Raw genomic sequence first — 55,330 nt, 5'->3', positions numbered from 1 at the left:
CCTGCCGCGCTCCGCCGAGATGGTCGTCGCGCTGTTCGCCGTCCTGCGCACCGGCGCCGCCTACCTGCCTCTCGAACTCGACCTCCCGGCCGACCGGCTCGACTACATGATCGCGGACGCGTCCCCGGCGGTCCTCGTCTCGCACCGCGGCATCGCCGCCGGCCTCACGTTCACCGGAACCACCCTCGCCCTGGACGACCCCGGCACCGCGCGGGCGCTCGCCGCCCTGCCCGGCTCCGACGTCGAACCCGGCGAGCTGCCCGGCTTCGCGCCCGGCACCCCCGGACGCCTCGACCACCCCGCCTACGTGATCTACACGTCGGGCTCCACGGGCCGCCCGAAGGGCGTCGTCACCCCGTACCGGGGCCTGACGAACATGCAGTTCAACCACCGCGCCAACATCTTCGACCCCGTCGTGAGGGCGGCGGGGCGGCGGCTGCGGATCGCGCACACCGTGTCGTTCTCCTTCGACATGTCGTGGGAGGAGCTGCTCTGGCTCATCGAGGGCCACGAGGTGCACGTCTGCGACGAGGACCTGCGGCGCGACGCCGAGGCGCTCACCGCCTACCTGCGCGAACACCGCGTCGACGTCATCAACGTGACCCCCACCTACGCACAGCAGCTCCTCGACGAGGGGCTGCTGGACGGCGAGCACCGGCCGCCGCTCGTGCTGCTCGGCGGCGAGGCCGTCCCCGCGTCCGTCTGGGACCGGCTCGCCGGCGCCGACGGCGTCCTCGGCTACAACCTGTACGGCCCCACCGAGTACACGATCAACACGCTCGGCGGCGGCACCGAGGACAGCGCCACCCCCACGGTCGGGAAGCCGATCTGGAACACCCGCGCCCACGTCCTCGACGCGTGGCTGCGGCCCGTCCCGCCGGGCGCGCCCGGCGAGCTGTACATCGCGGGCGCCGGACTGGCGCGCGGCTACCTCGGTCGCCCCGACCTGACCGCCGAGCGCTTCGTCGCCGACCCGTTCACCGGCGGCCGCATGTACCGGACGGGCGACCTCGTCCGGGTCCGCGACGACGGCAACATCGACTTCCTCGGCCGGACCGACGACCAGGTGAAGATCCGCGGCTACCGCGTCGAGCTCGGCGAGATCGAGACCGCGCTCGCCGCCGAGCCCGGCGTCGGGCAGGCCGCCGTCGTCGCCGCGGCCACCGACGTCCCCGGCGTGAAGCGGATCATCGGCTACGTCGTCCCGGACGGGTCCCGCGACGGCGCCGCCGACGAGCAGCTCGCCGAATGGCGGCAGATCTACGACGCCGAGTACACCGAGGTCGGCACGGTCGTCCACCACGAGGAGTTCGCCGGCTGGGACAGCAGCTACGACGGCGCCCCGATCCCGCTCGACGACATGCGCGAATGGCGCGACACGACCGTCGAGCGCATCCGCGCGCTGCGGCCCCGCCGCGTCCTGGAGATCGGCGTCGGCGCCGGCCTGCTCCTCACCCGGCTCGCCCCGGAGGCCGAGGAGTACTGGGGGACGGACTTCTCCGAGCCCGTCATCGCCAAGCTGCGCGCCGACCTCGGCCCGGACTCGCCCGTCCGGCTGAGCCACCGCCCCGCCCACGACACCGAGGGCCTGCCCGAAGCGCACTTCGACACGATCGTGATCAACTCGGTCGTCCAGTACTTCCCGGGCGCCGCCTACCTCCAGGACGTCATCGCCAAGGCGATGCGCCTGCTCACCCCCGGCGGAAAGCTGTTCGTCGGCGACGTCCGCGACCTGCGGACGATCCATCACTTCCACGCCGCGATCCAGCTCGGACGCGGCGGCACCGACCTGCGCGCCGTCGAACGCGCCGTGCGGATGGAGAAGGAACTCCTCCTCGACCCGGCCTTCTTCACCGCGCTGGACGGCCCCGCGCGCGTCGACGTCCTCACCAAGCGGGGCGTCCACCACAACGAGCTGACCCGCCACCGCTTCGACGCCGTCCTGTGGAAGCCGGGCCCCGGCGTCCCGCCCGTACCTGACACGTCGGTCATGGACTGGGCGGCGCTGGACGACCACGCCGCGACTCCCGACGAGCAGGGCGATGGCGCCCGCCTCGCCGCCCTCCGCGCGCTCGCCGACGCGGCGCCGGGCGGGGCGTTGCGAGTGAGGGGTATCCCCGATCCACGGCTGTCCGGAGAGGCGGCGGCGCTGCGGGTACTCCGCGACGGCGGAACGGCGGACGAGGCGCGAGAGGCGCTCGCCGCCGCGCCCGAAGGCGTCGAGCCGGAAGCGCTGTACGCGCTGTTCCCGGACGTGGTGCTCACGCCGTCCGCGCAGGCCGGATGCTACGACGCCGTCTTCGGCGGGGGAGCGGCGAACCTCCCGGCGGAGCCGGGAAGGGCGCCGTCGGCGTACGCGAACGATCCGGTGGCGGCCCGCGATCACGGCGTGCTCGGCGCGCGCGTCCGGGAGAGCCTGAAGCGGCGGCTGCCCGGCTACATGGTGCCGAGCGCCATCGTGACGCTGGACGCGCTCCCGCTCACGGTGAACGGCAAGCTCGACCGCCGCGCGCTGCCCGACCCGACCCGGGACGGCCCGCGCCGCGCGGGCGGGCGCCCGTCGCGCACGCCCGTCGAGCGGGTGCTGTGCACGCTGTTCGCCGAGGTGCTGGACGCGCCGGGCGTGGGCGTCGACGACGACTTCTTCGACCTCGGCGGGCACTCGCTGCTCGCCACGCGGCTCGTCGGCCGGGCGCGCGCGGCGCTCGGCGCGCGGCTCGCGATCCGCGACCTGTTCGAGGCGCCGACCGTGGCGGAGCTGGCCGGGCGGCTGGGCGGCGACGAGGACGAGGCGCCGCGTCCCGCCCTCGCGCCGCGCGAGCGCCCCGAGCGGATCCCGCTGTCGCCGGCGCAGCGCCGCCTGTGGCTGCTCGACCAGCTGCTCCGCGAGGACGACGGGCCGCGCGACGCCTACCATCTGCCGCTCGCCGTCCGGCTGCGCGGTGACCTGGACCTGGCCGCCCTCGAAGCGGCGATCGGCGACGTCGTCGCCCGGCACGAGGCCCTGCGGACGGTCTTCGCCGAGCACGACGGCACGCCCTACCAGCGGATCCTCGACGCGGACGACGCACGTCCCGTCCTGGAGGTCGCGGCGGGCGCGCCCGAGGACGTCATCGCCCGGCCGTTCGACCTGGCCCGCGACATCCCGCTGCGCGTCGCGGTGTTCCCGGAGGGGGAGCGGGAGCACCTGCTGCTCGCGGTCTTCCACCACATCGCCTTCGACGAGTGGTCGTTCGGGCCGTTCGCCCGCGACGTCGCGGGGGCGTACACCGCGCGGCTCGACGGGACGCCGCCCGGCTGGGAGGCGCCGCCCGTCCAGTACGCCGACCACACGCTGTGGCAGGCCGAACTGCTCGGCGACCCGCTCGACCCGGGCAGCGTGCACGCGCGGCAGCTCGCCCACTGGGTGCGGGCCCTCGCCGGCGCGCCGGAGGAGATCGCGCTGCCGGCCGACCGGCCGAGGCCCGGGACGGCGGGGCAGCGCGGCGGGACCCTCGCCGCGGACCTGCCGCCCGGCCTGACCGGACGGCTCCGCCGCGTCGCGCGCGACGCGGGCGCCAGCGTGTTCATGGTGTGCCAGGCGGCCGTCGCCGCGCTGCTGCACCGGATGGGCGCGGGCGACGACATCCCGCTCGGCAGCCCCGTCGCGGGACGCACCGAGGACGCCGCCGCGGACCTCGTCGGCTTCTTCGTCAACACGCTCGTGCTGCGCGCCGACGTGTCCGGGGAGCCGACGTTCGCCGAGCTGCTCGGCCGCGTCCGGGAGGCCGGGCTCGCGGGCCTCGCCAACCAGGACCTGCCGTTCGAGGCGGTCGTGGAGGCGCTGCGCCCGAGGCGCGTGCCGGGACGCAACCCGCTGTTCCAGGTGATGGTCGGCTACGAGAACCAGGACCCCGGCGAGGTGCGCTTCCCCGGCCTGGAGCAGCGGGAGGCGTCGTTCGGGCCGTCCGCCGCGAAGTTCGACCTGGACTTCATCTTCCGGGAGCGCGGCGACGGCCTGCGGCTGATCGTCGACTACTCCGCCGACCTGTTCGACCGGGGCACGGCCGAGACGATGGCCGCCGGGCTGGTCGCGCTGCTGGAGACCGTCGCGCGCGACCCCGGCACGCCCGTCGGCGCGCTGCCCGCCGTCCTCACCGCCCGCGCCGTCGCGGCCGCGGACGCCCCGCCCGCGCCCGGTGGGGTGCGGCGCGGGGACGACCGGGAGGCGGTGCTGTGCCGCATCTTCGCCGAGGAGCTCGGCGTGCCCGAGGTGGGCCCGGACGACGACTTCTTCGACCTCGGCGGGCACTCGCTGCTGGCGATGCGGCTGGTGCGGCGGATCCGCCGCGAGCCCGGCTGCGCGGGGGCGCGGATCGCGGCGCTGATGGCGGCGCCGACCGTGGCGGGCCTGCTGGCCCGGCTGGACGGGGCCGAGGAGAGGGGTGAGGCGGGTCATACCCCGCGGATCATTGATTAGTAAGGTAAGGCTAACCTAAGATCACTCCCCGACACCCCCTGGACCACCTGGAAGGACACCGGCCCTCATGCGCACACTGACGCGGCGTCTGGCCGCCACCGGCGCGCTCGTCCTCGGTCTCGCGCTGACCGCGGCGTGCGGCGGCGACGACGAGCCCGCCAAGGCCTCCTCCGGCGGCGCGGCCGGATCGTTCCCGGTCACGATCACCGGCAAGCTCGGCACCGCCACCGTCAAGTCCGCGCCGAAGCGGATCGTCGCGCTCGGCGAGGTCGACCAGGACGCGCTCCTCGCGCTCGGCGTCCAGCCGGTCGGGATGGTGGAGCTCACCGGGATCCAGAAGGACGGCCTCGCCCCGTGGAGCGCCCCGAAGGTCACCGGCGGGAAGCCCGCGCTGCTCACCGCCGGGGACTCCGGCTTCGACCTGGAGAAGATCGCCGCGCTGCGGCCCGACCTGATCCTCGCCGGCGGCGACTTCACCATCGACAAGGAGTACGGCAAGCTCTCCAAGCTCGCGCCGACCGTCGCCTACCAGACCGGGCCCGCCGAGGACTCCTGGCAGCAGATCACCCGGCAGGTCGCCAAGGCCGTCGGCCGCTCCGCCGACGGCGAGAAGGTCGTCGCCGCGGCCGAGGCGAAGATCGCGTCGGTGAAGACCGCTCATCCCGAGCTCCAGGGCAAGGGCTTCGCGCTGACCAGCGTGTTCCCGAGCGGCAACATCGGCGTGATGAAGTCGAAGGACGACACCAGCGTGAAGCTGTTCGAGCAGTTCGGCATGGTGCTGCCCGACAAGCTCAGCAAGCTGCCCGGCGACGGGTTCGCCGCCGAGCTGAGCATGGAGAAGCTGTCCGTGCTCGACACCGACGTCCTGCTCAGCTACTACAACGACGACCCGGCGACGCAGAAGAAGTTCGAGGGCGACAAGCTGTTCTCCGGCCTGCCCGTCGTCAAGCGCGGCTCCTACGTCCGCCTCGACCTGAAGGCGTTCTGGCCGCTGCGCACCCCGACCGCGCTGTCGGTCCCCTACGTCGTCGACCATGTCGTCCCGCAGATCGCCAAGGCGGCGGCCGCGGCGAAGGCGGCCTGATGCCGAAGGACCTGACGGCGGAGGAGACCCGCCCGCACGTCCGCGACGTCATCGGCATCGGGTTCGGCCCGTCCAACCTCGCGCTCGCCGTCGCGCTGGAAGAGGCGCACCCGTCGGCGGACGCGGTGTTCTTCGAGAAGCAGCCCGCGTTCGGCTGGCACCGCGGCATGCTCATCGACGGCGCGACGATGCAGGTCCACTTCCTCAAGGACCTGGTGACGCTGCGGAACCCGGCCAGCCCCTACTCGTTCCTGTCCTACCTGCACGCCAAGGGCCGCCTCGTCGACTTCGTCAACCACAAGACGATGTTCCCGACGCGGGTGGAGTTCCACGACTACCTCGAATGGACCGCCGCCGCGTTCGCCGGGCGCGTCCGGTACGGGGCGGAGGTCGTCGCGCTGCGCGAGCACGACGCCGGGACGCTGGAGGTCGTCGTCCGCCGCGACGACGAACTGGAGACCCACCTCGCCCGCAACGTCGTGATCGGCGCCGGCCTCGACCCTGTCCTGCCCGAGGGCGTCCGGCCGGGGGAGCGGATCTGGCACACCGAGGACCTGCTGACCCGGCTGGACGAGCGCCCCGGCTGGGAGCCGCGCCGGCTCGTGGTCGTCGGCGCCGGGCAGAGCGCCGCCGAGGCCGCCGAGTACCTGCACCGCACGCACCCGTCGGCTGAGGTCTGCGCGGTCTTCGCCCGCTACGGCTACTCGCCCGCCGACGACAGCGCGTTCGCCAACCGGATCTTCGACCCGGCCGCCGTCGACCACTACTACGCGGCGCCGGACGAGGTGAAGGAGATGCTGTTCGGCTACTCCCGCAACACCAACTACTCCGTCGTGGACCTCGACCTCATCGACGAGCTGTACCGGCGCTCCTACGCCGAGAAGGTCGCCGGCGCCGAGCGGCTGCGGATCCTCAACGCCTCCCGCGTCGTCGACGTCCGCGAGGACGCCGGCGGCGTGCGGGTGCGGGTCGCGTTCCTGCCCACCGGCGAGACGGCGGACCTCGACGCCGACGCCGTCGTCTACGCCACCGGCTACCGCGAGCGCGACCCGTTCGACCTGCTCGGCGAGGCCGGCGCCCGGTGCCGGACACGCCCCGACGGCCGCCCCGTCATGGAGCGCGACTACCGCATCGCCACCGAGCCCGGCCGCGCCTGGGGCGTCTACCTGCAGGGGGCCACCGAGCACAGCCACGGCATCGCCTCGTCGCTGCTGTCGATGACGGCGGTGCGCACCGGAGAGATCGTCCAGTCCATCGCGCGGCGCTCGGCGCGCCTCGCGAGCGTCCCGCAGGAGGCGTGATGACCAACCCGTTCGACGACCCGGACGGCACGTTCCTCGTCCTGGTCAACGCCGAGGGCCAGCACTCGCTGTGGCCCGGGTTCGCCGACGTCCCGTCCGGCTGGACCACGGTGTTCGGCCCGGGCGCCCGGGCCGACTGCCTCGCCTACATCACCGAGAACTGGACGGACCTGCGTCCGCGCAGCCTCACCGCGTGACGCGATGACCCGAGGGCGGGCCCGGGGGTGGGCCCGCCCTCGACCCGAAGCGGGGGCCGGTCAGGTCGCCGGCTTCGGCAGCGAAGGGCGGCTCGCGAAGAACTCGCCGATGAGCTTGCTGGCGTAGTCAGGCCATTCGTGGCCGCCCTGCTGCTTGGTGCACAGCGCGACCTCGACGGCTCCAGGCCCGGTGCCCACGCAGCCTTCGGGGCCGTCCGGCACGGGCCAGGAGAGGGCGGGCAGCTTGTCCACCCATCTCCAGAACTCCATGAGTAACTGCACGCCGATGAACGGGAAATGCACGTCGGCGTCCATGTTCCCGCCGCCCGTATAGGGGACGGACGGATCCCATGTCCCGTGGAAGGCCAGCACCGACACGGGCCGATTCGGCGTGCAGCCGATGGCGAGCGCGCCGGACACCACGGCGATCCCGGCGACCTTGTCGGCCCGCTCGCACGCGTACCGGTAGGCCATCCCGCCGCCGTTGGAGAACCCGGTCATGAACACCCGGGCGGGATCGGCGACGCCCTGCTTCACCAGGGTGTCGATGAGCTTGTCGAGGAACCCGACGTCGTCGACGCCCGCCCAGCGGGCGAACCAGCAGCAGGCGCCGGCGTTCCAGGTGCCGAGCAGCCCGTCGGGGTAGGCGACGGCGTAGCCGTCCTGGTCGGCGACCTTGTCGAGGCCGCTCTGGTTCTCCACGTACGCGGCGTCGTTCAGGCCGCCGTGCAGCGCGACGATGAGCGGCAGCCGCGCGCCGGGCTTCGCGCCCGGCGGGAGGTGGAGCAGGTAGGGGCGGTTCCAGTCGCCCATGGCGACGGAGTGCTCGGTCGTTCCGGGAGCGTCCTGTGCCGCTCCGGCGGGCAGGGGGTGGGCGATGAACGCGGTGAGCACCGCGGCCACGATCATCGCCGCCCGCACGGCGATCTTCATGGGGCGATCCAACTCCCTCGCCGCGCGCCCCGGCTACGCATCCGGGCGCACAAAGATCGCGATCTTTTGTGCGCCCGGGGACAGCCCGTACGGAGCGCTACGACCCGGATCCGGAACCGGCCTCCGCGGCCTCCGTGACCTCCGCGTCGGCCTGGCCTCCGGCCGCCTCCGCGTCCACCTCGGCCTGGTTGCGCTCCGCGCGCGCGAGGTCACGGTGCCCGATGGCGAGGACGCCGATCCCGAGCGCGATCGCGGCCGCGCCGACGGCGAACGGGACGTGGATGTTGGCGTGCTCGGCCATCTTGCCCGCCGCGAAGGGCGCGAGGCCGCCGCCGATGAACCGGACGAACCCGTACGCCGCGGACGCGACCGGGCGCTCCACCGGCGCCACCATCATCACGGCCTGCGTCGTCACCGTGTTGTTCACGCCGATGAACACGCCCGCGACGATCACCGCGACGATCAGCGTGGCCTGCGAGTTCACGAAGACCGCGATGACGAGCACGTCGACGGCGAACAGCGCGAGGTTGAAGTACAGGGTGCGGGCGAGGCCGAGCCGCCGCTGCAGCCAGGGCGCGCCGAACACCGCGAACACCGCGACGAGCAGCCCCCAGCCGGTGAACACCAGGCCGAGCCTCAGCGCGCTCAGGTGCATCGGGAACGGCGCGTAGCCGAGGACGGTGAAGAAGCCCCAGTTGTAGCAGAGCGCGGTCAGGCTCATCACCAGCAGGCCGCGGTGCCGCAGCGCCTTGATGGGGTCGGCGATCGAGGTCGTGCGCGCGGGCTTCGGCTGCGGCTTCACCAGGGTGATCGTCGCGATCAGCGCGATCGCCATCAGCACCGCGACGCCGTAGAAGGGGCCGCGCCAGCTGATGTCGCCGAGCAGCCCGCCGAGCAGCGGCCCGACGGCGATGCCGAGGCCGAGCGCGGACTCGTAGGCGATGATCGCGCCGCCGAGCCCGCCGCTGGCCGAGGCGACGATGACGGCCAGGGACGTCGCGATGAACAGCGCGTTCCCGAGGCCCCAGCCGGCCCGGAAGCCGATGATCCCGGAGATGCTGCCGGACGTCCCGGCGAGCGCGCTGAACACCACGATCAGCACGAGCCCGGCGATGAGCGTGCGCTTGGCGCCGATCCGGCTGGACACGAACCCGGTCACCAGCATCGCGACCGCCGTCACCACCAGGTAGCTGGTGAACAGCAGGGTGACCTGGCTGGGCGAGGCGTGCAGGTCCGCCGAGATCGCGGGCAGGATCGGGTCGACCAGGCCGATGCCCATGAACGACACCACGCACGCGAACGCCACGGCCCACACGGCCTTCGGCTGCTTGAAGGGGCTCTGCGCGCCCGCGGACGGCTGACTCATTCGCACTCTCCGGAAGCAGGTGTGTCGGGGACGCCGAGGGCGGCGCCGGCCAGCCGGTCCAGGGCCGGCAGGGCCGCGGCGATCGCCGCCCGGTCGGATGCGGGCAGCCCCGCCAGCAGCTCGGCGAGCCGCTTGGCCTGCCCGGCGCGCCGCCGCGCCAGGTCGGCGCGCCCGGCGTCGGTCAGGTGCACCGCGACGACCCGGCGGTCGCCGGCGAGCGCGCGGCGCTCGGCGAGCCCCTCCCGTTCGAGCCGGGACACCAGCTGCGTCATCGCCGGCTGCGTGACGCCCTCCAGCGCGGCCAGCTCCGTCACCCGGCACGGGCCGCGGCGCTCGAGCGTGGCCAGCGTCGAGACGGTCGTCATGGACAGGTCGCGGGGCAGCGACAGCGAGCGCATGAGCGAGTAGAGGCGGCCGAGGCCGGCCGCCAGTTCCAGCTCGTCGAGCGGGGGCCGCGCATCCATGTCCTGATATATATCACTTGCTTCTATAAGGTGCCTATAGGTTTGCCTGCCTAAGTTTCTGCGGCATGCCGGAAATCAGCGATCCACCGGCCGGGGCGTCCCGGCCGGTGGATCGGTTCCCCTGGATCAGGGGCGGTTCATGCGCTCAGCGGCGCCGCGCTCAGGTGAGCTGGGCCATCTCCTTCTCGATCGCCCTCTGGTGCGCCTCGGCGTCCTCGCGCGCCTTCCGGGGGCTCCAGCGCCCGCTCATGATGAAGATGAACGGGATGAACACGACCTGGCCGCCCAGCGCCACGTACCACCAGGTCTGCCACTGCCCGGGGCCGTCCTTGGCCGCCTTCTGCACGTCCGCGCCGTGCTCCTTGAGGATCTTCAGCTGCGGCTGCGCCTTCGCGACCGTCTGCAGGCCGGCGACGCCGACCTCCTGGGCCGCCCGCGCCTGCAGCTCCGCCGGGGCCTGCCCGGGCGGGTACTTCGCCAGCTCGGCGAAGATCTGCGGGTGCGCGGTCGTGATCGCAAGCGCCTGCTGCGCCTGCGCGGACGCGGCCTTCACCTCGGCGCCGTGCTCCACGATCGGCGTCACCGAGTTCACCACGATCGGCACGAACAGCGCCGAGCACGCCACGACGATCCGCAGGATCCAGCCCCACACGGCCAGGCCCGTCGCGGTCGCCGCCGGGTTGTGCTTCTCCACCGTCTCGGTGAAGCCCGCCATCCACGGCGCGTACGCCAGGCCGCCGAAGATCCCGATCCCGACGAACAGCCACGCGAAGTCGTAGTAGCCGGTCTTCGGCTCGGTCGCCCAGGAGGCGAAGACCGCCGTGCAGACCACCGAGCCGATGCCGCCGATCAGCATCAGCGGCTTGCGGACCTTCAGCCGGTCGGAGATCAGGCCGGCCACCACCAGCGCGATCGCGTTCGCCGCCCAGTACCAGTTGCCGAGCGCGTTGGTGCGCTGCTCGCTGTAGCCGAACGTCGCGGAGAAGTAGACGACGAAGTTGCCGACCGCCGCGTAGTACAGCAGCAGGTAGACGCTGATCGCGAAGGCCGAGCCGACGACGTCCAGCCGCATCATCTGCCGCCAGCTGCCCTTCAGCTGCGCCTCCGGGTCGATGCCCCGGGCCCGCGCCTCGATCAGCGCGCGGTCGCGCATGGACACCATGACCTGGTCGCGCAGCGCCGGGGACAGCTCGCGCAGCCCGAACAGCGCGATGACGAACACCGCGAGCGCCGCGATGCCCGAGTAGGTCAGCTCGTCCTGCCAGGTGGAGCTGTCGAGGGTGTGGCTGGTCACCGTGGTGACCACGAGGCTGCCGATGACCGGGCCCATCGTCCAGTAGCCCATGGCGGTGGCGCGGCCGAGCTGCGGGGAGAAGTCGCGGATCAGCGCGGGGGTCGCGACGAGCACGATGCCCTCGATCAGGCTGAGCACCGCGAACAGCGCCAGGTACACGCCCTTGTTCGGGGAGTGCGGCAGCACGAGCACGATCACGCCCGCGATCAGCAGGCCGTACACGACCAGGTTCGCGCGCCCCCACCGGTCGGCGAGGCCGGCGAACAGCGACGCGAACGCGCCGATCGCGTTGCCGATCACCGACAGCATGATGAAGAAGCCGAACGTCATGCGGTAGTGCTCCATGATGGAGGTCGCCACCGCGTACTGGATGTAGAGCAGGTAGTACAGGACGATCGTGGTGATCACCACGATGCCGAGGTACAGGTAGCGGCGTCCCGTCTCCGGGTAGTGCGGCAGGTCCCGCCGCCACAGCCGCGCCGCGATGCCGGGCGGTGCGTCGGCGCCGGGCGCGACGCCGTCGTTGGTGGACGATGAAACGGACATGTCAGGGACTCCTCCGGGCGCTGGTCTCCCCCGAGAACCGGTCCTAGAAAGGGCGCGGGGCGGCGGCGAACGCGGCGGCGCGTTCCCGGTCGTCCGCCCGCGCCGTGCCGGGCGGCCCGTACGGGGTGCCGCCGGCGATGGCGAGTGCCGCGCCGTCGCCGCCGTGCTGGACGGCGGCGCCGACGGGGCCGAAGACCTCCTCCTGCTCGGTGCTCGTTCGGGCCTCGGCGGCCGGCGCCTCCGGTCGCGTGCGGAGGCCGGCCGGGGGCGCGGCGGGCCGGTCGCGCCCGCCGCGGGCGGGCCGGACGTCCTCGTCCGGCGCGCCGCCGATGCGGCCGCGCGCCCGGTCGCGGGTGTGCCGGGGGTCGGTCGTCGTCATCGGTCGGTCCTTCGGCCAAGGGTGGCGAAGCTCACACCGCTTCGCGTCGTGCCGCAAAAGTAATGCCGCCGACCGAGAATGGCAATGGGGATTCGACTATTGCATACCAACTGGTCGGTATGGTGTCATCGGCGCACCGATGCCCGCCTGGTGGGGGCGCGACCCCGGGACCCTCCGGCCCCGGGTGGCGAGGGTTCCCATCTCGTAATACTGCGCCATACCGACCAGACGGTACAAGGGCTTGGATCGGCGAGGAGGGTGCATTGCGGGTATTTCGAGACGGGGACGTCCCGGGCCTGCCGCTGGACCGGTTCCGGCGCCACGTCGACCGGGTCCGCCCCGGCGCGCTGTGGCCGGCGGACGCCGGTCCGCTGCGCGCCCGCGTCGTCGCCGGCGGCCGCTCCAACCTCACCTACGAGGTGACCGACGGGACGCGCTCCTGGATCGTCCGGCGCCCGCCGCTCGGCCACGTCCTCGCGACGGCGCACGACATGTCCCGCGAGTACCGGGTCATGACCGCCCTCGCCGGCACGTCCGTCCCCGTTCCCGAGACGTACCTGCTCTGCGAGGACCCCGACGTGCTCGGCGCGCCGTTCTACGTGATGGAGATGGTCGAGGGGACCCCCTACCGCGGCGCGGACGAGCTCGTCCCGCTCGGCGCCGAGCGGGTCGCCGCGATCGCCGGGCGGATGATCGACACCCTCGTCGACCTGCACCGCGTCGACCCCGCCGAGGTGGGGCTGGACGGCTTCGGGCGGCCGGAGGGCTTCCTCGAACGCCAGGTGCGCCGCTGGAAGAAGCAGCTCGACGCGTCGCACAGCCGGGACCTCGACGGCGCCGCCGAGCTGCACGCGCTGCTGGAGGCGAACGTCCCGCCCGAGTCCGCCCCGGCGATCGTGCACGGCGACTACCGGCTCGACAACCTTCTCGTCGGCGCGGACGACCGGGTGGCGGCCGTCCTCGACTGGGAGATGGCGACGCTCGGCGACCCGCTCACCGACCTCGCGCTCCTGCTCGTCTACATGAGGCGGACGGCGCCCGTCCCCGGGCGGGCGGAGGCGTCGCACGCGCCGGGCTTCCCGTCGCCCGACGAGGTGGTGGCCCGGTACGCCGAGCGCAGCGGCCGCGACCTGTCGGCGATCGGGTTCTACGTCGGGCTGGCCTGCTTCAAGCTCGCGGTGATCTCCGAGGGCATCCACTACCGGTACCTGCAGGGGCAGACCGTGGGGGAGGGGTTCGGCGCCATCGGCGACGCCGTCGAGCCGCTGCTCCGCTCGGGCATCGCCGCGCTCAAGGGGGCCTGACCCCGCCCCCGCGGGCGAAGCCGGTCCGCTGACCTCTCGCGTTGCATACCAACCGGTCGGTATGTTGTCATCATGGCGGTCCACGGAGCGGGCGCGCGCCCGGCGGAGGAGGTAACGCGATGAGGACGTTCCACGGCATCGACGAGTACGAGAAGGCCGTCGGCACCCATCTCGGCCACAGCGAATGGCACACGGTCACCCAGGAGCAGGTGAACGGGTTCGCCGACGCGACCGGCGACCACCAGTGGATCCACGTGGACCCGGAGCGGGCGAAGGACGGGCCGTTCGGCGGCACGATCGCGCACGGCTACCTCACCCTGTCGCTGATCCCCATGCTGATGTCGGAGATCTCCCGGGTCCAGGGGCTGACGATGGGCGTCAACTACGGCTCGGACAAGGTCCGCTTCCCGGCGCCCGTCCCCGTCGGGTCGCGGGTGCGCGCCGGCGCCGAGCTCGTCTCGCTGGACCGCACCTCGCAGGGCGCGCGGGCCAAGGTCCGCGTGACCATCGAGCGCGAGGGCGGCGACAAGCCGGTCTGCGTCGCCGAGGTCCTGTCCGTGCTGGTCGGCTGACCTCCCGCCCCCATCCCGTCATCCCGGAGACACCCTCATGATCCCCAGCACCATGCAGGACTTCCCGCTCTCGGTCGCCGCGATCCTGCGGCACGGCCGACGCGTGTACGGGCGCAGCGAATGCGTCACGTGGACCGGCGGCGGCGAACCGCGGCGCGCCACGTTCGCGCAGGTAGCCGACAACGCCGAGCGCCTCGCCGCCGCGCTGCAGCGGCTCGGCGTCCGGCAGGGCGGCCGCGTGGCGACCTTCTGCTGGAACAACCAGGAGCACCTGGAGGCGTACTTCGCGGTGCCCGCCATGGGCGCCGTGCTGCACACCCTCAACATCCGGCTGTTCCCCGAGCAGCTCGCCCACATCATCAACCACGCCGACGACCAGGTGATCATCGTCGACGACAGCCTGGTGCCGCTGCTCGCCCGGGTGGTGGACGAGCTGCCCGCCGTCGAGGCGTTCGTCATCGTCGGCGACGGCGACGGCGCGCCGCTCGAGGCCAACCGCAACGGCGCCCCCGTCCTGCGGTACCACGAGCTGCTCGCCGCCGAGGAGCCCGGCTACGAGTGGCCCGAGGTGGACGAGCGGTCCGCAGCGTCGATGTGCTACACCAGCGGCACCACCGGCGACCCGAAGGGCGTCGTCTACTCGCACCGCTCGACGTTCCTGCACGCCATGGCCGTGCAGTCGGCGTCGCTGGTCGGCATCACCGAGGCCGACCGGGTCCTGACGATCGTCCCGATGTTCCACGTCAACGCCTGGGGCCTGCCGTACGGCGCGTTCCTGTCCGGCGCGACGCTGCACATGCCCGGGCCGTTCATGCAGCCGCAGCACCTCACCGAGTTCGTCGCGCGGGAGCGCAGCACGCTCGCCTCCGCCGTCCCGACCATCTGGCACGGCATCCTCTCCTACGGCGAGGAGCACGAGCTGGACCTGTCGTCGCTGCGCGCCGGGACGTCCGGTGGCGCCGCCGCGCCCCGCTCGCTGCTGGAGGCGTTCGAGGAGCGGTACGGGCTGCGCATCATCCAGGGCTGGGGCATGACGGAGACCAGCCCGCTCGGCGGCATGGCGTTCCCGCCGCCGGAGGTGGAGCCCGGCACGCCGGAGGAGATGGACTGGCGGCTGAAGTCCGGCCGCGTCGCCGCCGGCGTCGAGATGCGCATCGTCGACGACGCGGGCCGCGAGCTGCCGTGGGACGGGGTGTCCGTCGGCGAGATCGAGGTCCGCGGCCCGTGGATCACCGGCTCCTACCACCGCAACCCGGCGCCGGAGAAGTTCGACGGCGGCTGGCTGCGCACCGGCGACATCGGCACGATCGACGACCGCGGCTTCTACCAGATCACCGACCGGGCCAAGGACGTCATCAAGTCGGGCGGCGAGTGGATCTCCTCCGTCGAGCTGGAGAACCACCTCATGGGCCACCCCGCGGTCGCCGAGGCCGCCGTGATCGGCATCCCCGACCCGCGCTGGGACGAGCGCCCCCTCGCCTGCGTCGTGCTCCGCCCGGACGCCGCCGCGACCGCCGCCGAGCTCGCCGACCACCTCGCCTCGAAGGTCGCCCGCTGGCAGGTCCCCGAGTACTGGACCTTCATGGACGAGATCCCGAAGACCACGGTCGGCAAGTTCGACAAGAAGCCCCTCCGCGCCCGCCACCAGACCGAGGACCTGAAGATCGAGCGCATCGAGCGCTGACCCGCCGTCCGGGCCGCCACCACCGCCACGGGCAGGCACGCGGAGCGAGCACCAGCGAGCGCAGCGGGCCTGCCCGTCGTGACGGGGGTTCCAGGGGGTCGCCCCCTGGGTCAGCCCTGCTTCAGGCCGTTGAGGAACAGGTCGACGTAGTGCTCGGCGATGGTGCGGGTCTTGAGGCGGCCGCCCGGGTGGTACCAGGTGCCGATCTGGTGGACGGTGCCGAAGAAGAAGAGGACGGCGATGTCGGCGGGCATGTCCGTCCGGAACGACCCTTCGCGCTGGCCCTCCTCGACCAGGTCGCGGAACCGCTCCTGGTAGCGCCGCCGTTCCGCGCGGACGGCCTCGCGGCGGTCGCGGGGCAGCAGGTGGGTGGAGCGGAAGAAGACGGTGAAGTCGTCGAGGTAGAGGAACGAGGTCTCCAGGACGTCGAGGGCGGCGGCGCGCAGCCGTTCCTCGGCGCTGCCGGGGCCGTCGGCGATCTGCTCCAGCCGGCGCATCTGCAGGCCGAGGAGCCGGTGGTAGATCTCGTAGAGGAGATCGTCCTTGGAGCCGAAATAGTGGTACATGGCGCCTTTGGTGACGCCGGCGGCGTTGACGATCTCCTGCACCGAGGTGCCCTCGAAGCCCCTCTCGGCGAACAGCCGGGTCGCGACGGCGAGCAGCCGGTCGGGCAGGGGCACGTCGTCGGAGAGCCGCCCCACTGAGGTCTGTGTCAAGACTCCACCTCCGTCCGGGGCCGGGCCCCGCGCCGCCACGCCGCCGCCCGTGATCAGCCGTCAGCCTACCGGGCGTGAACCGGGTCCAAGAACGGCGGCCGTCGAGGCGGGTGAAACCGGCTGTTGACGGCGCCGCCCCCCGATTCTATCTTCGGGGGAATCCGACCAGTCGGTATGTGCAAATGGCCTCGGGGGAAGTCGCGCGAGTTTCGTCCGGCGAGGTGACGACATGTCCGGCGGCCCGACGCAATCCCTGGAACTACGAGAGGTGACCGTCCGCTTCGGCGGGCTGGTCGCGCTGGAGAAGGTGTCGCTGGCGGCGCCGCCGGGCCGGGTCACGGGCGTGATCGGGCCGAACGGGGCGGGCAAGACGACGCTGTTCAACGTCGTGTGCGGGTTCGTCCGGCCGCGGTCGGGCGAGGTGCGCTGGCGCGGCCGCCCGCTCGTCCGGCACCGGCCGCACCGGCTGACCCGGCTCGGCATCGCCCGCACCCTGCAGGGGCTCGGGCTGTTCCCCGGCCTGACCGTGCTGGAGAACGTGATGGTCGGCGCCGACCGGCACGCGCGGGCCGGTCTCGTCTCCGGCCTGCTGGCGCTGCCGCGCGCCGACCGCGACGACGCCGCGCTGCGCGAGCGGGCCCTGGCCCGGCTCGACGAGCTGGGCGTCGCGGGCGAGGCCGCCCGGCGGCCCGGCGAGCTGCCGTACGGGGCGCAGAAGCGGGTCGCGCTGGCCCGCGCGCTGGTCGCCGACCCCGACCTGCTGCTGCTCGACGAGCCCGCCGCGGGCCTGTCGGCGGCGGAGATCGAGGAGCTGGCCGCGCTGATCAGGGGCCTGCGCGGCGGCCCGGCCGTGGTCCTGGTCGAGCACCACATGGACCTGGTGATGGGCGTGTGCGACCAGGTCGTGGTGCTGGACTTCGGCCGGGTCATCGCGTCCGGCCCGCCCGCCGAGGTCCGCGACGACCCGGCGGTCCTGGACGCCTACCTCGGCGAGGAGGTCCGCGATGCTTGAGGTCGCCGGCCTCACCGCCGGGTACGGCGCGGTCCGCGCGCTCGACGGCGTGGACCTGGCGGTCGAGGAGGGCTCGCTCACCGCCGTGCTCGGCGCGAACGGCGCCGGCAAGACGACGCTGCTGCGCACCGTGTCCGGCCTGCTGCGGCCGCGCGCGGGCCGCATCGCGCTGGACGGCCGGGACCTCGCGCGGCTGCCCGTCGAGGAGATCGTCCGGCTCGGCGTGGCCCACGTGCCGCAGAGCGGCGGCGTCATCACCGAGCTGACCGTCGAGGAGAACCTGCGGCTCGGCGGGCTGTACCGGCGCGACCGCCGCGCGCTCGCCCGCCGCGTCGCGCAGATTTACGAGCTGTTCCCGCCGCTCGAACCGCGCCGGTCCCGCGCCGCCGCGACGCTGTCCGGCGGCGAGCGGCAGATGCTGGCGCTGGCGCGGGCGCTCACCGGCGCGCCCCGGCTGCTGCTGGTGGACGAGCCGTCGCTCGGCCTGGCGCCGCGGGTCGTCGCCCGGCTCATGGCGGTGCTGCGCCGGCTCTGCGACGAGGACGGCCGGACGGTCCTGCTCGTCGAGCAGAACGCGCGCAGCGCGCTGTCGGTCGCCGACCGCGCGGTCGTGCTCGACCTCGGCACGGTCGTGGCGGACGAGCCCGCCGGCGTCCTCGCCGCCGACTCCCGGCTCCGCCACGCCTACCTGGGGTTCTGATGGTCCGCTTCGTCAATCTCACGCTCGCCGGGATCACCCAGGGCGCGGTGTTCGCGGCGGTCGCGCTCGCCCTCGTGCTGATCTGGCGCGCCACCCGCGTGGTGAACTTCGCGCAGGGCGGCATGCTGATGTTCACCACGTTCCTGGCCTGGACGGTCGTGCACGACGGCGGCTCGTACTGGCTGGCCCTCGGCGTCGCGCTCGCGTCCGGGCTGGTGATCGGCGCCGTCGCCGAGCGGGTGCTGGTGCGGCCGGTGGAGGGCGGCCCGCCGCTGAACGCCGTCATCGTCACGCTCGGGCTGTACGTCCTGCTGCAGGCGGCCGCGGGCATGATCTGGGGCGACACCCCGCACTCCTACCCGCCCGCGTTCACCATCAAGGGGCTGTCGGCCGGCGGGACGCGGCTGCTGCTGTCGCCGTTCGACCTGTTCGTCATCGGCGCGGTCGCGCTGGTGATGGCCGCGCTGACCGTGCTGTTCGTGCGGACCGGCCTCGGCCTGAAGCTGCGGGCCGCGGCGTTCGCCCCGGAGATCGCCCGGCTGCAGGGCGTGCGGGTCGGCCGGATGCTCACCCTCGGCTGGGCGCTCGCCGCGCTCGTCGGGTCGCTCGCCGGCGTGCTGATCGCCCCGTCGGTGTTCGTCGGGCCGTCGCAGTTCGACGCGATGCTGGTGTTCGGCTTCACCGCCGCCGTCATCGGCGGGCTCGACAGCCCCGCCGGGGCCGTCGTCGGCGGGCTGCTGCTCGGCTGCGCGCTCAGCTACGTGTCCGGCTACATCAGCTCGGACCTGGTCACGTTCGGCGCGCTCGCCGCGCTGATCACGGTGCTGATGGTCCGGCCGAACGGCCTGTTCGCCGCCCGCACCGGACGGAGGGTGTGAACGCCATGGGAGCCTTCCGCCTCACGCTGGTGCGCCACCTCGCGGGCGCCGCCGCCGGGCTGATCGCGCTGTACGTCCTGACGACGTCCGTCGGACCGTACCGGGACCTGCAGATCGCGCAGGCCGCCTACCTCACCTGCGCGGTCGCGGGGCTGACCGTGCTGACCGGCCTCGGCGGCCAGATCTCCCTCGGGCACGGCGCGTTCATGGCGGTCGGCGCGTACACGGCCGCGCTCGTGTCCGCGCACTGGGGCTGGCCCCTGGCCGCGATGCTCGCCGCGGCCGCCGTCGTCACCGCCCTCGCCGGGGTGCTCGTCGGCGCCGTCGCCGCCCGCCTCCAGGGCCCCTACCTGGCCGGGGCGACCCTCGCGTTCGCCGTCGGCCTGCCCGGCCTGGCGAACTACTCCCACCTCACCGGGCTGCTCGGCGGGCAGAACGGGCTGACCGTCACGCCGCCCGTGCCGCCGGCCGCGCTCGGCGAGACGTTCCCGCTGGAGCGCTGGCAGGCGTGGATCGCCTGCCTCGGCGCGGTCGTCACGCTGTTCCTGCTCGCCAACCTCACCGGCGGCCGGTTCGGGCGGACGCTGCGGGCCGGCCGCGACGACGAGATCGCCGCCGCGCTGTGCGGGCTGCGCGTCGCGCGGCTGCGGATCGCCGCGACCGTCGTGTCCGCCGCGTGCGCGGGCCTGGCCGGCGGGCTGCTGGCGGTCGTGGCGACCCTCGCCGCGCCCGGCGCGTTCCCGCTCACGCTGTCGCTGCAGCTCATCGCGGCGGTCATCATCGGCGGGCTCGGCACCCTGCCCGGCGCCGTGTGGGGCGCGCTGATCCTGGTCTTCGTCCCGTCGTGGGCCTCGGACGCGGCGTCCTCGTCCGGGCTGTCGCACGACGTCGCCTCGAACCTGCCCCTCGCCATCTACGGCCTCGTCCTCATCGCGGTGACGCTGGCCTTCCCGCGCGGCCTCCAGGGCGGCCTGCGCGGCATCGGCGGCGCCGCCCGGCGCCGCCTCCCGCCGTCCCTCCGGCGGTTCGCGCCGGGCGGCGGCGCACCGGGGGTCCCGGCAACGCACCGAGGAGGAGCAGATGAGCCGACCACCGACCAGGCGAGCGCCCCGGACCCGGAGGGGGCGGGCGGTCGCGATGACGACGGCGGCGGCGGTGCTGGCGGCCGCGGCGAGCGGCTGCGGAGGTAGCGGCGGCAAGAGCGGGTCGTCCGCGCCCGGCGTCACCGCCACCACCGTCACGATCGGCAGCCACCAGCCGCTCACCGGCCCCGCCGCGCCCGGCTACAGCGCGAACTCGGCGGCCTCCAAGGCGTTCTTCGACTACGTCAACGCCCACGGCGGCGTGCACGGCCGCAAGATCGTCTACAGGTACGTGGACGACGCCTACAACCCGACGCAGACCGTCAGCGTGGTGCAGAAGCTCGTCCTCCAGGACAAGGTCTTCGCGATCTTCAACGGGCTGGGCACCCCCACGCACTCCAAGGTCGTCGACTACCTCAACGCCCAGCGCGTCCCGGACCTGTTCGTCGCGTCCGGGTGCGGCTGCTGGGACGAGCCGAAGAAGCACCCCGAGACGTTCGGCTGGCAGGTCGACTACATCCGCGAGGGCAAGATCCTCGGCGACCACATCGAGAAGGCCTATCCCGGCAAGAAGATCGCCTACTTCTCCCAGAACGACGACTTCGGGCAGGACGGCGTCAAGGGCCTCGACAAGTACGTCCCGGCCGGGCAGGTCGTGTCGCGGCAGACCTACCAGCCGGGCGCGACCGACGTCAGCGCGCAGGTCCAGGCGATCGCGCAGGCGAAGGCGGACGTGGTCGTCCTGTTCAGCATCCCGACCTACACCGCGCTGTTCCGGCTCGCGGCCCTGAAGCTCGACTACAAGCCGACGTTCGTGGTCAGCAACGTCGGGTCGGACCCGATCACCCTCGACGGGCTGCTGGAGAGCTTCGCCAAGTCCGGCGGCACGAAGCTGCAGGGCAGCCCGCTGATCCAGGGCATGGTCACCGACGGGTACCTGTCGTCGCCGGGCGACGCGTCGAACAGCTGGATCCAGCTGTACAAGAAGATCCACGACCAGTACATCCCGAAGCTGCCGTTCAACGGCAACATCGTCTACGGCATGTCGGCCGCCTACACCTTCGTCCAGGCGCTGCAGAACGCCGGGAAGAACCCGACCCGCAAGAGCCTCGTGGACGGGCTGGAGAAGACCAAGCTGACCGGGCCCGGCCTCGTCCCGTTCGCGTTCAGCGCGCAGTCGCACGCCGGGTACACCGGCGCGCAGATCGGCGTGATCAAGGGCGACGTGATCGTCCCGCAGGGGCAGCCGGTGACCACCGATGACGGCGGCGGCCCCATCCAGCCCTACACCGCGCCGCAGCCGCAGGCGCCCGCCAGCGGCGTCCCGCCGGCGGGCTGACGCGGCACCGCCGGCAGAGCCGACCGACACACCGCCGGCAGGCAGATCGACACCGCCGCCGTCCCCGCGCGGACCGCCCCCCCGGGCGCGGGACGGCGGCGGGCCCTCACCACTCGTCGATGTCCGGGTACTCGTCGAGGATCCGCTTCTCCAGGAAGTCGAGGTCGGTGCGGCGCCAGCCGATGACGCGCACCAGGGAGATCTCGTCCTCGTCCTTCACGTCGATCCGCGCCCCGGCGTCCAGCAGGGCCCGGACGAGCGCGGGCGGGCCGTCCTCGAACACCACCACGTGCAGCGGCGTCCGCCCGCAGCCGTCGCGGGCCTCGAGGTCGAGGACGGGCAGCAGCCGGGGCAGCAGCGGCTCCCAGTCCAGCATCGGCAGCGCGTGCAGCAGCGTGCGGCCCCGCGCGTCGCGGACGCGCGGATCGACCCCGGCGTCCAGGAGGGCGAGCACGCCGGGGGTGTCGCCGTGCTCGACCCGGGCGAGCAGGTCGCGCCGCTGGGCGTCCAGCGCCTTCGGCAGGCGTCCGCCCGCCCGCCATCCCCGGTCGGCGGCCTCGCAGCCGCCGACCGCGCCGCCCAGCGCGAGCAGCGCCTGCTCGCGCCGCCGCTCGCCGTCGTCGTGCGGGATCCGCAGGGCGCCGTCGCGGAACGCGACCTCGTGCCATTCGCCGCGGCAGCGGATCCGGGCCGGGGCCGGGCGGTCCGGCCCGGGCGGGCCGCCGGGTCCGGTGAACGCGCGGGCCGGCGCGAGCGCGGCGCGGACGAGCGGGTGCAGTTCCTCCGCCGGGACGACGCCGTGCCGCAGCGCCTCGACGTCCGGCGCCATCCGCCACAGCACGTCCGGGAGCACGGGCATGTCCCTGCCGATGTCCTCGCGGGGGATCAGCCCGACGCCGAGCCCGCCGCCCGTCCACCGCAGGACGACGCCGGCGTGCTGGTTCCCGGGGATCCAGTACGCGTCGCCGAGCCCGCGCTCCGACAGCCGCCGGACCTCGCCGGCGAGCCGCGCCGGTGCGAGCGGCAGCCGGGCGAGGACGTCCGCGGTCTCGACGACCCCGCCGCCGAGGTACTCCTCCAGCTCGACGCCCGCCTCGTCGACGGCGATCCCCGCGGCGGCCATCGAGGCGAGCACGTCGCCGGACTCGTGCAGCAGCACCGCCCGTTCGGCGTGCGCGACCGGGTCGTCCCGCCCGGGGGCGCCGGGCGGCCGAGGCGTCCCGTCCGGTTCCAGGAACGGCGCGCGTCGGGCGTCGCCGCCGCACCGTTCCCGCAGCTCGTCGGCATGGCGGACGTCCCACAGGAACCGAGCCGTCTCCCACCGCTGCACGATGTCGTGCCACGCCGTCAGGTAGGGGAGGTCGGTGTTCAGGTAGGGCCACCGGGGCTCCACCACGCCGAACCGGAGGGCGAGCCGCTGCGGACCGTGGACGAGCAGCCGCGGCGTCGCGACGTGCAGGGTGCGGCGCGGGTCGCCCGGGTCGGCGGACAGCACGAGGACCTGGTCGGGGACCAGCGTCGTCCGGCCGCGGCCGACGCGCGGCGCGTGCCAGCGCAGCAGGTCGGGCGCGAGGTGCCGGAGGTCGTCCTCCAGCGCGGCGGCGGTGTCGCGGCCGTGCTCGGCGGCGACGTCCGCGAGGTCGAAGTCCACGTCCACGTTCGCCGCCGCGCAGGCCCCGCGCCAGTCGCCCGCGAGCCGCCGCTCGGTCGCCCGCTCGATCATCCAGCGGGGGACCGCGTAGCGGCGGATCCGCCGCAGCCGGGACGCCTCGTCCGGCCGGAACGCGCGCGGGGCGGTCCGTGCGCCGATCACCGTCACCGCGTCCCCCGTTCCCGCGCACCGTGCCCCGCGGCCCGGCGCGGCACCGAGGCTGGGGTGGCAAGGCCGGTCGGATTCGAACCGACGTCCTCCAGCCCGCTGTAAGGCGCGACGACCTCTGCGCTACGGCCTTGCCGCAGCGCAGCCTAGCGGTCCGGCCGCGCGCCCGCCGCCGAATCAAGATCTTCCGCGGTGCCGCCGGTCCGCCGGCCCGGCCGTGGAATCATGATCGTGTCCGTGCGGGCGGGGACGGGAGGACCCATGTGCTACGAGCCGGTCGCCGATCCGGGCGAGGTCGCCTTCGCCGCGCCGCGGCCCGATCCGGTGCGCGAGACGCCCGACCGGGTGCCGCTCGAACCGGTCGACGCCGTCACGCTGACGACGCTCATCGACAACCAGAGCGACCTGCTGCTCGCCGACCAGGGACCGGTGCGGCGCACCGGGATGCGGCACGCCGCCGCCGTCCCGCACCTGCCCGCCGCGGTCCTGGACACGGGGGAGTCCTACGACGTCCCGCTCGCCGAGCACGGGTTCTCGATGCTGGTCACCGTGACGCGGAACGGCCGCGACCACCACCTGCTGTTCGACGCGGGCATGACCCCGGACGGCCTCGTCGGCAACATGCGGCGCCTCGGCGCCGACCCCGCGTCCGTCGAGACCGTCGTGCTCAGCCACGGCCACGCCGACCACGTCACCGGCCTGGACGGGCTGATCCGCGCGGTCGGCGTCGCGAACACCCCGCTCGTCGTCCACCCCGGCGTCTGGACGGGCCGCCGGATGAACGTCCCGGGTGCCGAGCCGCTGCGGCTGCCCGCGCCGAGCCGCCGCGCCCTCGCCGGCGCCGGGTTCGAGATCGTCGAGCGGGCGCAGCCGTCGCTGCTGTTCGGCGGGTCCGTGCTGATCACCGGCGAGATCGACCGCGTCACGCCGTTCGAGCGCGGCATGCCCGCCTACCACGAGGCCCTCACGGACGGCGCCTGGGCGCCCGACCCGCTCGTCCGGGACGACCAGGCGCTCGTGCTGAACGTCCGCGGGCACGGCCTCGTCGTCCTCACGGGATGCGGGCACGCGGGGATCGTCAACATCGTCCGGCACGCCCGGCGCCTCACCGGGGAGCCGCGGGTGGCGGCCGTCGTCGGCGGGTTCCACCTGAGCGGCCCGGCGTTCGAGCCGATCATCGAGCCGACCGTCGGCGCGCTCGCCGAGCTGGACCCGAAGGTGATCGTCCCGGCGCACTGCACCGGCTGGCGCGCCGCGCACGCCCTCGCCGCCCGCCTGCCGGACGCGTTCGTCCCGAACTCGGTCGGCTCCCGCCTGGAGTTGCGCGCCGCCTAGGGGATTGAACGCTCCTGACCGGGAAGGATGCCGGGGCACGGGCCGTCCGGACGAACAGGAGCGGGGGATGGGCATCGTCTCGCCCGGATTCCACGGCAGGCGGCGGCAGGGGGACGTGAAGCTGCCGCCCGGCCAGTACCTCACCGACGACTTCCCGGTCCTGTCGGCCGGGCCGACGCCACGGGTCGGCCAGGACGAGTGGGAGTTCGTCGTCACGACCGAGACCGGCGACCGGCACCGCTGGTCATGGCGGGAGTTCCAGGCGCTCCCATCCGAGACGCCGACGGTGGACATCCACTGCGTGACCAAGTGGTCCAAGCTCGGCACGACCTGGACGGGCGTGTCCCTGGACACCCTGCTCGCCGACGTGGAGACGACGGCCGACTACGCGCTCGCCCGCTCCTACGGCGGCTACACCACCAACCTGCCCCTCGAGGACCTGCTGGACGGGCAGGCGTGGCTGGCCTACCGCTTCGACGGCGAGGACCTGCACCCCGAGCACGGCGGACCGGTGCGGCTGCTGGTACCGCACCTGTACTTCTGGAAGTCGGCCAAGTGGGTCCACGGCCTCGACCTGCTCACCCAGGACGAGCCCGGCTTCTGGGAGACGGCCGGCTACCACGACTACGGGGACCCATGGCTGGAACAGCGGTACCAGGGCGACTGAACCGGCTGGAGTGGCGGGTGGCGCGGCTCGCGGAGACGCGCGACGAGACGCCCACCGCGCGGACCCTCGTGCTCGACGTCCCCGGATGGCCCGGCCACCTCGCGGGGCAGCACGTCGACGTCCGGCTCACCGCGGAGGACGGGTACAGCGCCCAGCGCAGCTACTCGCTCGCCGCCGCACCGGACGGCGACCGCGTCGAGCTGACCGTGCAGAACGTCCCGGACGGCGAGGTGTCGCCGTACCTGACCGGGGTCTTCTCGGTCGGCGACCCGGTCGAGATCCGCGGGCCGGTGGGCGGCTGGTTCGTGTGGCGCCCGGACGACCCGGCGCCCGTCACGCTCGTCGCGGGCGGGGCGGGGGTGGCGCCGCTGATGGCGATGGTGCGGGCCCGGCGGGCGGCGGGGTCGCGCGTCCCGTTCCGCCTGGTGTACTCCGTCCGGACGCCGGGCGAGCGGTGGTACGCGGGCGAGCTCCGGCGCCCCGACCCGGGCGTGGAGGTCTTCCCGCTGTACACGCGGGCCGCGCCGGACGGCTGGCCGCGTCCGCCGGGACGGCTGGCGAAGGGCGATCTCGCCGGGTGGGGCTGGCCGCCCGAGTTCGACCCGGCCTGCTTCGTGTGCGGGCCGACCGGGTTCGTGGAATCGGCGGCCGATCTGCTGGTCGCGCTGGGCCACGACCCGCGCAGGATCAGGACCGAGCGCTTCGGGCCGACCGGAGGCTGACATGAGAGTGGACGCGGAGGCTGGCATGCGAGCAGAGGGCGCGGGTGTGGGCGCGGGCGCGGTGCGCGGCGGGGCCGTCCCGGGCGCGGAGGCCGTCGTCTACGAGGACGCCGGCGCCTACCAGGACGGCAACGCGCTCGCGGGGCCGCTGAGCGAGGTGTTCGGCGTGGACGTCACCAGGGCCGCGGTGCGGTGCACGGCGTGCGGCCTGGCGGGCCCGCTGCCGGGCCTGCGCGTCTACGCGCACGCTCCGGGCGCCGTGGCGCGCTGCCCGGGCTGCGAGCACGTCGTCCTGCGGCTGGTCCTCGGGAACGGGACGGCGTGGCTCGACCTGCGCGGAACCGTCGGCCTCCGCGTCCCGCTCGCCTGACGCGCCGCTCGCCTGACGACCCACCCGCCGGGTCCGCGTCTGCCCTAGGGCTTGCGGGCGACGCCGCTGAACTCGTCCACGTCCTCCCCGGCCGCGGCGGGCGGCTGCGGGCGCCAGCGGTTGCACGGGACGACGCCCGGTTCCAGCAGGTCGAGGCCGTCGAAGAAGCGGGTGATCTCCGCGCCGCTGCGCAGCGTCATCGGCGGCTTGACCCGCTCGTTGCGCAGCCGCACGACCTCCTCCGTCGCCTCGCCGTGCACCTCGCTCGTGCTGTGCGCGATCACGAGGTGGCCGCCCGGGGGCAGCGCGTCCTTCAGCGTCTGGACGATCGAGTACGCGGTGGGCGTGTCGTCGATGTAGATCAGGACGCCGAGCAGCATGACCGCGAACGGCCGCGAGAGGTCCAGGGTCCGCGCCGCCTCGGCCAGGATCCGCTCCGGGTCGTGCAGGTCGGCGTCGATGTAGGCGGTGGCGCCCTCGGGCGTGCTGGTCAGCAGCGCGCGGGCGTGCGCCAGCACGAGCGGGTCGTTGTCGACGTACACGATCCGCGCCTCGGGGGCGAGCGCCTGCGCGACCTGGTGGGTGTTGTCGGCGGTGGGCAGCCCGGTGCCGATGTCGAGGAACTGCCGGACGCCCTCCTCGGCCACCAGGTGCCGGACGGCCCGGCCGAGGAACTCCCGGTCGGCCCTGGCCAGCCGGACGATGCTCGGGTACAGCGCGGCCATCTGGTCGCCGACGCGGCGGTCGGCGGCGTAGTTGTCCTTGCCGCCGAGCCAGTGGTTCCAGATCCGCGGGGCGGCGGGCACGTTCGGATCGATCCCCTCCGGCGCCGTCTCCTCCGGGGTCGGGGTGTCGGTCACGGCTGCGGCCCTTCCGGTCGGCGGGCGCGGAGCCCGCCCGGGCCCTTCCAACGTAGATCATCGGCATCCGACCGGCCATCGACTTCCCCGAAATGTCCTGGCAAGGGCGGTTCTATGGGGCTCCGCCGCGGAAAATGCGGCGATCGGCCGCCCCCGCCATGGTCGTCGCGAACGATCGTGGGGAGGATGATCGGAGGGGGTGGTGCGATGGCCGAGGCGGGAGGAGCGGCGTGACCCGGTGCGAGGCGGCCCCGTCCGGTGCGCGCGAGGAGGGGCGCGGGCGCGCGGCCTCGGCCGCGCGCGAGATCGCCGCGGGGCTGGCCGTGCTGGCGGTGTACCTGGCCTTCACGCACGCGTTCGCCGGGGCGCGGGCCGTCAGCGACGCCCACGGCCGCTCCCTGCTGGCCCTGGAGCGCTGGGCGCACCTGGACGTCGGGCACCAGCTCAACGGCGTGCTCGTCCGGCACGGGTGGCTGGGCGCGCTGGCCGCGTGGGAGTACGCGACGACGTACGTGCTCGCCACCTTCGGATTCCTCGGCTACCTGTGGTGGCGGCGCAGCCCCGCCTACCCGTGGGCCCGCAACACGCTGATCTGGATCACCCTGATCGCGATCTGCTGCTTCGCGGCGTGGCCGTCGACGCCGCCGCGGCTGCTGCCCGGCGAGGGGTACACCGACATCATCGCGCTCCACCATCCGCCCGCCACCTGGGGGACCGGCGCGGTCTCGGCGGGCGCCAACCCCTACGCGGCGATGCCGAGCCTGCACATCGGGTGGGTGGCGTGGATCGGCGTCACTGCCGTCCGCGCCCGCTGCGGCGCCCTCGTCGCCTGGCTGTGCGCCCTGCACCTGGTGGTCACCAGCCTGGTGATCGTCGCGACCGCCGCGCACTACGTGGTGGACATCCCCGGCGGGCTGCTGCTGGTCCCGGCCGCGGCGGGCGCCGAGGCGCTGCGCGCCGGGCTCGTCCGGGCGGGGGTGGCGCGGGGCCTCCTCCCGGGGCACGATTCCCAGGGGGAGGCGGAACCGGACGCACCCTCCGCCCCGTCGCGGCGGGCCGCCGCCGGCGCGCCGCCCGCGTCCGGGGAGAGCGCGGAGGTGCCGCAGGTCGTGGGAGGCGTCGCGGAGTTCGCCGGGCCGGGCCCCGCCGCCGGCCGGGTGCGTGCGGCGCTGGCCGAGCGGCTGCCCGAGCTGCCCCGGCTCACCCGCCGGCTCCGCCCGTCCGGCGGGCTCGACCGCGCGCGCCGCGACGGCGCCGGCGAGATCGACCTGGCCTGGCACGTCCGCGAGTCCGCGCTGCCCGCGCCGGGCGACCGCCGCGCCCGGGACGCCCTGGTCGCCGCCCTGATCGCGGAACCGTTCGGCGCCGGGCGACCGCCGTGGCGGCTCCACCTGATCCGCGGCGGCGGGACGGCCCCGGACGCCGTGGTGGTGCTGCTCCACCGCGCCCTCGCGGACGGCGCCGGTCCTCTCGACGTGCTGCGCGGCATCCTCGACCCGGCCGCCGGCGTCCCCGAGCCCGGCCCCGCCGCCGTGCTGCCGGCGCCCGCCCCGCCTGCTGTGGCGGTGCCGCCCGCGCTCGCCGTCGCCGCCCCGTCCCGGCACGGCTTCGCGACTGCCGCCCTGCCGCTGGACCGGGTCCGCGAGGTCGCCCGCGCCGCCGGCGTCCCGCTCACCGCCCTGCTCGCCGCCCTGGCCGGCGACGCCGCGGCTGAGGCCGCCGCGGAGGGCGCGGCGCCGCCGGACGCGTGGACGCTGCGCGTCGCCGTCTCACCGGAGCCGTCCGCGACGCCGCCGGGCCGGGGCCGCGCCGCCGCCCTCGACGGGCCCGCCGCCCTCGACGGTCTCGACGGTCTCGACGGTCTGGACGGCCCGGACGGGCTGGGTGGCGCCCGGTGGCTGGACGTCCCCGTCGACGCCCGCCCGCTGCGGCAGCGGCTCGCCGGGGTCCGCCGGGCCGCCGGGGACCGCCCGCCGGCGGGCCTGGCCCCGTTCGCCGGCGCGGCCGTCGCGACCCTGCGCGGGCCGTCCGGCCCGCTGCTGCTGGCCGGGGCGCCGCTCGGCGGCCTGCACCCCATCCTGCCGCCCGCCCGCGGCGTCCCGATCGCGGTCGCCGCGCTGAGCCGGGACGGTGCCCTGCACGTCTCGGTGATGGCCGAGACGCGGGCCGTGCCGGCGCCGGACCGGTTCGCCGGCGGCCTGCTGCGGGCGTTCGAGAAGCTGGCGGCCGAGTTCGGCGTCGACGCCGGTCCCGGCCGCAGCGGCGCGCAGACCGGAACGCCTTGATGGCGTGGTCCGCCGCGTTCAGCGTGCTGGCGGCGCTGCTGTTCGCGGCGGCCGCCGCGCTGCAGTACCGGGCGGCGCGCCGCGCCGTGGGGGAGGGCAAGGGCCGCGTCCCCGCCGTGCGGCTGATCGGCGCGCTGCTGCGCGATCCCGTCTGGCTGGCCGGCTGGGGCTCCAACCTGGCCGGGTTCATGAGCCAGGCCGCCGCTCTGCACTTCGGCTCCACCGCGCTCGTCCAGCCGCTGCTGGTCACCCAGCTGGTGTTCACGATCCTGCTCGGCGCCGCCGTGCTCGGCCGCCGCCCGGCCCGGGGCGACCTCGTCGGCGGGATCGCCGTCACCGCCGGCCTGGCGGTGCTGTTCACCGTGCCCGGCGCGATCCCCTCGCAGGGCGAGCCGTCCCGGCCCCGGCTGATCCTCGCCGGCCTGGTCGCCGTCCCGTTCGTGCTGGCGCTGTCGCGCGCCGCGAACATCCGCCGCGGGACGGTCCGGGCCGTGCTGCTCGGCATCTGCTCCGGCCTGATGTTCGCGGCGACCGCCGTGCTGATCAAGCTCACCACCGCCGACCTGGTCGAGCGCGGCGTCGCCGCGACGGCGCTCGACTGGCCCGGGTACGCGCTCGCCGGGTCCACGCTGCTCGGGCTGGTGCTGGAGCAGAAGGCGTTCGCCGCCGGGTCGCTGCCCGGCGCGATGACCGCGATGACGATGACCAACCCCGTCGCGTCCTATGTGCTGGCCGTCTTCGCCTTCCACACCGAGCCGCCGCATTCGCTGTCGGCGTTCGCGGCGGTCGCGCTGAGCGCCGTCCTGCTCACCGCGGGGGTCACCGTCCTGTCGCACTCGCAGTCCGCGCCCGGCCGCGCCGACGAGCCCGCGGCGACCTGACCGGGCCCGGCCCGTGCCGCCCGGCGCGGTTTCCGCGGAACCTTTTGCGGCCCCCGGGAGATCCAATCGGGTGACGCCCCCTCCGGAAGGACCCCTCAGTGATCTCCAGGCGCGCGCTGCTCATCTCCGGCCTCGGCGGGCTCGGCGCCTTCGCGGCGGCGGGCGGGACGGGCTACGCCCTCGTCGAGAACGACGTCCTGCCCGGCCGGGTCCGCCTCGACAAGGCGCTCGGCCGGTGCGGGGACGTGCCCGCGCCGCCCGCCGCGTCGACGACCGTCCGGCGGCTGGCCTGGCGGTCGGCGCACCGCCGGACGGACGTCACCGCGACCGTCGTCCTGCCCGCGTCGAATGCGACCCTGCGCGGTCTCCCGGTCGCCGTGGCCCTGCACGGCAGCGGCGGCGATGGCGCGTCCGCCGTGCGGTCCCTCGCGCTGGACCACTACCTCCCGGACGCCGTCGCGCGCGGCGGCGTCGCCCCGTTCGCGATCGCGGCCGTCGACGGCGGGCCCGACACGTACTGGCACGCCCGGGCCGACGGCGACGACCCCATCGGCATGATCATCGACGAGCTGCTGCCGCGGCTGCGCGCCGAGGGGGCCCGCACCGACCGGATCGCGGCCATCGGCTGGTCGATGGGGGGCTACGGCGCGCTCGTGCTGGCGCGGAGGCTGGGCGCGCGGCGCATGGCCGCCGCCGTCGCCTCGTCGCCCGCCCTGTTCAACTCCTACGCGGACGCGCACCGCACGAACGCGCGGTCCTTCGACGGCGCGGCCGACTTCGCCCGCAACGACGTCTTCGCCGCCCTGGACGCGCTGAAGGGCGTCCCGATCCGCGTCGACTGCGGCACGAGCGACCCCTTCGCGCCGATGGCCCGCAGGCTGCGCGGCCGGATCCACCCGGAGGGCTCCATGGGCGGCGGATGCCACGACGGCGGCTTCTGGCGTCCCCGCCTCCCCGCGCAGCTCGCGTTCCTCGGCCGCCACCTCGCCCGGTCCTAGGCGCGCGGCCGGGCGGGGAGGGTCAGGCGGGGAGGGTCAGGCGGACTCCTCCGCGCGCCCCGACCGCACCAGCCAGCTCAGCATCAGCATCAGGTCGAGCCGGCCGTCGAGGTCGGAGAACCGGCCCCCGGTCAGCTCCGTGATGCGCCGCAGCCGGTACCGGACGGTCTGCTCGTGGATGTGCAGCCGCTCCGCCGCGACCACCGCGTTGTCGCCGGACTGCAGGTAGGTCAGCAGCGTCTCGGCGAGCGGCTGCCGGCGCGCCGGCGCCAGGTCCAGCAGCGGGCCGAGGACGGCCCCGGCGGTCGCGCCGACCAGCTCCTCCGCCGCCAGCGTGGCCAGCGAGGCGATGTGGTCGGCGCACCGGACCGGCGCGCCGGAGGGCAGCAGGCCCCGCTCGATCAGCGTCAGCGCGTGGCGCGCCCACCGCAGCGACACCGCGCCCTGCGTGAGCGGCACTGTCGGCCCGATCGCCGCGGTGCCGATCCGGCGCAGCGCCGGCCACAGCCGGTCCTGCCCGGGCCCTTCGGGGTCGGGGACGACGAGGTACGGCACGGGCGCGTCCCACGCGGCCAGCACCGCCGGCGGCAGGATCCGGGCGCCCGCGGGCGCGCCGGCGGGCAGCGCGACCAGCCCGACGCTGCGCGGCGGGTCCCAGCGCGCCGCGACCGCCAGCTCGGTGATCGCCTCGTGCCCGGGCGACGGCTCGGCGACGAGCGCGTCCCGCAGCCGCTCGCGGCGCTGCTCCCGCTCGGTCGCGAGCTGCCCCTGCTCGCGGGCGTACCCCTGCGCCGCCGCGTCCGCGACCCGCGCCACCAGCATGAACAGCGAGTCGGTCAGCCGACCCAGCGTCTCGCGCGACCAGCCGAGCCGGTAGGCGTCCTTGATGAAGCGGCGGCAGGCGATCTGGCTGCTCACCCGCATCGCGTTCTGCAGCGCCTCCAGCCCGCGCCCCTGCCGGGCCTCCTGCTCGCCGAGGCGCATGTACAGCTCGGTCAGGTGCCGCGCGTCGGCGTCGGGGTGGTCGACGGAGTCGACGAAGAACGCGACCGTCTCGCTGACCGTCCGCTCGACCCGCAGGGCGTACGCGCCGCCGCCGTCGCCCGCGTACTCGGGCACCTGGTCGCGGATCTCCCGCTCCATCTCCTCGACCGCCGCCTGCAGGTGCTGGCGCAGCAGGTCGGGCAGTTCGGCGGGCATGGACCCGGGCGCCGTCCGGTGTCCGTCCGGCAGGGGACTGACCATGGGACCTCCCTCCGGCGGGGTGAACCGGCGGCCTCACCCTAGGCAAGAAAGCGATCGCTGTCACCATCCGGTGCACGCGCGGTGAAGGCGCGTGTCCGGACGGGAGGTTCGTCGGAATCCTCCTGTAATGCGTATCACGTGCCCCGGCGGTCCCGGCCGTCCCCCCAGCGGCTAGGGACGGCGGGCGGCTAGGGGACGGCGGGCGCGGGCAGCGGCGCGGGCGGTTCCGCCGGGGGCTCCGGCGCGCGGGCCGCGCGCCGGGTCAGCCGGCGGCCGAGGCGCTGCGCGGGCCGTTCGACGTACCGGTGCGCCAGCCCGGCGGCCACGAGGACGGCGGCCAGCAGCACGCCCTCCCAGGCCAGCCGCAGCCACAGCGGCATGGCGTCGCGCTCCCCGGCGACCCGCCAGACCGTCTGGACGATCATCGGGTGCAGCAGGTACACCGAGTAGCTGACGAGCCCGAGCCACATCAGTGCCCGGGGCATGCGGCGGTGCCGCAGCGCCAGGCCGCCGAGGAAGGTCAGCCAGGCGGCGGCGACGCCGATCGACCAGTCGACGCCGAGCGACTGCGGGTACCCGTGCTCGGCCCACGTCGCGGGCGGGCGCAGCCCCGCCAGCAGCGTCAGGACCGGGACGAGGGCGACCATCGCCGCGGCGGGCCGCGCGCGCAGCCGCCCGTCCTGGATGCCGCGCACCGCCGTCCCGGCGAACATCGTGGCGATGATGCACAGGCTCTCGACGCCGCCGATCCGGCTGTCCAGGACGAGCAGCGTCAGCGCGAGCGCCGCCACGATCGCGACGCCCGCGCGGCGCACCGCCGGACGTCCGCTGACCATGGCCGCGATGCCCGCCGCGAGGGCGAACGCGGCGACCATCGGGGTGGTGCCGGGCCAGCGGGTGGCCAGCAGCCCGGACGGCAGCGAGACGCCGAGCATCGCCGCGGCCACGCCGAAGCCGAGGGACACCCGCGCGCTGGCGCCCTTCACGCCCGCGATGAACATCGCGGTGATCAGCAGGTAGAACACCATCTCGTAGGACAGCGTCCAGAACACGTTGACGACGTTGGGCACGCCGAGCAGGTCCTGCAGCATCGTCAGGTGCGCGACGGTGGAGATCCACGGGCGGTCGCCGAGCCCGTCCGGCAGGCCCCACGACACGCCGCTCACGCCGAGCGCCAGCATGAGCCCGACGGACACGAACCAGGCCGGGTACAGCCGGAAGAGCCGGCCGATCCAGAACGTCCGGACGCTGCCCCGCCGGACCAGCGAGAACGGTACGACGTAGCCGCTGATCAGGAAGAACAGGAAGACCCCGTAGCGCCCGAAGTCGAACCACGGGCTCACGTTCCGGCGGACCTCGGGGAGCAGCACGTCCAGCGAGTGCTCGAACACCACCACCAAGGCGGCCACGCCCCGCAGGGCGTCGAGCCAGCCCATCCGGGCCGCCGGGACCGCCGGCGCGCCGCTTGCCTTCGTTTCCGTGGTGAGAGTGTTCGTCGGCATCCGGGCCACCCTAGGGGCCCGGCCTCCACGTTCTCCACAGACCCCCTGAACATCACCTGAACGCGGCGTGTCGGGGAACCGGCACGCAAGGTCACCGGTCCGGGCTAGGAGCGGATGCCGACGCCCGCGTAGAGGACCGGTGCCGCCCCGTCCGCAGGGCGCGGGTCCCCGGCACGCCACCGCCCGGCCGGCACGATGCCGGGGGACAGCGGCGAGAACGGCCCGAACAGCCGCTCGATCTCGCCCGCGGCGCGGGGCAGCAGCGGGCCCGCGCCCGCCGCCGCGTACCGCCGGGCCGCCTCGGCGACCGGCCCGGGCGCGTGGTCGGCGGTGGCGTGCGAGACGACGAGCGCGCTGCCCGGCGCGGCCGCGGCGCCCAGCGCGGCGACCGGGACGCGCGGGTCCGGCAGGAAGTGCAGGACGGACGAGAACACCAGCGCCACCGGCTCGGCCGGGTCGATCAGCCGCCGCACCTGCGGGGCGGCGAGGATCGCGTCCGGGTCGCGCAGGTCGGCCCGGAGCGCGGCGATGTTGCCGCCCTCGACCAGCAGCGCGCGGGCGTGCGCGATGACGAGCGGGTCGGCGTCGACGTAGACGACGCGGGTGCCGGCCACGTGCCGGGCGGCCATCCGGTGCAGGTTGTCGGCGGCGGGCAGGCCGCAGCCGAGGTCGAGGAACTGCCGCACGCCGCGCTCGGCGCAGGCGCGGACCGCGCGGGCGAGGAACGCCCGGCCGTCGCGCGCGGCGTCCGCGGCCTGCGGCAGGACCTCGAGGACCTGCCGGGCGAGGTCGCGGTCGGCGGCGTAGTTGTCCTTCCCGCCGAGGAGGTGGTCGTGCACGCGGGAGGAGGCGGGCCGGTGCAGGGCGAGCGGGGCGTCCCCGGACGCGTCCCCGGTCGGCTCGGCCCCGAGCGGGGACACGGCGGCGAGGGCCCGGGTGCCCACGGCGGGAACGCTCATGTCCGTGCCGTCCTGGCCTCGGCCGCCGGCCGGCCGGGTGCGGTACGACGGCGTGCGCGGGGTCTGGTGCGGGACGGCGGGCGGGACGTCGTCATGGGCGCTTCACCAATCGTGGGGTGGCTACTCCTCGACGGTAGGCCGATCGGGTCGCGGTGCGGCGGCGGCGCCCGCCGGTCCGGCCGAAAACCGCCGCCGGCATGGCCGCATCGGGTCAACCGCGTTTGGCGGTGTTCCCCGGTTCCCGCGGGCGCAGGTGACGGGCATCAGGGAAGCGGCGTGGCGGCGGACCGTCACCGGCCGGCCACGCGTCCGCCGGCCGCCCTCGCGGAGGTGGCCGCTTCCGGCCATGACAGCGGCTTAACCGAAGGTGCACCCGCGTGTCGGGAGCCGGTCAGCCGCCGTCCGGGTCCCGCCACATCAGCCACACCGGCGGGCAGCCGCGGCCCGGAAGGGCGAGCTCCCGCGTCACCCGGAACCCGAACCTCTCGTAGTACGGGACGTTGCGCTCCTTGGAGCTCTCCAGGTACGCCGGGACGCCCTCGGCGTCGCAGCGGTCCAGCCGGGAGCGCAGCAGCGCCCCGCCGAGCCCGTTGCCCTGCGCGGGCGGGTCGGTGCCGAGCACCGCCAGGTACCAGTGCGGCTCCGGGGGATGGTGCTTCTCGATCTCGCCGAGCGCGCGCAGCGCCGCCGGCACCCGGCGGCCGAGCGCCCGCAGCAGCGGCACGGCCTGCGCCGCCTGGGCGCGCAGCGGGACGCGCCAGAGCCCGGGCGGGTCCCACAGCGCGGCGGCCTCCGCGTCCGGTCCGCGGCCGGCCGCCTCGGTGCCGCCGTGCCGCAGGTGCACCTGCCGCAGCAGGATGCCGAACACGCCGGTCAGCCGTCGGACGCGGGACGCGTCGTCGGGCAGGATCCAGCGCCAGACGGGGTCGTCGTCGAACGCGCGCCCGAGCACCGCGGCGAGCGCGTCGGCGTCGGCGCCGCCCGCCGCGCGGACGAGCGGGGACGGCTGGGACTGGGACGTCATGGCGCGGCCTCCTCGGGACGCGCCGATCCTCGCCTGCCGCCTGCCGCTCGTCAAGGAGCGGCGCCAGTCGTGCGCACGCTTCCCGGAGCCTTCGCGCCCCGCACCGCGTCAGGTCCCGAGGACCCGCTCGCACCAGGCGGCCGCCGCGATCAGCTCCGGTTCGGCGTTCCGGGCCGCGACGAGCTGGACGCCGAGGGGCAGGGGCCCGGCCGTGCCGGCGGGAAGCGCGAGCGAGGGCAGGCCGCACAGGGTCCACGGGATCTGGAGGCGGGAGTCGCCCGTCGTCGCGCGCGGTGGCGCGGGTTCGGGCACCGCCGGGACGAGGAGCGCGTCGAGGCCCTCCAGCAGGGAGCCGAGCCGTTCGGCGGCGTCCCGGCGGACGGCGCCGGCCTCCTGGAGGTCGCGCGCGGACGTGCCCAGCCCCCGCTCGATCAGTTCCCGGGCGCGCGGACCGTAGCGTTCGGCGTGGTCGCGGTAGCGGCGGCGATGCAGGGACGCGCATTCGGCGAACGTGATGACGCGGTGCGCGGCGTGCACGGCGGCGAGGTCGACACCGGTCGAGACGTCGTGCACGTCGGCGCCCGCGGCGGAGAACGCGCGGACGGCTCGGGCGAGGCACGCGCGCACGGCGTCCCCGACCCGGTCGGTGAACGGGTCGCGCAGCACGCCGATCCGGGGCGCCGCCGCCCGGCCCGGAGGCGCGAAGCGGCCGGGGTGGTCGGCGATCGCGGCCGCCACGGCGGCGGCGTCCCGGACGTGCCGGGCGAGGACGCCGAGCGTGTCGATGCTCGGCGCCACCGCCCGGCCGCCCGCGGCCGTCGCCCACCCGGCCGTCGGCTTCAGGCCGACGACGCCGTTGTAGGCGGCGGGCCGCACCACGTCGCCGGCGGTCTGGGTGTCCAGCGTGGCGGTGCAGCCGCCGGTCGCGACGGCGACCGCCGAACCCGCGCTCGACCCGCCCGGCGTGCGGTCCGCGTCGAAGGGGCTGATCGTCGGCGCGGGGTCGTTCAGCGCCCACTCGGTGCACCGCGTCTTGCCCGCGATCACGGCCCCGGCGGCGCGCAGCCGCGCGACGGCCGGCGCGTCCGCCGCGGCCGGATCGGGGGCGGTGAGCGGCGATCCGCACCGGGTGGGCATGCCCGCGACGTCGATGACGTCCTTGACGCCCAGCACGAACCCGGACAGCGGGCCGTCCGCCGTGGCGGGCGCCGGGCCGTCCGGACGCCAGGCCCACGCGTGCAGGGCGTCCATGGTCCTCAGGCCCTCCGGAAGAAGGTCCGGGACTCCACGAGCACGCATCCGTTGGCGTCGGCCTCGGCCTTGGTCGCCTTGGCGTCCTCGTCGGCCGCGAGCCGGCCGCGGAACGCCTCGTACTCGGCGAGCGACGCGAAGTCCAGCAGCGCCATCGCCTGGTTGTTCGGGCCGTCGCCCGGCAGGAAGTACCCGACCAGCCGGCCGCCGCAGCGCTCGATGATCGGCGGCCAGGCGGCGGCGTAGCGGGCGAACTCGCCCGCCTTGCGGGGGTCGATGGTGTAGTCGATGCGGCAGGTCAGCACGGCGGTCACCGCCCCGCGGCCGCCGCGACGACCTCGACCATGTCGTCGACGGTGGTGAAGGTGCGGCCGTTGAACAGGTCGTCGGGCAGCTCGACGTCGAGCTCGTCCTCCAGCCGGACGAACATGCCGACGAAGCCGAGCGAGCTGACGTTGAGCACGTCGCCCTTGAGCGGCTCGTCGCCGGCCAGCTCGGCCGGGTCCATGCTGAGCCGCGACTCGGCGATCAGCATCCGCTTGACGGCCGTGGCGACCTCGCCGGACGAGGGCGCGGTCCGGTCGTTGGCGGTCATGGTGTGTCCTCCTTCGGGTTCAGGCCGCGGTACGGAAGCGGGGCGTGCCCGCCCCGTCGATGATCCAGGAACGGGTGTAGAGGCGGTCGAGCGTCACCGGGCCGCGGGCGTGCAGCCTGCCGGTGCTGATGGCGAGGGCGGCGCCCAGGCCCATCGCGGGCGCGTCGTTGAGGCGCAGCGACCCGTTCACCACGACGGCCGCCGCGTCCACCCGGCGGCAGAACTCCTCGGCGACCGCGTCGTCGGTGGTGAGCACGCCTTCGGTGTGCCCCGACCCGTGGCGGCCGATGTGCGCGATCGCGTCCTGCGGGCCGGAGACCGTGCGGACCGCCAGCGTCTGGTCGAGGTACTCGCGGCCGTCGTCGTGCGGCCCGAGCCGGGCCGGGTCGAGGCGGCCGGCGAGCCCTGCGGGGACGCGCGCCGCCAGTTCCTCGGTGACGCGCAGCACGAGCCCACCGGCGTCGGGGGCCCGCGCCGCCTCGGCGAGGGCCGCCAGGTAGGCGTCGGCCAGCTCCTCGTCCACCAGCACGGTCTCCAGCGCGGTGCAGGCCGCCGGGTCGGGCAGCTTGCCGTCCAGGGTGAGGACGGCGGCCGTGCGCGGGTCGGCGGTGCGGTGCGCGTACAGGTGGTTGGCCCCGCCGCCACCGGTGATCATCGGGATGCGGGACGCGGTCCGGCAGGTCTCGATCAGGCTCGGGCCTCCGCGCGGGATGATCACGTCGATCGCGTCGTCCCGCTTGAGCAGCGCGCGCAGCTGCCTGCGGTCGCCGCTGTCCAGGATCGTCACGAGCCCTTCGGGGAGGCCGGCGTCGGCGAGCGCGGCGCGCAGCACGCCGCCGACCGCCGCGTTGGTCTCGGCGACCTCCGAGCCGCCGCGCAGCAGCACGGCGTTGCCGGTCGCGGCGCACATGACGGCGCTGCGCAGGGTGATCTCGGCGCGCGCCTCGAAGACCATGAGGATCACGCCCAGCGGGCGCAGCACGCGCTGCGCGCGCACCTCTCCCATGCCCTGGACGCTCTCGCCGGTCCGCGCGTTGCGTGGGAGGTCCCGTTCGATTCGGTCGAAGGCGGCGTCCAGGGCGTCGCGGTGGCGGTCCGCCAGCCGCAGCCGGTCGAGCATGGCCTCCGGGAGGCCCTTCTCGCGGGCCCGCTCGACGTCGCGGTCGCCGGCGCCGGTGAGGTCGGGCCAGTGCGCCGCCATGCGCTTGCGGGCCGCCCGGACGAACGAGGGGTAGGCCTCGTCGCCGACCGGCGGTGCGGCGCGCTGCGCCTCGCGGGCGCGGCGCAGGATGTCATCGGTCATCGGTTCGCGCTCCTGGCGTAGTCGCGGACGGGGACGTCGCGGGCCCGGCTCCGGGCCGGCTCCGCGGTGCGCGCCGCGTCCTCTTCGTCTGTTGTGCGTTCCTCCTCGGTACGGCGTCCGCCGCGCAGCACCAGCACGACGCCGGCGCCCGACACCGCCATCCCGGCGAAGACGCTCCACCCGACGCTCTGCCCGAGGATCGGGACGCCGAGCAGCGCCGTCACCGGCGGGACCAGGTAGAGCAGGCTGGTCGCGGCGCCGCCGCCGCGCATCCGCAGCAGGACGAACAGGAGGGTGAAGCTGCCGATCGAGTTCACCGTCGCGAGCCAGACCAGCGAGCCGACCGCGGGGAACGTCAGCGGGAGGCGCATCCCGCCGTGCAGCAGGGCGAGCGGGATGGTCGTCACCATCGCGCCGAACAGCTGGACGGTGGTACCGGTGCGCAGGTCCACCTTCAGGCCGGCGGCCTTCTGGTAGAGCGTGCCCGCCGCGAAGCCGGCGAGCGCCAGCGCGACGAGCGCGTACCCGGCCAGCTTCCCGCCCCCCGCGAGCTTCTCGGCGAGCGAGACGCCGACCCCGGCGAGGCCGAGCGCCAGCCCGAGCCATTGCGCCCCGGCCAGCCGCTCGCCGAAGAGCGGGACGGCGGCGGCGCCGACCACCAGCGGGCACGCGCTGAGGATCAGGGACGACAGCCCCGCGGGGACGCCCATGCCGAGCGCCAGGTAGAGGGTGGCGAACTGGACGGTCTGCAGCAGGATCCCGATCGCCAGCAGATGCAGGTAGGTGCGCGGTCCGGACGGCCAGGGCGCCCGGGTCGCCAGCGAGATCGCCGCGAGCACGGCGAAGGCGATGACGAACCGCCACGCCAGCAGGCCCAGCGGCGGCCCCGCGTGGGCGCCGATCGAGCCGACCAGGTAGCCGCTGCTCCAGATCAGCACGAAGACGACCGGGAGCGCGAGGCCGGCCGCGGATCGGATCTTGGCGGTCACTGCTCCTCCTCGTAACAGGTCATGCCGTTACATAGAGACTTGCCCGGACGGCCCGAGTCATGCGCCCGCGAGCGCCTCGATCCGGCGGCGGTCGACCTTGCCGTTCGGAGTGAGCGGGAACCCGTGCATCCGGGTGAACGCCCGCGGCACCATGTACCAGGGCAGACTCCGCCCGGCGTGCTCCCTCAGCTCCCGCGCCGGGACCTCGTCGCCGGTGTAGGCGACGCGCAGATCGGCGGCGTCGCCCTCGCCGGCGACGAGCGCCACCGCGTCCTCGACGGCGCGGTGCCCGCGCAGGACCGCCTCGATCTCGCCGAGCTCGACCCGGTAACCGTGGATCTTGACCTGGCCGTCGAGGCGGCCGAGGTGCACCAGCCCGCCGTCCGGTCCCCGCTCCACCCGGTCGCCCGTCCGGTACCAGTGCCGGTCGGTGAGGGGCTCGGAGCCGTCGTAGGGCACGCCCGGGCCGCCGCCGGGCTCGTACGAGACGAACCGGCCGGCGTCGTCGGCGGGATCGAAGTAGCCGGGGAAGCGCTGAGCGCCACGGACGCAGAGCTCGCCCTCCTCGGCGGGCCGCCCGTCCTCGTCCAGGATCACCGACTCCAGCGACGGGTACACCTCGCCGATCGGCACGGTCCCGTTCCGGGTCGCGGGCCAGGCGGCCGGGTCCGGCGGGAGCCGGTGGCCGGTGCAGGTGATCGTCAGCTCGGTCGGGCCGTAGAGGTTCTCGAGCGTGCTCGCGGGCGCGGCCTCGCGCCACGCGGCGGCCTGCCGGGTCGTGAGCTGCTCGCCGGCGAAGAGGCTCCAGCGCAGGTCCGGCATGCTCCCGGGCGGGAGGCGGCGCATCCGCCGGGCCAGCGAGACCACCGACGGCACCGAGAACCAGTGCGTGACGCCCCGGTCGCGCACGAAGCCCGCCGGGTCGCCCACCTCGTCCTTGGCCGGCACGACCAGCGCGGACCCCGAACCCCAGGCCACGAACATGTCGAACACGGACGGGTCGAAGGTCAGGTCGAAGGTCTGCGAGAAGCGGCAGCCCGGCCCGGCCTCGTACCGCTCGATGTTGTACGCCAGGTAGGGGGAGACGTTGCGGTGCTCGATCGGCACCCCCTTCGGCGCGCCAGTGGAACCCGAGGTGAACAGGATGTAGGCCACCGGTTCGGGATCGCCCGCCACGGGCGGTGCCCCGCCGCCTGCGTCCCGGACCGCGTCGCCGCGCACGATGGCCCACGGCCCTTCGCGCAGCGGCCCGGACGGCTCCTCTCCCGTGATCACGGCGTCGACGCCCGCCGACCGGGCGATCGTCTCGTTGCGCTCCGGGGGGAAGACGGGGTTGAGCGGGACGACCGTCGCCCCGAGCCGCAGTGCGGCGAGGTAACCGGCATAGGTCAGCGGGATCCGTTCGGCGGCGAGGCCCACGCGCCTCGGGCGGGGTCCGCTCGCCGCGGCCAGTGCCGCCGCCACCCGCTCGGCCGCCTCGCCGAGCTCGCGGTAGGTCAGCGTCTCGCCGCCCGCCTCGAGCGCCGTCTCCTCCGGATACCGGGACGCCGCGTCCGCGAACCACTCGTACAGGGTCCGCTCGGTCATGTCTTCGCTCCTTCCATCTCCACTCCGTAGCCCCGCGCGGCCAGCGGCTCGCGCAGGTCGTCCTCGATGCGGCTCAACCGGCCGAACGCGGTCGCGATCAGCGACGGGCGGGCGCGGCCCCGCTGCGCGGACTCGTGGGCGAAGCGGACGGCCCTCGGCAGCTCGTTCCAGGCGCTGTACGCCTCGTCCGCGCCGTCGAGCCGGTCCCGCAGCCGCTCGTAGCGGAAGGTGTGGTGGCGGGCCACGGCCCAGACGTCCTCCAGCAGCCGCCCGCTGTCCGGCCCGGAGGCGAAGTGCTCGGCGAGCCGGTCGAGCGCCCGCGCCGGATCGGTGATCCACCGCCCGGGCAGGACGGCGCCGTCCCCGGACTCGCCGGTGACGCGGGCGAGCCATTGGTGGTCGCCGTCCGGCGGAACCGGCACCGGGAACCCGAACGCGTGCTCGTTGCGCCGCCGCTGCTCCGGCGGGAGCGGGTCGCGGGGCCGCAGCAGCCCGGCGAACTCCTCCTCGCCCAGCCGGCCGTCGAACGGTCTCTGCTCGCCGCCGCCGGGCAGCAGGGCGGAGAACCGGTCGACGACGTGCCAGCCGCCGTCGTCGAAGCCGGTGACCAGCAGGTAGTGCGGCGCGCCCGTGTCGGCGCCGGGCGACCACGGCAGCAGCGAGCTGTCGGCGACCACGAGGACCTGCCCCTGCGCGTCCAGCTCCGCCCTGATCCCGTGGAGCGTCGCGTCGCGGTCGCGCGCCGAGCGGTACCGCAGCTCACCGCCGTCCGGCAGCCGGTGCAGCGGCATGGCGTGGTGCGAGATGGCGAGCGATCCGTCGGGCAGGTCGGTGCGGACGGCCACGCGGATGGAGCGGGCCACCCGGCCGGCCGGGTCGGTCTCGTGCCGTTCGAGATAGGCGACGAGATTGCCGGTGTAGCAGCTGAGTCCGTCGCTCATGGCATTCCTTCCGTCGAGTACGCGCAGGACACCGGGACGGGGAAGCGGTCGGGGAGGCTGCGCCAGGTGAAGCCGTTCCAGTGCCCGCGGTGCTGCCCGACCTCGACGGGGATCCGCCACGGAGCACCGGCCAGCCCCAGGCCCGCGCCCTTCACGCACGCCTCCTGGACCGTCCAGATCCGGACGAACTCGCGCCGCCCCCGCTCCGGCGGGAGCCGGCGGAGCGCGCCGAGCGCGGTGCGCGAGCAGCAGCGTTCCCGCAGGCCGGGGGAGACGGGAGCGGGGACCTCGGTGTCGACCCCGACCCGGCGGCCGAGGCCGACGCCCGCGGCCACGTACCCGCCGCTGTGCGACACGCTCACCCCGATGCGCGGGTGGGCGGGCAGGTACGGCCGGCCGTTGTCCCCCTTCGCGACCCGCGCGCCCGCCAGCTCGGGGCCCGCCGAACGGGCCAGCAGGCCGTCCAGCAGCACGCGGCCAGCGCGGTGCTCGTCGGCCGGACCGTCCGGCAGGACGTCGGCGACGCGCGCGAACGCGATCGCCACCCCCTCGGCGATGTCGACGACGGCGCCGTTCGGAACGGCGCCGCTCGCGGCCGGGCCGCTCATGACGCCTGCTCCAGGAGTTCGGGTGCGTGGTCGGCGACGCCTTCGAGCATCGTCTCCGTCGTCCCGCCCGCGATGCCGAACATGGCCGCCTCGGCCCGCAGCTCCTGGAGGCCGCCGACCGCGAAGCCGTCGGCGCCGTGCAGCTGCGCGGCCTCGTCCAGCACCAGCCGGACCGTCTCGCCCCCGGCCGCCTTCAGCAGCATGGCCTGCGCCGGCGTCGGACGGCCCCGCCGGCAGGCGCTCTCGCAGAGCGCGTCCAGGCGGCGCTGCTCCAGCAGCGCGCGGGCGAACCGCTGCCGCACCGAGCCGATCTCCCAGAGGGGACGGTCCCGCATCGTCCGCGCGGTGAGCCGTTCGTGCAGGTCCGACAGGACGCGGCGGCACAGCGCCGACGCCCACAGGGCGCTGGCGAGCCGCTCGGACGCCATCCGCCGGGCGAACTCGGCCAGGCCCTGGCCGGGGCGCCCGATCACGTGCGAGCGGTCCAGCCGCACGCCGTCGAACGTCAGCTCGCCGAGCCCCGACCCCGCGAAGAAGCGGGTCGGGGCCGCGGCCCGGCCGACGCCGTCGCGGCCGGCCGGGACCAGCAGCAGGGTGAAGCTGGTGAAGTGGTCGCCGGGACGGTGCCGGGCGAGGACGAGCGCGTGGTCGGCGGTGGTGGCGTTGACGATCCACCGCTTGCCGCCGTCCAGCCGCACCTCGTCGCCGTCCAGCTCCACCCGCGTGGTCAGGGCCGTGAGGTCGGACCCCGCGGCGCCCGCGTCGGTGGCGGCGAACGCCACCACCGCGCGGCCCGCCACGGCCTGCTCGGCGACGCGCGCGACGGTCCCGCCGTCCCGGTCGCGCCGTCCGAGCAGGATCGGGAGCGCGCTGGCGGCCTGCACGCAGACGCCGAGCGTGGTGCCGAGACCGTGCCCGGCGTCCAGCGACGCGAGCAGGTCGCGCAGCGCGAACGGGTCGAGCCCGAGCCCCGGGTCGGTGCCGGGCCCCTCGTACAGGTCCCGCAGCGCGCCCTCGTCGCCGAGCTTCCTCCACAGCGCGGTGGCGTCGGGAACGGCGGTGGCGTCGGGAACGGCGGTGGCGTCGGGAACGGCGGTGGCGTCAGGCAAAGCGCACCTCCGCGTCCATCAGGGTCAGCGCCCCGTCGGCCTGGTGCAGCCGGTCGTTGGCGTAGTTGAGCGAGGCGGAGCGCAGGTCGCGCAGCGTCCGCTCCAGCGCGAGCTTCGAGCCGCGCAGGTAGCCGTGCCGGATGCCGGTCAGCTCGACCAGCTCGTCCACGGCCGCGAGGCACTGCTCGGACGCGGTGAGCTTTACCGCGTTGAGCAGCAGCTGCATTGAGGGCGCCGACAGGTCCGCGCCCTCGGCCTGGCTCGTGTACCGGACGAGGCCGTGCTCGATGAGCGCGTGCACGGTGTCGAGCCGCTGGCGGATCCTCGACAGCCGGGTGAGCAGCAGCTCCGACCGCAGGTCGCGCTTCTTGCGCTCGTCCGGCTCGCGGAACATCCGCAGCGTCCGGCTCAGCGCCCCGGCGGCGGCGCCCAGCCAGCAGGTCGCCCAGCCGAGGTGCGCCAGCGGCGCGAACACGCGCGTGCTCATCTCGCGGAACTCGCCGTGCCGGCCGACGACCTGCGCCGCCGGGACGTCTCCGACGATCTTCATCGGGACGCTGTGCGTGGCGCGCATGCCGAGCGGGTTCCAGCCGCCGACCTGCTCGAGGTCGAGCTGGTCGCGGTCGGCGTAGACCAGCGACACCCGGCCGGGCGAGTCCGCGTCCGGAGCCAGCATGGTGATCAGGAACCCGTCGGCGTGCGCGCCGCCGGTCACCACGGGCGCCATCCGGTCCAGGTGCAGCCACTCGCCGTCACCGGCCAGCGGCGACTGGGAGGTCAGCAGGTGGCCGCCCTTGCCGGGCTCGGTGGTCACCGACGCGATGTACGCCTCGCCGCGCGCGATCCGCGGCAGCAGCGACGCGCGCAGCTCCTCGCCCGCGTACTCGACGACCGTGGCGACCTGCTGGCAGTGCATCGCGAAGATCATCCCGACGGACATGCACTCGCGGGACAGCCGGTCGCTGATCTCCAGCATCTCCCGGACGGTCCCGCCGAGGCCGCCGTACTCCGCCGGGACGAGCAGGCCCAGCAGCCCGCTGCGGCGCAGGGCGTCCAGGGCCTCGGTGGGGAACCGCGCCTCCTCGTCGGTCTCGGCGGCGTGCTCGCGCGCGACCTCCAGGACGTCCGGCAGCAGCCGCCGCACGTCCGGCGCGCCGGTGACGCTCATGACCGCCCTCCCGAGTCGCGCTCCTCGTCGACCGCCCGCCAGAGGCTGTCGGCGGTCTCGAAGGTCCGGTCGTTCAGGCGCTCGTCCGGCAGCGTCACCTGGTAGCTGTCCTCGATGTCGAACAGCAGCTCGATGGCCTGCATCGAGTCCAGGCCGAGGTCGCGCAGCCGCGCGTCGGGCCGGACCTCCTCGCCTTCGGGCAGGAACCGCAGGTACGGGCGCAGCAGGGTGGCGAACTGGTCTTCCATGACTACCTCCTCGGTGTCGGGGTGATCGGGTCGGTGGTGCGGCGGATCTCCAGGCGGCCGCGTTCGAGCACGTCGGTGCCGTCGACGACGACCTCGTCGGGCAGCGGGTGGCCGAGGAACAGCGCGAGGCTGGCCGACAGCCCGTAGGCGCCGGCGTTCGGCACCACGGCCACGTCGCCGCGGCTCAGCTCGGCCGGCGCCTCGCCGCGCCGCGTCCAGGTGTCCAGGGGCGTGCAGAGGGGGCCGCTGACCATGGCCTCGCTCACCTCCTCCGGCCCTCCGGGCCCGTCCGGCTCGGCGGCGCCGTCGGGGGTGGTGAGGTCGGGCAGGATCGGCGGCACGCGGCGCAGGCCGGCCATGCCGCCCAGGTGGTTGATGCCGGACTCGCACACCACGATCCGGCGGCCCTGCGACTCCTTGACGTCCAGCACCCGGGTGATCAGGCGCCCGCAGGTGGCGGTCAGGTACCGGCCCGACTCGAACGCGACGCGAGGCCGCCCCTCCTGCCAGCCGGGGAAGGCACCGGCGAGCAGCTCCTTGAGCCGCGCCGCCAAGCCCGGGAAGTCGGGCAGGGCGCCCTCGCGGGCGTAGGGGGCGCCGAACCCGCCGCCGAGGTCCAGGGTGCGGAGCGGGAAACCGAGCCGCCGCTGGACGCGGGCGGCGGCGTCCACCGCCACCGCGAACTGGTCGGCGAGGGTGTCCTCGTCGGCGAGGTTGGTGGCGAGGTAGAGGTGCACGCCCTCGACGTCCACGGCGCCGTGGCCGCTGAAGCGCTCGGGCTCGGCCTCGATCCAGCGCAGGTCGGCGCCGAACTGCGACGGCGCCCCGGTCATCGCCAGCCCCACGCCGGGGATCGGCTGCTCGGGGTTGACCCGCAGCAGCGCGCGCACCCGCACGTCCCGGCTCCGGGCGATGTCGTCGAGCTGCCTCATGGCCTCGGCGGAGTCGACGGAGAACCGCCGCACGCCGGCGTCCAAGGCCCGGTGGACGTCCAGGTCCCGCTTCCCGGGCCCGGTGTACAGGATCCGGTCGGGCGGGACGCCGGCCTCCGCGGCGGAGGCGAGCTCGCCCTCGGAGGTCACCTCGGCCTCGCAGCCGAGCGCGTGCAGGCGCCGGACGATCGCCGGATGCGGGTTGGCCTTCAGCGAGTAGTACAGGTCGCTCGGCTGCGGCAGGAACGAGGTGAGCTGCGCGTGCGCGGCGTCGAGCTCGGCCAGGTCGTAGACGTAGGCCGGGGTCCCCTCCGCCGCGATCCGGTCGATGGGCGGCTCAGGCATGGACGCCCTCCTCCAGCCGGGCCCGCAGGGCCTTCTTGTCGGTCTTGCCGTTGGCGTTCACCGGCAGCTCGTCCACCGCGTGGCAGCGCTGCGGGACCTTGAAGGTCTCCAGGTCGTCGCGCAGCCGCCGCTGGACCTCCGCGGGTTCGGCGCCGCCGGTGACGAACAGCACGGCCTCGGCGCGCTCGCCCTCCGGGGGCAGGACGGCGGCGCCGTCCACGCCGGGCAGCCGCCGGGCCGCGGCCTCGACCTCGACCGCGCTCACCCGGAACCCCTGCTGCTTGTAGACGTCGTCGCGGCGGCCCCGGAAGTGCAGGTAGCCGTCCTCGTCGACCACCCCGTAGTCGCCGGTCCGCAGCTCGGGGAAGAGCCCCTCGCGGCGCGGGAAGCGCTGCTCGTTCAGCTCGGGGCGCCGCCAGTAGCCGGCCATCACGTGCGGCCCGCGGACGACCAGCTCGCCCGTCTCGCCGGGCGGCAGCCTGTGGCCGTGCTCGTCGACGGTGAACGCCTCGGTGCCGGCGAGCGGGCGGCCCAGCGCGCCGGGGCGGCGCAGGTCCTCGTCCGGCTCCATGATCGAGACGCGCTTGCACTCGGTGAGCCCGAACATCAGCTGGACGCGCAGGTCCGGCAGCAGCTCGCGCAGCCCGTCCAGGACGCGCCGGGGCATCGCGGCGCCGGTGTTGGTCATCAGCCGCAGCGGCGGGAGCCGGTCGGCGCCGCGGCGCAGCATCCGCAGCAGGCCGTCGGCGACCGGCGGCACGGCGGGCAGCACGGTGGCGCGGCTGTGCAGCAGGTTCGCCAGCAGGCTCGGGCCCGCCTCGGCGGCGCTGCCCAGCCAGACGTGGGACCCGCCGATCGCGCCGAGGAAGAGCTGGTAGAGCCCGTAGTCGAAGGAGAGCGGCAGCGGGCAGTACACGGTGTCGTCGGCGCGGTAGCGCAGCCGGTCCTGGATCGCGCGGGCGGCGAAGACCATCTGCGCGTGGGTGGAGACGACGGCCTTGGGAAGCGCGGTCGTGCCGGAGGTGTAGATGAGGCACGCCGGGTCGTTGGCCAGCGGCTCGTCCTCGGTCACCGGTCCGTGCGCGCCCGGCCCAGGGAGGGCGTCGGCGAGCCCCGCGACGGCGACCCCGCATTCGGCGGCGGTCCCGGCGGCCTCGGGGTCGTCGGCGACGAGCAGCGCCGGCTCGCAGTCGCCCAGGATGTGCCGCAGGACGTACCCGCGCACCTGCTCGTGCACGACGGAGAAGACGACGCCGATGCGGGCGGCGCCGTACAGCAGCGCCGCGAGCCGCGCGTCGGGCATCGCGGTGACCACCATCCGGTCGCCGCGCCGCAGGCCCCTCTCGGACAGCCCGGCGGCGGCGCGGCGGGCGGCGTCCCGCAGTCCGGCGTAGGTCAGCGTGGTGTCGGCCTGGGTGACCGCGGCGGCGCCGCCGTCGCGCTCCGCGGCCTCGTCCAGCAGGTGGTGCAGCAGGTCGCTCATCGCTCACACCGCCTTCGCGCCGGACGCCGAGCGGGCGAACAGCTCGCACAGGGCGTCGAGGTGGTGCAGGTTCTCCGGGCGCAGGTCGGCGGGGTCGATCTCCACGCCGAGCCTCTCCTCGAGCCGCTCGACGATGTCGACCACGCGGAAGGAGCTGAAGGTGGGCAGCTCGGTCAGCGGGTCGGCGGCGACCAGGCTGCGCCGGTCGACCGCGAGCACCTCCGCGGCGGTGTCGATCACTTCGTCATGGACGGTGGGCATCGGGCCTCCTCGTCGTCGGGGGAACGGGGCCGTTTCGGGGGCGGGCCGGTTCAGGCGGCGGAGCGCTCCGCCAGCTCGGCGTCCTCGGCCAGCAGGCCGGCCAGCGGGCCGTACAGGTCGGGGGCCGGACGGTCGCGGCGCACCCTGCGCAGTCCCACGTACACCTGCTCGGCGAAGCCGGCCCATGCCCGGGCGTGGTCGCGCGCCCGGTCGGCCGCCTTCGCCTGGGGGTCGGCGCACTGCCAGGCGGCGTGCAGCGCCCGGTCGCGCGCCAGCAGCCACGTTTCGAGCGTCAGCCGCTCGACCGCGGCCTTCGGGTCGGGGTGCTCGCGGTACGCCGCCACGTACCGGTCGCGCGCTGCGTCCGTCTCGGCCGCGGTGAGGTGGTCCCGGTTGGCCTCCGGGCCCGGCGGGTCGCCGGGGGTGCACGGCTCGACGTCGAAGAGCCGCAGCCCGGCGCCGGCGAGGTGCGCCTCCAGCTCGTCGCGCGGGTAGGAGTGCCAGCCCGGCCGGGCGGGCCCCCACTCGGTGTCGTTGTGGTAGGCGTCGACGACCGTGGCGCGGTCCGGGTCCTCCTCGTCCAGGACGAGGAAGCTGTGCTCCATGTGCTGCCGCTCGAAGTACGGCCCCCACGGCAGGGCGTACGCGTCGGCCACCGCGTAGAGCGGGCCGCCGGTGAGGTCGCCGGCGTCCCGCTCGCTCGTCGCGAGCCCGAGCAGGCGGGCGGCCGACGCGACGCGCTCGTCGAGTTCCGGCTCGACCGTGGGCAGCGCGCCGGGCGACGGGTCCAGCGGACGGACGTCGAACCGGAGCGGCGCGCCGAGCCGCAGATGGGTGTCCGTCCCGTGGAACCGGTCGGCGAGCACGCCCAGGTTCACCTGGATGCAGTCCATCACGGAGGCGTGCACGCCCCCCGCGTCCCGGGGCGCGGTCCGTGTCGGATCCTCGATCACGATTGCTCCTGATCGGTCGATTCAGTCGGTCGATTCTCAGGAAATAGCCGTGCGGGCCGTCCCGACGCGCGGCGACAGGTTCATGCCAGAGCGGTGCTGACATCAACCTGACATCCGGTGTTGCGTGTGCGTCCCCGGCCGACACTGAGGAAATGCGGCGCGCTACCGGATGCGCGCGCGTTCGATTCAGAGTCCGTTCGCCTCAGGACTCGTTCAGCAATTCACCGCCGATCGAAGGGACGGTCAAAGGTGGCCGCGGAGATCATCGAGAACAGGTACGCGGAGAAGAACAAGGAGGTGAGCGAGCGATATCTGCGGGACGTGTTCGGCTCGTTCGTGACCGGGGTGACCGTGGTGACCGCCGCGACCGGCGACGGCTTCGCCGGGTTCACCGTGAACTCCTTCACCAGCGTCTCCCTGAGCCCGCCGATCGTGCTGTTCTGCGCGGATCTGGGCTCGGCGACGGCGACCCGGATCGAGCGGGCGGGGGCGTTCGCGGTGAACATCCTCGGCCGCCACCAGAAGGAGCTGTCCGACCGGTTCTGCGCGTCGGGCTGCGACCGCTTCAGCGGGGTCCAGGTGGCCTCGGCCACCACCGGCGCGCCGATCCTGCACGACGCCCTCGCCTACGTCGACTGCGAGCTGGACGGCGCCGTGACCGCCGGCGACCACCGCATCCTGCTCGGCCGCGTGCTGTCGGCGGGCCGGCTGTGCGACGACAAGGAACCGCTCGCGTTCTACCAGGGGGGTTACCGGTGACCGGCGGCGTCGAGGTTCCCACGCACTGGTACAACGTCCTGGCCGAGCGCGGCATCGAGCTGCCCCCGGAGCGGGCGGCGGATCCGTCCCCGGCCGGGGGCGGCGGGCTGTCGGCGGCCGTCCCGAAGGCGCTGGTCCGGCAGAACATGCCGCTGCGGCCCTGGGTGGAGATCCCCGGGCCGGTGCTGGAGGCCTACCGGGAGTGGCGCCCGACGCCGCTCGTCCGGCTCCGCCGGCTCGAGGCGGCCCTCGGCACCGAGGCCCGGCTCTACATGAAGTACGAGGCCGGCAACGTGGCGGGCTCGCACAAGTACCTCACGGCCCTGGCCCAGGCGTACTACTACGCCGAGGCCGGCGTCCGCACGCTGGTGACGAGCTCGGCCGCCGGGCAGTGGGGGACGGCGGTGGCCGCCGCGGCCGCCCGCTTCGGCCTGCGGTGCGTCGTGCACATGGTGCCGGGCAGCTTCGACCGCAAGCCCGGGCGCCGCGCGGTGATGGAGCTGCTCGGCGCCGAGGTCCTGCGCGGCGCGGAGTCGGCGCCGGGCGGCGGGCGCGGCACCGCGCTCAGCGACGTGATGAGCGAGGCGATGAAGCGCGCGGGGGAGACCGAGGGCGGGCGCTGGATCCTGGGCGGCAGCGAACCGTTCGCGATCCTGCACTCCACGGTGATCGGCGCGGAGGCGCGCGAGCAGCTCACCGGTCTGGGCGAGGACGGCGACCCGGTCCTGATCGGCTACCTGGGCGGCGGCAAGAACGTCGGCGGGCTCGGCCTGCCGTTCCTCGCGGGCGGCGGCGAGGCCGCCATCGTGCCGGTCGAGTCGAGCTCGTACCCCGTGCTGACGCGCGGCGCGTACCGCTACGACGCGCGCGACCGCGCGGGCCACGGCTCGCAGGCGAAGATGTACACGCTCGGCAGCGGCTACGCGGGCGCTCCGATCCAGGCGGAGGGAATGCGCTACCACGCCGCGCCCAAGCTGTTCAGCGAGCTGCGGGCGCGGGAGATGGTCCGGCCGGAGGCCTACGACGAGAAGCCCGTCTTCGACAGTGCCCGGCTGCTCCTGCGCACCGAGGGGCACCTGCCCTCGGCCGAGGCGGCCTACGCCGTGCACGCCGCGTGCGAGATGGCGGGCAGGCCCGAGAACGCCGGACGGCCGCTGGTGTTCTGCCTCTCCGATCACGGCCACTATGACGGGGACGCCTACCGCGCCTACCTCGACGCGCGGCTGGCCGGCCGGCCGCCGGAGGACTCCGAGATCGCCTAGGCGCGCCGGCGGGAGAGCGGCCGGTTCCGGAGGGCGCCGCCGGCGTGACCGCGCGTTAACGGGGACGTCCCAAAAGGAACGATCCAGAGCGGCCGTTTAGGAGGGACGTTCGCTGGTCCGCTATTTCGAGGTTCGAAAACCCCCTCGATTACGTGGGAATACTCCGGGCGCCCGGGTCTCGTGCGTTTATCTCTCCTCTCGGGTGCTACGAAGACCTGGGTGCCCGGCCAGGGGAGCGCGGGCCGGACTTCGCGACCAGGGGTGTTCTCTCACATGCTGGATATGCTCGGTCTGGAGGAAGCGGACAATATCGTCTACGGGCACATCGTCCACCGTTTCGATTGCACGGCGGAACAGATCGCGAAGGCGCTCGGGCTTCCTTCCCGCCAGGTCGGCGACAGCATCGCGCGGCTCATCCGCGCCGGACTCGTCTGCACCGAGCAGGTCGGCAAACTGCGCCCGACGCCGAACGGCCCGATGGTCGCCGCCGACCGGCTGCGCGCCCAGGTGGACGCCGAGTACGCGCGCAAGCGCAGCAGCATCACCGCGCTCTACGGCGAGCTGGCGGGGCTCCTGGAACGCCATCCCGTGCTCGGCTCGGTCGGGCTCGCCCCCACCGTGGACCGGATCGGCGACCCGGAGGCCGCCCGGCTGCAGGTCACCGAGCTGCTCGGCGCGGCCCGCCGGGAGGTCGCGAGGATCACCCCGGCCGGCGGCCCGGGCGCGCCGGGCCGGACGCACCTCGACCACGAGCCGGCGGAGCTCGCCGCCCTGCGCCGCGGGGTCCGGCTCCGCCTGGTCTATCCCAGCGGCTTCTTCACCGACGACCGGCTGCGCGACACGGTGCGGCCCCGGCTGAACGAGGGCGGCCAGGTCCGGATGCTGCCGGAACCGCCCGTCGACCTGCTGCTCCTGGACCGGCAGGCGGTCGTCCTCACCGAGGGAGGCACCGGCCCGAGCGGCCACGCGACCCTGATCGTCCGGGGCCGCGGGCTGGTCGAGGCGCTCGACGCGCTCTTCCAGGCCTGCTGGTCGCAGGCGAGCGGCATCGACCACCTCCTGGACGGGGACCAGGAGCGTCCGGACGGGGATCCGCTCCGGCTCGCCGCCACGGACCGCGCCATGCTCACGCTGCTGGGCGAAGGGGCCAAGGACGAGCTCGTGGCGCGGCGCCTGGGCATCTCGGTCCGCACGGTACGGCGCCGGGTCTCCGAGCTCCTGCGGATGATGGACGCCACCAGCCGCTTCCAGGGCGGCGTGCTCGCCGAGCGGCGGGGATGGATCGGGCATGGCACGTAACACGTCAAGGCGTATCATGGGACGGTGGCGCCCGCGGGCACGCGCATCCAACGGCTGCGCTTCGACACCGGGGCGACGTGGCTCGACCTCGTCGCCACCGTCGGCGACGCCTACGGCGAGACGCCGGTGGAACGCCTCCGCGACACGGCGCGGCTCCGCGAGTGGCTGGACGCCGAAGGCCTCCTCCCGGAGCGCGCGCCGGATGAGGACGACCTCGTCCGGGCGCGCGAGCTGCGCGAGTCCCTGCGCGGCCTGGCGCTCGCCGCCCTGCGGGGGAACGCCTGGCCGCCCGGCGACGTCGCCCGCGTCAACGAGCACCTCCGCGCCGACGAGCCCCTCGAACTGCGCGACGGGCCGTCCGGACCGCGGACCCGTCCGCCGGCGACCACCCGGGCGGCGCTCGGCCGCGTCGCCCGCCAGGCGGCCCAGCACCTCACCGGCCCCGAGGCCGGGATGCTGGGCGCCTGCCCCGCCCGCGACTGCGGGATGCTGTTCCTGGACCCGACCGGCCGGCGCGTCTGGTGCGCCGCCGAGATCTGCGGCGTCCGCCACCGCGTCCGCGAGCACCGCCGCCGTCGCCGCGCCGCGGGGTGACCGTGCCCGCTGACCGCGACTGGGACGAGGGCCGCGCGCTGCTCGGCGCCCGCGACCCCGTCCTGCGCCGCCTGGTGGCGCGCGATCCCGGGCTCGACCCGGCCGAGGTGTTCGACGGTTGGGGCGCGGACCTGTGGACGGCGCTGCTCCGGCAGGTCACCGACCAGCACATCTCCAACGCCGCGGCCCTCGCGATCATCGGGCGGCTCCGCGACCGGTACGGCGGCAGGACGCCGGGCCCCGAGGAGTTCCTCGACACCCCGCCCCGCGCGCTGGCGGAGGCCGGCTACTCCCAGGCCAAGATCCGCACGCTCACCGAGGCGGCCGGGCGCATCGTCCGGGGCGCGCTGAGCCCGGAGCGGCTGGCCCGCATGCGCGACGAGGAGGCGCACGCCGAGCTCACCCGCATCAAGGGCATCGGCCGCTTCACCGCCGACGGCGTCCTCGTCCTCGCCTTCCGGCGCGCCGACGTGATGCCGTCGGCGGACCTGCAGATCCGCAAGGCGATGGCCCGCGAGTGGGCCCTCGGCGGCGTCCCCTCGGTGCGGTCCGCCGACGACCGCGCCCGTCCCTGGGCCCCGTGGCGGACCCTCGCCGCCGCCTACCTGTACTCCCGCGCCTGAGGGGCCGCCCGCCGTGGCCGCATAGGCTGCCGGGGTGGACACCGATGAGTTCGTCGCCGGGTTCGATTACCCGATGTTCGTGGTGACGGCGGCCGATCCGGGCACGGGGGAGCGGGCCGGGTGCCTGGTCGGCTTCGCCACGCAGACGAGCATCGACCCGTTCAGGTTCCTGGTGTGCCTGTCCCGGCGCAACCGCACCTACAGGACGGCCACGGCGGCGACGGTCCTCGCCGTGCACGTCCTCGGGCAGGACGAGGACCAGCAGGAACTGGCCGCCTTGTTCGGCGCGCGGACCGGCGACGACGTCGACAAGTTCGCCCGGTGCTCCTGGCGTCCCGGGCCCGCAGGCGTGCCGCTGCTCTCCGCGGCCCGCCGCCACCTGGTCGGACGCGTCCTGGAGCGCGTCGACCTCGGAGACCACACCGGTTTCCTTCTGGACCCGATCGAGGTGGCGGGGGACGGCGAGGCCGCGCCGCTCACCTTCCGCTCCTTGCCGGACCTGCAACCGGGCCATCAGGCGGGCTGACCTGAGCCGGAGCCGGTTCGGCCTCCCTGCCGCCCGGGCGCGCCCGCCCGTCAGTGGCGGCGCCGGCGGCCGCGGCGCTCCTCGCGCGCCCGGCTCAGCTCCTCGAGCACCAGCGTGGCGCCGATCCCGATCAGCCAGGAGTCCTTGGCGAGCGGGATGCCCTGCTGGGTGGGCCGCAGCCCCTCGCGCATGCCGGGAAGCCGCAGGTAGAGGCCGGCCAGCCCGCCCGCGAACGCGGTCAGCGCCGCGCCCGCCAGCACCGTCGGCACCAGCGGGGTGACCAGCGCGGTGCCGAGCGCGACCTCGGCGGCGCCGAGGTTGCGGGTGAACTCGGCCTTGTCCTGCGACTCCAGGAACGGGTAGGCGGTCTTGGCGGTGCCGTGGATGTACTCGGCCGTCCCCTCGTCGCCCTTGAGCTTCGACAGGCCCGAGTTCAGGACGAACGCGCCCACGACCAGCCGGACGGGCATCTGGTGCGCGCGAGCAAGAAAACGCATCGTTCCCCATAACGATCGGG

Annotated in this window: 53 protein-coding genes and 1 tRNA gene (1 of these 54 only partly in view); 25 read left to right on the top strand and 29 right to left on the bottom strand. The window is 74.9% G+C overall.

Translation table 11 applies throughout. The annotated features are described in order from the left end of the window. From AB0C78_RS23145 to AB0C78_RS23130, 4 genes are all read left to right on the top strand, one after another. Positions 1 to 4,459 carry part of the coding region annotated (locus AB0C78_RS23145; protein ID WP_360751102.1) for an amino acid adenylation domain-containing protein on the top strand (this coding region is incomplete at its 5' end). 6,923 nt of the annotated region lie to the left of the window's left edge, so 4,459 of the 11,382 annotated nt are shown. Between the two features lie 67 nt (positions 4,460 to 4,526). Further along, a complete protein-coding gene (locus AB0C78_RS23140; protein WP_360751100.1) occupies positions 4,527 to 5,543 on the top strand; it encodes an iron-siderophore ABC transporter substrate-binding protein in 1,017 nt (338 codons plus the stop codon). Continuing rightward, positions 5,543 to 6,844 (top strand): lysine N(6)-hydroxylase/L-ornithine N(5)-oxygenase family protein, encoded by a 1,302-nt coding sequence (locus tag AB0C78_RS23135; RefSeq protein WP_360751098.1) that lies wholly within the window; start codon positions 5,543 to 5,545, stop codon positions 6,842 to 6,844. The genes AB0C78_RS23140 and AB0C78_RS23135 overlap by 1 nt, the downstream gene beginning before the upstream one ends. After that, entirely contained in the window at positions 6,844 to 7,041 is a 198-nt protein-coding gene (locus AB0C78_RS23130; RefSeq protein ID WP_318839256.1) for an MbtH family protein, read from the top strand. The genes AB0C78_RS23135 and AB0C78_RS23130 overlap by 1 nt, the downstream gene beginning before the upstream one ends. A 60-nt stretch (positions 7,042 to 7,101) precedes the next feature. Here the strand turns inward: AB0C78_RS23130 and AB0C78_RS23125 are convergent, their stop codons facing one another. The 5 genes from AB0C78_RS23125 to AB0C78_RS23105 form a co-directional block, all read right to left on the bottom strand. Next, positions 7,102 to 7,974: a PHB depolymerase family esterase gene (locus AB0C78_RS23125; RefSeq protein WP_360751096.1), complete on the bottom strand. Its 873-nt coding sequence runs from the start codon at positions 7,972 to 7,974 to the stop codon at positions 7,102 to 7,104. Positions 7,975 to 8,071: 97 nt separating this feature from the next. Then, positions 8,072 to 9,340 carry an MFS transporter gene (locus tag AB0C78_RS23120; protein WP_360751094.1) on the bottom strand — a complete coding sequence of 423 codons (1,269 nt, stop codon included), beginning with the start codon at positions 9,338 to 9,340 and terminating at the stop codon, positions 8,072 to 8,074. Beyond that, the gene (locus AB0C78_RS23115) at positions 9,337 to 9,804 is read right to left on the bottom strand and encodes a MarR family transcriptional regulator (RefSeq protein ID WP_360751092.1); all 468 of its coding nucleotides are present in this window, start codon (positions 9,802 to 9,804) and stop codon (positions 9,337 to 9,339) included. The genes AB0C78_RS23120 and AB0C78_RS23115 overlap by 4 nt, the downstream gene beginning before the upstream one ends. 160 nt (positions 9,805 to 9,964) lie before the next feature. Then, entirely contained in the window at positions 9,965 to 11,644 is a 1,680-nt protein-coding gene (locus tag AB0C78_RS23110; RefSeq protein WP_360751090.1) for an MFS transporter, read from the bottom strand. Positions 11,645 to 11,687: 43 nt separating this feature from the next. Beyond that, complete coding sequence (locus tag AB0C78_RS23105; RefSeq protein ID WP_360751088.1) at positions 11,688 to 12,023, bottom strand: hypothetical protein; 336 nt, start codon at positions 12,021 to 12,023, stop codon at positions 11,688 to 11,690. 263 nt (positions 12,024 to 12,286) lie between these two features. Between AB0C78_RS23105 and AB0C78_RS23100 the strand changes: the two genes are divergently transcribed. The 3 genes from AB0C78_RS23100 (at position 12,287) to AB0C78_RS23090 (ending at position 15,583) form a co-directional block, all read left to right on the top strand. After that, entirely contained in the window at positions 12,287 to 13,327 is a 1,041-nt protein-coding gene (locus AB0C78_RS23100) for a phosphotransferase family protein (protein ID WP_360751086.1), read from the top strand. A 119-nt stretch (positions 13,328 to 13,446) separates the two neighbouring features. Beyond that, a complete protein-coding gene (locus AB0C78_RS23095) occupies positions 13,447 to 13,899 on the top strand; it encodes a MaoC family dehydratase (RefSeq protein WP_360751084.1) in 453 nt (150 codons plus the stop codon). 37 nt (positions 13,900 to 13,936) lie between these two features. Next, the gene (locus tag AB0C78_RS23090; protein ID WP_360751082.1) at positions 13,937 to 15,583 is read left to right on the top strand and encodes a long-chain fatty acid--CoA ligase; all 1,647 of its coding nucleotides are present in this window, start codon (positions 13,937 to 13,939) and stop codon (positions 15,581 to 15,583) included. Between the two features lie 110 nt (positions 15,584 to 15,693). Here the strand turns inward: AB0C78_RS23090 and AB0C78_RS23085 are convergent, their stop codons facing one another. After that, the gene (locus AB0C78_RS23085; protein ID WP_360751080.1) at positions 15,694 to 16,299 is read right to left on the bottom strand and encodes a TetR/AcrR family transcriptional regulator; all 606 of its coding nucleotides are present in this window, start codon (positions 16,297 to 16,299) and stop codon (positions 15,694 to 15,696) included. A gap of 229 nt (positions 16,300 to 16,528) precedes the next feature. On the opposite strand from AB0C78_RS23085, the gene AB0C78_RS23080 reads away from it, so the two are divergent. The 5 genes from AB0C78_RS23080 to AB0C78_RS23060 are packed head-to-tail and all read left to right on the top strand — an operon-like array spanning position 16,529 to position 21,310. Beyond that, entirely contained in the window at positions 16,529 to 17,311 is a 783-nt protein-coding gene (locus tag AB0C78_RS23080; RefSeq protein WP_360751078.1) for an ABC transporter ATP-binding protein, read from the top strand. Next, entirely contained in the window at positions 17,304 to 18,011 is a 708-nt protein-coding gene (locus AB0C78_RS23075; protein ID WP_360751076.1) for an ABC transporter ATP-binding protein, read from the top strand. The genes AB0C78_RS23080 and AB0C78_RS23075 overlap by 8 nt, the downstream gene beginning before the upstream one ends. Beyond that, positions 18,011 to 18,889, top strand: a complete 879-nt coding sequence (locus AB0C78_RS23070; RefSeq protein ID WP_360751074.1) for a branched-chain amino acid ABC transporter permease — start codon at positions 18,011 to 18,013, stop codon at positions 18,887 to 18,889. The genes AB0C78_RS23075 and AB0C78_RS23070 overlap by 1 nt, the downstream gene beginning before the upstream one ends. 5 nt (positions 18,890 to 18,894) lie before the next feature. Beyond that, on the top strand, positions 18,895 to 20,079 hold the full coding sequence (locus tag AB0C78_RS23065; RefSeq protein ID WP_360751072.1) for a branched-chain amino acid ABC transporter permease: 1,185 nt from the start codon (positions 18,895 to 18,897) through the stop codon (positions 20,077 to 20,079). Then, positions 20,027 to 21,310 carry an ABC transporter substrate-binding protein gene (locus AB0C78_RS23060; protein WP_360751070.1) on the top strand — a complete coding sequence of 428 codons (1,284 nt, stop codon included), beginning with the start codon at positions 20,027 to 20,029 and terminating at the stop codon, positions 21,308 to 21,310. Before AB0C78_RS23065 ends, AB0C78_RS23060 begins: the two co-directional genes overlap by 53 nt. 106 nt (positions 21,311 to 21,416) lie before the next feature. Here AB0C78_RS23060 and AB0C78_RS23055 read toward each other — a convergent pair whose 3' ends face one another. Together AB0C78_RS23055 and AB0C78_RS23050 are read right to left on the bottom strand one after the other, a co-directional pair. Then, on the bottom strand, positions 21,417 to 23,129 hold the full coding sequence (locus AB0C78_RS23055; RefSeq protein ID WP_360751068.1) for an ankyrin repeat domain-containing protein: 1,713 nt from the start codon (positions 23,127 to 23,129) through the stop codon (positions 21,417 to 21,419). 58 nt (positions 23,130 to 23,187) lie between these two features. After that, positions 23,188 to 23,262: transfer RNA gene (locus AB0C78_RS23050), tRNA-OTHER, on the bottom strand. Between the two features lie 128 nt (positions 23,263 to 23,390). On the opposite strand from AB0C78_RS23050, the gene AB0C78_RS23045 reads away from it, so the two are divergent. The 4 genes from AB0C78_RS23045 to AB0C78_RS23030 all read left to right on the top strand — a co-directional run bounded on the left by AB0C78_RS23045 (position 23,391) and on the right by AB0C78_RS23030 (position 26,223). After that, positions 23,391 to 24,464 (top strand): MBL fold metallo-hydrolase, encoded by a 1,074-nt coding sequence (locus AB0C78_RS23045; protein WP_360751066.1) that lies wholly within the window; start codon positions 23,391 to 23,393, stop codon positions 24,462 to 24,464. 67 nt (positions 24,465 to 24,531) lie between these two features. Further along, a complete protein-coding gene (locus AB0C78_RS23040) occupies positions 24,532 to 25,131 on the top strand; it encodes a sulfite oxidase-like oxidoreductase (RefSeq protein ID WP_360751064.1) in 600 nt (199 codons plus the stop codon). A 17-nt stretch (positions 25,132 to 25,148) separates the two neighbouring features. Beyond that, positions 25,149 to 25,853, top strand: coding sequence for a ferredoxin reductase (locus tag AB0C78_RS23035; protein WP_360751062.1), 705 nt, complete (start codon positions 25,149 to 25,151; stop codon positions 25,851 to 25,853). Positions 25,854 to 25,878: 25 nt separating this feature from the next. Next, positions 25,879 to 26,223, top strand: coding sequence for a DUF6510 family protein (locus AB0C78_RS23030; RefSeq protein WP_360751060.1), 345 nt, complete (start codon positions 25,879 to 25,881; stop codon positions 26,221 to 26,223). A 44-nt stretch (positions 26,224 to 26,267) separates the two neighbouring features. Here AB0C78_RS23030 and AB0C78_RS23025 read toward each other — a convergent pair whose 3' ends face one another. Further along, positions 26,268 to 27,083, bottom strand: coding sequence for an SAM-dependent methyltransferase (locus tag AB0C78_RS23025; RefSeq protein ID WP_360751058.1), 816 nt, complete (start codon positions 27,081 to 27,083; stop codon positions 26,268 to 26,270). A gap of 230 nt (positions 27,084 to 27,313) precedes the next feature. On the opposite strand from AB0C78_RS23025, the gene AB0C78_RS23020 reads away from it, so the two are divergent. The 3 genes from AB0C78_RS23020 (at position 27,314) to AB0C78_RS23010 (ending at position 31,247) form a co-directional block, all read left to right on the top strand. Next, a complete protein-coding gene (locus AB0C78_RS23020) occupies positions 27,314 to 29,368 on the top strand; it encodes a phosphatase PAP2 family protein (protein WP_360751056.1) in 2,055 nt (684 codons plus the stop codon). Then, positions 29,368 to 30,249, top strand: coding sequence for a DMT family transporter (locus tag AB0C78_RS23015; RefSeq protein WP_360751055.1), 882 nt, complete (start codon positions 29,368 to 29,370; stop codon positions 30,247 to 30,249). The genes AB0C78_RS23020 and AB0C78_RS23015 overlap by 1 nt, the downstream gene beginning before the upstream one ends. Positions 30,250 to 30,347: 98 nt before the next feature. Further along, entirely contained in the window at positions 30,348 to 31,247 is a 900-nt protein-coding gene (locus AB0C78_RS23010; RefSeq protein ID WP_360751053.1) for an alpha/beta hydrolase-fold protein, read from the top strand. Between the two features lie 36 nt (positions 31,248 to 31,283). On the opposite strand, the gene AB0C78_RS23005 is transcribed toward AB0C78_RS23010, so the two are convergent. The 19 genes from AB0C78_RS23005 to AB0C78_RS22915 all read right to left on the bottom strand — a co-directional run bounded on the left by AB0C78_RS23005 (position 31,284) and on the right by AB0C78_RS22915 (position 49,750). Then, positions 31,284 to 32,492: a helix-turn-helix domain-containing protein gene (locus AB0C78_RS23005; RefSeq protein WP_360751051.1), complete on the bottom strand. Its 1,209-nt coding sequence runs from the start codon at positions 32,490 to 32,492 to the stop codon at positions 31,284 to 31,286. A gap of 188 nt (positions 32,493 to 32,680) precedes the next feature. Beyond that, positions 32,681 to 33,994, bottom strand: a complete 1,314-nt coding sequence (locus tag AB0C78_RS23000; protein ID WP_360751049.1) for an acyltransferase — start codon at positions 33,992 to 33,994, stop codon at positions 32,681 to 32,683. 104 nt (positions 33,995 to 34,098) lie between these two features. Beyond that, positions 34,099 to 34,953 carry an SAM-dependent methyltransferase gene (locus tag AB0C78_RS22995; protein WP_360751047.1) on the bottom strand — a complete coding sequence of 285 codons (855 nt, stop codon included), beginning with the start codon at positions 34,951 to 34,953 and terminating at the stop codon, positions 34,099 to 34,101. Positions 34,954 to 35,344: 391 nt separating this feature from the next. Beyond that, entirely contained in the window at positions 35,345 to 35,977 is a 633-nt protein-coding gene (locus tag AB0C78_RS22990) for a GNAT family N-acetyltransferase (RefSeq protein ID WP_360751046.1), read from the bottom strand. A 108-nt stretch (positions 35,978 to 36,085) separates the two neighbouring features. After that, the gene (locus tag AB0C78_RS22985) at positions 36,086 to 37,228 is read right to left on the bottom strand and encodes an amidase (protein WP_360751044.1); all 1,143 of its coding nucleotides are present in this window, start codon (positions 37,226 to 37,228) and stop codon (positions 36,086 to 36,088) included. A 5-nt stretch (positions 37,229 to 37,233) separates the two neighbouring features. Then, complete coding sequence (locus AB0C78_RS22980; RefSeq protein WP_360751042.1) at positions 37,234 to 37,542, bottom strand: NIPSNAP family protein; 309 nt, start codon at positions 37,540 to 37,542, stop codon at positions 37,234 to 37,236. Next, complete coding sequence (locus AB0C78_RS22975) at positions 37,539 to 37,823, bottom strand: phosphopantetheine-binding protein (RefSeq protein ID WP_151542651.1); 285 nt, start codon at positions 37,821 to 37,823, stop codon at positions 37,539 to 37,541. Before AB0C78_RS22975 ends, AB0C78_RS22980 begins: the two co-directional genes overlap by 4 nt. A gap of 19 nt (positions 37,824 to 37,842) precedes the next feature. Further along, positions 37,843 to 39,126: a glutamate-5-semialdehyde dehydrogenase gene (locus AB0C78_RS22970; protein ID WP_360751040.1), complete on the bottom strand. Its 1,284-nt coding sequence runs from the start codon at positions 39,124 to 39,126 to the stop codon at positions 37,843 to 37,845. Further along, positions 39,123 to 40,115: an EamA family transporter gene (locus AB0C78_RS22965; protein WP_151542649.1), complete on the bottom strand. Its 993-nt coding sequence runs from the start codon at positions 40,113 to 40,115 to the stop codon at positions 39,123 to 39,125. The genes AB0C78_RS22970 and AB0C78_RS22965 overlap by 4 nt, the downstream gene beginning before the upstream one ends. A 57-nt stretch (positions 40,116 to 40,172) precedes the next feature. Continuing rightward, on the bottom strand, positions 40,173 to 41,702 hold the full coding sequence (locus AB0C78_RS22960) for an amino acid adenylation domain-containing protein (RefSeq protein WP_360751037.1): 1,530 nt from the start codon (positions 41,700 to 41,702) through the stop codon (positions 40,173 to 40,175). Next, on the bottom strand, positions 41,699 to 42,643 hold the full coding sequence (locus AB0C78_RS22955; RefSeq protein WP_360751035.1) for a hypothetical protein: 945 nt from the start codon (positions 42,641 to 42,643) through the stop codon (positions 41,699 to 41,701). The genes AB0C78_RS22960 and AB0C78_RS22955 overlap by 4 nt, the downstream gene beginning before the upstream one ends. Further along, complete coding sequence (locus tag AB0C78_RS22950; RefSeq protein WP_360751033.1) at positions 42,640 to 43,251, bottom strand: 4'-phosphopantetheinyl transferase superfamily protein; 612 nt, start codon at positions 43,249 to 43,251, stop codon at positions 42,640 to 42,642. The genes AB0C78_RS22955 and AB0C78_RS22950 overlap by 4 nt, the downstream gene beginning before the upstream one ends. Beyond that, positions 43,248 to 44,360 carry an acyl-CoA dehydrogenase gene (locus tag AB0C78_RS22945; protein WP_360751031.1) on the bottom strand — a complete coding sequence of 371 codons (1,113 nt, stop codon included), beginning with the start codon at positions 44,358 to 44,360 and terminating at the stop codon, positions 43,248 to 43,250. Before AB0C78_RS22945 ends, AB0C78_RS22950 begins: the two co-directional genes overlap by 4 nt. Then, positions 44,353 to 45,528, bottom strand: a complete 1,176-nt coding sequence (locus AB0C78_RS22940) for an acyl-CoA dehydrogenase family protein (protein WP_360751029.1) — start codon at positions 45,526 to 45,528, stop codon at positions 44,353 to 44,355. The genes AB0C78_RS22945 and AB0C78_RS22940 overlap by 8 nt, the downstream gene beginning before the upstream one ends. Next, entirely contained in the window at positions 45,525 to 45,776 is a 252-nt protein-coding gene (locus AB0C78_RS22935; protein ID WP_151542644.1) for a phosphopantetheine-binding protein, read from the bottom strand. Before AB0C78_RS22935 ends, AB0C78_RS22940 begins: the two co-directional genes overlap by 4 nt. 2 nt (positions 45,777 to 45,778) lie before the next feature. Continuing rightward, the gene (locus AB0C78_RS22930; protein ID WP_360751026.1) at positions 45,779 to 47,053 is read right to left on the bottom strand and encodes a type III PLP-dependent enzyme; all 1,275 of its coding nucleotides are present in this window, start codon (positions 47,051 to 47,053) and stop codon (positions 45,779 to 45,781) included. Continuing rightward, entirely contained in the window at positions 47,046 to 48,536 is a 1,491-nt protein-coding gene (locus tag AB0C78_RS22925) for an AMP-binding protein (protein ID WP_360751024.1), read from the bottom strand. Before AB0C78_RS22925 ends, AB0C78_RS22930 begins: the two co-directional genes overlap by 8 nt. Positions 48,537 to 48,539: 3 nt before the next feature. Next, a complete protein-coding gene (locus AB0C78_RS22920; protein WP_360751022.1) occupies positions 48,540 to 48,797 on the bottom strand; it encodes an acyl carrier protein in 258 nt (85 codons plus the stop codon). A gap of 50 nt (positions 48,798 to 48,847) precedes the next feature. Next, positions 48,848 to 49,750 carry a hypothetical protein gene (locus AB0C78_RS22915; RefSeq protein WP_360751020.1) on the bottom strand — a complete coding sequence of 301 codons (903 nt, stop codon included), beginning with the start codon at positions 49,748 to 49,750 and terminating at the stop codon, positions 48,848 to 48,850. A gap of 249 nt (positions 49,751 to 49,999) precedes the next feature. On the opposite strand from AB0C78_RS22915, the gene AB0C78_RS22910 reads away from it, so the two are divergent. The 6 genes from AB0C78_RS22910 to AB0C78_RS22885 all read left to right on the top strand — a co-directional run bounded on the left by AB0C78_RS22910 (position 50,000) and on the right by AB0C78_RS22885 (position 54,813). Continuing rightward, positions 50,000 to 50,509 (top strand): flavin reductase family protein, encoded by a 510-nt coding sequence (locus AB0C78_RS22910; RefSeq protein WP_360751018.1) that lies wholly within the window; start codon positions 50,000 to 50,002, stop codon positions 50,507 to 50,509. Then, positions 50,506 to 51,771: a TrpB-like pyridoxal phosphate-dependent enzyme gene (locus AB0C78_RS22905; RefSeq protein ID WP_360751016.1), complete on the top strand. Its 1,266-nt coding sequence runs from the start codon at positions 50,506 to 50,508 to the stop codon at positions 51,769 to 51,771. The genes AB0C78_RS22910 and AB0C78_RS22905 overlap by 4 nt, the downstream gene beginning before the upstream one ends. Positions 51,772 to 52,044: 273 nt before the next feature. Beyond that, entirely contained in the window at positions 52,045 to 53,070 is a 1,026-nt protein-coding gene (locus AB0C78_RS22900) for a helix-turn-helix domain-containing protein (protein WP_360751014.1), read from the top strand. A 24-nt stretch (positions 53,071 to 53,094) separates the two neighbouring features. Next, entirely contained in the window at positions 53,095 to 53,664 is a 570-nt protein-coding gene (locus AB0C78_RS22895; protein WP_360751012.1) for an ABATE domain-containing protein, read from the top strand. A 2-nt stretch (positions 53,665 to 53,666) separates the two neighbouring features. Beyond that, complete coding sequence (locus AB0C78_RS22890) at positions 53,667 to 54,287, top strand: hypothetical protein (protein ID WP_360751010.1); 621 nt, start codon at positions 53,667 to 53,669, stop codon at positions 54,285 to 54,287. Between the two features lie 34 nt (positions 54,288 to 54,321). Continuing rightward, positions 54,322 to 54,813, top strand: coding sequence for a flavin reductase family protein (locus AB0C78_RS22885; protein WP_360751008.1), 492 nt, complete (start codon positions 54,322 to 54,324; stop codon positions 54,811 to 54,813). 50 nt (positions 54,814 to 54,863) lie between these two features. On the opposite strand, the gene AB0C78_RS22880 is transcribed toward AB0C78_RS22885, so the two are convergent. Next, the gene (locus tag AB0C78_RS22880) at positions 54,864 to 55,310 is read right to left on the bottom strand and encodes a hypothetical protein (RefSeq protein ID WP_360751006.1); all 447 of its coding nucleotides are present in this window, start codon (positions 55,308 to 55,310) and stop codon (positions 54,864 to 54,866) included. Positions 55,311 to 55,330 lie beyond the last annotated feature (20 nt).

This window comes from Actinomadura sp. NPDC048394 (assembly GCF_040651755.1).
Classification (GTDB): Bacteria; Actinomycetota; Actinomycetes; order Streptosporangiales; family Streptosporangiaceae; genus Spirillospora; species Spirillospora montaniterrae.
Note: the sequence above shows the minus strand (reverse complement) of the source record. Positions and strands in the feature narration are given on the sequence as shown.

What these genes read in the sequence shown, in the direction of transcription:
- AB0C78_RS23060 (WP_360751070.1), top strand. Translation starts at nt 20,027, where the DNA reads ATGACGACGGCGGCGGCGGTGCTGGCGGCCGCGGCGAGCGGCTGCGGA.
- AB0C78_RS23005 (WP_360751051.1), bottom strand. Translation starts at nt 32,492, where the DNA reads ATGGTCAGTCCCCTGCCGGACGGACACCGGACGGCGCCCGGGTCCATG.
- AB0C78_RS22930 (WP_360751026.1), bottom strand. Translation starts at nt 47,053, where the DNA reads ATGCCTGAGCCGCCCATCGACCGGATCGCGGCGGAGGGGACCCCGGCC.
- AB0C78_RS23135 (WP_360751098.1), top strand. Translation starts at nt 5,543, where the DNA reads ATGCCGAAGGACCTGACGGCGGAGGAGACCCGCCCGCACGTCCGCGAC.
- AB0C78_RS22960 (WP_360751037.1), bottom strand. Translation starts at nt 41,702, where the DNA reads ATGACCGAGCGGACCCTGTACGAGTGGTTCGCGGACGCGGCGTCCCGG.
- AB0C78_RS22920 (WP_360751022.1), bottom strand. Translation starts at nt 48,797, where the DNA reads ATGCCCACCGTCCATGACGAAGTGATCGACACCGCCGCGGAGGTGCTC.
- AB0C78_RS22955 (WP_360751035.1), bottom strand. Translation starts at nt 42,643, where the DNA reads ATGAGCGACGGACTCAGCTGCTACACCGGCAATCTCGTCGCCTATCTC.
- AB0C78_RS23030 (WP_360751060.1), top strand. Translation starts at nt 25,879, where the DNA reads ATGCGAGCAGAGGGCGCGGGTGTGGGCGCGGGCGCGGTGCGCGGCGGG.
- AB0C78_RS23130 (WP_318839256.1), top strand. Translation starts at nt 6,844, where the DNA reads ATGACCAACCCGTTCGACGACCCGGACGGCACGTTCCTCGTCCTGGTC.
- AB0C78_RS22975 (WP_151542651.1), bottom strand. Translation starts at nt 37,823, where the DNA reads ATGACCGCCAACGACCGGACCGCGCCCTCGTCCGGCGAGGTCGCCACG.
- AB0C78_RS23075 (WP_360751076.1), top strand. Translation starts at nt 17,304, where the DNA reads ATGCTTGAGGTCGCCGGCCTCACCGCCGGGTACGGCGCGGTCCGCGCG.
- AB0C78_RS22935 (WP_151542644.1), bottom strand. Translation starts at nt 45,776, where the DNA reads ATGGAAGACCAGTTCGCCACCCTGCTGCGCCCGTACCTGCGGTTCCTG.
- AB0C78_RS23070 (WP_360751074.1), top strand. Translation starts at nt 18,011, where the DNA reads ATGGTCCGCTTCGTCAATCTCACGCTCGCCGGGATCACCCAGGGCGCG.
- AB0C78_RS23115 (WP_360751092.1), bottom strand. Translation starts at nt 9,804, where the DNA reads ATGGATGCGCGGCCCCCGCTCGACGAGCTGGAACTGGCGGCCGGCCTC.
- AB0C78_RS23000 (WP_360751049.1), bottom strand. Translation starts at nt 33,994, where the DNA reads ATGCCGACGAACACTCTCACCACGGAAACGAAGGCAAGCGGCGCGCCG.
- AB0C78_RS23045 (WP_360751066.1), top strand. Translation starts at nt 23,391, where the DNA reads ATGTGCTACGAGCCGGTCGCCGATCCGGGCGAGGTCGCCTTCGCCGCG.
- AB0C78_RS22950 (WP_360751033.1), bottom strand. Translation starts at nt 43,251, where the DNA reads ATGAGCGGCCCGGCCGCGAGCGGCGCCGTTCCGAACGGCGCCGTCGTC.
- AB0C78_RS22940 (WP_360751029.1), bottom strand. Translation starts at nt 45,528, where the DNA reads ATGAGCGTCACCGGCGCGCCGGACGTGCGGCGGCTGCTGCCGGACGTC.
- AB0C78_RS23015 (WP_360751055.1), top strand. Translation starts at nt 29,368, where the DNA reads ATGGCGTGGTCCGCCGCGTTCAGCGTGCTGGCGGCGCTGCTGTTCGCG.
- AB0C78_RS22925 (WP_360751024.1), bottom strand. Translation starts at nt 48,536, where the DNA reads ATGAGCGACCTGCTGCACCACCTGCTGGACGAGGCCGCGGAGCGCGAC.
- AB0C78_RS23090 (WP_360751082.1), top strand. Translation starts at nt 13,937, where the DNA reads ATGATCCCCAGCACCATGCAGGACTTCCCGCTCTCGGTCGCCGCGATC.
- AB0C78_RS22900 (WP_360751014.1), top strand. Translation starts at nt 52,045, where the DNA reads ATGCTGGATATGCTCGGTCTGGAGGAAGCGGACAATATCGTCTACGGG.
- AB0C78_RS23040 (WP_360751064.1), top strand. Translation starts at nt 24,532, where the DNA reads ATGGGCATCGTCTCGCCCGGATTCCACGGCAGGCGGCGGCAGGGGGAC.
- AB0C78_RS22970 (WP_360751040.1), bottom strand. Translation starts at nt 39,126, where the DNA reads ATGACCGATGACATCCTGCGCCGCGCCCGCGAGGCGCAGCGCGCCGCA.
- AB0C78_RS23095 (WP_360751084.1), top strand. Translation starts at nt 13,447, where the DNA reads ATGAGGACGTTCCACGGCATCGACGAGTACGAGAAGGCCGTCGGCACC.
- AB0C78_RS22995 (WP_360751047.1), bottom strand. Translation starts at nt 34,953, where the DNA reads ATGAGCGTTCCCGCCGTGGGCACCCGGGCCCTCGCCGCCGTGTCCCCG.
- AB0C78_RS22990 (WP_360751046.1), bottom strand. Translation starts at nt 35,977, where the DNA reads ATGACGTCCCAGTCCCAGCCGTCCCCGCTCGTCCGCGCGGCGGGCGGC.
- AB0C78_RS23105 (WP_360751088.1), bottom strand. Translation starts at nt 12,023, where the DNA reads ATGACGACGACCGACCCCCGGCACACCCGCGACCGGGCGCGCGGCCGC.
- AB0C78_RS23120 (WP_360751094.1), bottom strand. Translation starts at nt 9,340, where the DNA reads ATGAGTCAGCCGTCCGCGGGCGCGCAGAGCCCCTTCAAGCAGCCGAAG.
- AB0C78_RS23110 (WP_360751090.1), bottom strand. Translation starts at nt 11,644, where the DNA reads ATGTCCGTTTCATCGTCCACCAACGACGGCGTCGCGCCCGGCGCCGAC.
- AB0C78_RS23140 (WP_360751100.1), top strand. Translation starts at nt 4,527, where the DNA reads ATGCGCACACTGACGCGGCGTCTGGCCGCCACCGGCGCGCTCGTCCTC.
- AB0C78_RS23065 (WP_360751072.1), top strand. Translation starts at nt 18,895, where the DNA reads ATGGGAGCCTTCCGCCTCACGCTGGTGCGCCACCTCGCGGGCGCCGCC.
- AB0C78_RS23125 (WP_360751096.1), bottom strand. Translation starts at nt 7,974, where the DNA reads ATGAAGATCGCCGTGCGGGCGGCGATGATCGTGGCCGCGGTGCTCACC.
- AB0C78_RS23080 (WP_360751078.1), top strand. Translation starts at nt 16,529, where the DNA reads ATGTCCGGCGGCCCGACGCAATCCCTGGAACTACGAGAGGTGACCGTC.
- AB0C78_RS22880 (WP_360751006.1), bottom strand. Translation starts at nt 55,310, where the DNA reads ATGCGTTTTCTTGCTCGCGCGCACCAGATGCCCGTCCGGCTGGTCGTG.
- AB0C78_RS22985 (WP_360751044.1), bottom strand. Translation starts at nt 37,228, where the DNA reads ATGGACGCCCTGCACGCGTGGGCCTGGCGTCCGGACGGCCCGGCGCCC.